Source organism: Pseudomonas sp. B3G-3 (genome assembly GCF_028640915.1).
Lineage (GTDB): Bacteria > Pseudomonadota > Gammaproteobacteria > Pseudomonadales > Pseudomonadaceae > Aquipseudomonas > Aquipseudomonas chlororaphis_I.
Window position 1 is genome coordinate 184,805 of sequence record NZ_JAQZAB010000121.1, and the last position, 41,127, is coordinate 225,931.

Annotated in this window: 35 protein-coding genes and 1 pseudogene; 20 read left to right on the forward strand and 16 right to left on the reverse strand. The window is 64.3% G+C overall.

What is annotated here, in order from left to right; all coding sequences use genetic code 11:
* Positions 1-108 precede the first annotated feature (108 nt).
* The 5 genes from rluB to PVZ80_RS25150 all read right to left on the reverse strand — a co-directional run bounded on the left by rluB (position 109) and on the right by PVZ80_RS25150 (position 5,034).
* A complete protein-coding gene (gene rluB, locus PVZ80_RS25130; RefSeq protein WP_016702275.1) occupies positions 109-1,323 on the reverse strand; it encodes a 23S rRNA pseudouridine(2605) synthase RluB in 1,215 nt (404 codons plus the stop codon).
* Positions 1,324-1,640: 317 nt separating this feature from the next.
* Positions 1,641-2,696, reverse strand: a complete 1,056-nt coding sequence (scpB, locus tag PVZ80_RS25135; RefSeq protein ID WP_273864720.1) for an SMC-Scp complex subunit ScpB — start codon at positions 2,694-2,696, stop codon at positions 1,641-1,643.
* Between the two features lie 12 nt (positions 2,697-2,708).
* Positions 2,709-3,407, reverse strand: a complete 699-nt coding sequence (locus PVZ80_RS25140; protein WP_172667002.1) for a segregation and condensation protein A — start codon at positions 3,405-3,407, stop codon at positions 2,709-2,711.
* Between the two features lie 120 nt (positions 3,408-3,527).
* Positions 3,528-4,157 (reverse strand): L-threonylcarbamoyladenylate synthase, encoded by a 630-nt coding sequence (locus PVZ80_RS25145; RefSeq protein ID WP_009042694.1) that lies wholly within the window; start codon positions 4,155-4,157, stop codon positions 3,528-3,530.
* A 13-nt stretch (positions 4,158-4,170) separates the two neighbouring features.
* On the reverse strand, positions 4,171-5,034 hold the full coding sequence (locus PVZ80_RS25150) for a PHP domain-containing protein (RefSeq protein WP_009047660.1): 864 nt from the start codon (positions 5,032-5,034) through the stop codon (positions 4,171-4,173).
* Positions 5,035-5,121: 87 nt separating this feature from the next.
* Here PVZ80_RS25150 and PVZ80_RS25155 point away from each other — a divergent pair, with 87 nt between their 5' ends.
* From PVZ80_RS25155 to PVZ80_RS25180, 6 genes are all read left to right on the forward strand, one after another.
* Positions 5,122-5,718, forward strand: a complete 597-nt coding sequence (locus PVZ80_RS25155; protein WP_009047659.1) for a septation protein A — start codon at positions 5,122-5,124, stop codon at positions 5,716-5,718.
* 1 nt (position 5,719) lies between these two features.
* Complete coding sequence (locus PVZ80_RS25160; protein ID WP_009047658.1) at positions 5,720-6,019, forward strand: YciI family protein; 300 nt, start codon at positions 5,720-5,722, stop codon at positions 6,017-6,019.
* A gap of 110 nt (positions 6,020-6,129) precedes the next feature.
* A complete protein-coding gene (locus PVZ80_RS25165) occupies positions 6,130-6,540 on the forward strand; it encodes a translation initiation factor 2 (RefSeq protein ID WP_009047657.1) in 411 nt (136 codons plus the stop codon).
* A gap of 7 nt (positions 6,541-6,547) precedes the next feature.
* Complete coding sequence (locus PVZ80_RS25170) at positions 6,548-7,225, forward strand: response regulator transcription factor (RefSeq protein WP_009047656.1); 678 nt, start codon at positions 6,548-6,550, stop codon at positions 7,223-7,225.
* Positions 7,226-7,476: 251 nt separating this feature from the next.
* Positions 7,477-7,914 carry a Spy/CpxP family protein refolding chaperone gene (locus PVZ80_RS25175; RefSeq protein ID WP_009047655.1) on the forward strand — a complete coding sequence of 146 codons (438 nt, stop codon included), beginning with the start codon at positions 7,477-7,479 and terminating at the stop codon, positions 7,912-7,914.
* Positions 7,915-7,979: 65 nt separating this feature from the next.
* A complete protein-coding gene (locus PVZ80_RS25180; protein ID WP_041987069.1) occupies positions 7,980-9,320 on the forward strand; it encodes a sensor histidine kinase in 1,341 nt (446 codons plus the stop codon).
* A gap of 137 nt (positions 9,321-9,457) precedes the next feature.
* Here PVZ80_RS25180 and PVZ80_RS25185 read toward each other — a convergent pair whose 3' ends face one another.
* Positions 9,458-10,024 (reverse strand): nitroreductase family protein, encoded by a 567-nt coding sequence (locus PVZ80_RS25185; protein ID WP_009047653.1) that lies wholly within the window; start codon positions 10,022-10,024, stop codon positions 9,458-9,460.
* A gap of 120 nt (positions 10,025-10,144) precedes the next feature.
* Here PVZ80_RS25185 and PVZ80_RS25190 point away from each other — a divergent pair, with 120 nt between their 5' ends.
* Complete coding sequence (locus tag PVZ80_RS25190; protein WP_009047652.1) at positions 10,145-11,599, forward strand: TrkH family potassium uptake protein; 1,455 nt, start codon at positions 10,145-10,147, stop codon at positions 11,597-11,599.
* Here the strand turns inward: PVZ80_RS25190 and PVZ80_RS25195 are convergent.
* On the reverse strand, positions 11,556-12,617 hold the full coding sequence (locus tag PVZ80_RS25195) for an AraC family transcriptional regulator (protein WP_273864721.1): 1,062 nt from the start codon (positions 12,615-12,617) through the stop codon (positions 11,556-11,558). The genes PVZ80_RS25190 and PVZ80_RS25195 overlap by 44 nt on opposite strands.
* A 162-nt stretch (positions 12,618-12,779) precedes the next feature.
* Between PVZ80_RS25195 and PVZ80_RS25200 the strand changes: the two genes are divergently transcribed.
* Positions 12,780-13,091: a DUF962 domain-containing protein gene (locus PVZ80_RS25200; protein ID WP_007929744.1), complete on the forward strand. Its 312-nt coding sequence runs from the start codon at positions 12,780-12,782 to the stop codon at positions 13,089-13,091.
* 98 nt (positions 13,092-13,189) lie between these two features.
* Positions 13,190-13,780, forward strand: a complete 591-nt coding sequence (locus PVZ80_RS25205; protein WP_028681954.1) for an HD domain-containing protein — start codon at positions 13,190-13,192, stop codon at positions 13,778-13,780.
* A 97-nt stretch (positions 13,781-13,877) separates the two neighbouring features.
* On the opposite strand, the gene PVZ80_RS25210 is transcribed toward PVZ80_RS25205, so the two are convergent.
* Positions 13,878-14,699, reverse strand: a complete 822-nt coding sequence (locus tag PVZ80_RS25210; protein WP_041987066.1) for a UDP-2,3-diacylglucosamine diphosphatase — start codon at positions 14,697-14,699, stop codon at positions 13,878-13,880.
* A gap of 132 nt (positions 14,700-14,831) precedes the next feature.
* On the opposite strand from PVZ80_RS25210, the gene PVZ80_RS25215 reads away from it, so the two are divergent.
* Together PVZ80_RS25215 and PVZ80_RS25220 are read left to right on the forward strand one after the other, a co-directional pair.
* Positions 14,832-15,590 carry a helix-turn-helix transcriptional regulator gene (locus PVZ80_RS25215; RefSeq protein ID WP_009047649.1) on the forward strand — a complete coding sequence of 253 codons (759 nt, stop codon included), beginning with the start codon at positions 14,832-14,834 and terminating at the stop codon, positions 15,588-15,590.
* 93 nt (positions 15,591-15,683) lie between these two features.
* Positions 15,684-16,574, forward strand: a complete 891-nt coding sequence (locus PVZ80_RS25220) for a DMT family transporter (RefSeq protein WP_009047648.1) — start codon at positions 15,684-15,686, stop codon at positions 16,572-16,574.
* Here the strand turns inward: PVZ80_RS25220 and PVZ80_RS25225 are convergent.
* Positions 16,568-16,855: a SelT/SelW/SelH family protein gene (locus tag PVZ80_RS25225; protein ID WP_009047647.1), complete on the reverse strand. Its 288-nt coding sequence runs from the start codon at positions 16,853-16,855 to the stop codon at positions 16,568-16,570. The genes PVZ80_RS25220 and PVZ80_RS25225 overlap by 7 nt on opposite strands.
* A 71-nt stretch (positions 16,856-16,926) precedes the next feature.
* Here PVZ80_RS25225 and PVZ80_RS25230 point away from each other — a divergent pair, with 71 nt between their 5' ends.
* Positions 16,927-19,116 (forward strand): patatin-like phospholipase family protein, encoded by a 2,190-nt coding sequence (locus PVZ80_RS25230; RefSeq protein WP_273864728.1) that lies wholly within the window; start codon positions 16,927-16,929, stop codon positions 19,114-19,116.
* On the opposite strand, the gene PVZ80_RS25235 is transcribed toward PVZ80_RS25230, so the two are convergent.
* The 3 genes from PVZ80_RS25235 to recQ all read right to left on the reverse strand — a co-directional run bounded on the left by PVZ80_RS25235 (position 19,089) and on the right by recQ (position 23,134).
* A complete protein-coding gene (locus PVZ80_RS25235) occupies positions 19,089-20,318 on the reverse strand; it encodes a type IV pilus assembly protein FimV (protein ID WP_028681955.1) in 1,230 nt (409 codons plus the stop codon). The genes PVZ80_RS25230 and PVZ80_RS25235 overlap by 28 nt on opposite strands.
* Before the next feature lie 130 nt (positions 20,319-20,448).
* Positions 20,449-20,883, reverse strand: coding sequence for a MarR family transcriptional regulator (locus tag PVZ80_RS25240; RefSeq protein ID WP_007929752.1), 435 nt, complete (start codon positions 20,881-20,883; stop codon positions 20,449-20,451).
* Positions 20,884-21,007: 124 nt separating this feature from the next.
* Positions 21,008-23,134 (reverse strand): DNA helicase RecQ, encoded by a 2,127-nt coding sequence (gene recQ, locus PVZ80_RS25245; RefSeq protein WP_009047644.1) that lies wholly within the window; start codon positions 23,132-23,134, stop codon positions 21,008-21,010.
* A gap of 473 nt (positions 23,135-23,607) precedes the next feature.
* On the opposite strand from recQ, the gene PVZ80_RS25250 reads away from it, so the two are divergent.
* The 4 genes from PVZ80_RS25250 (at position 23,608) to lapD (ending at position 27,377) form a co-directional block, all read left to right on the forward strand.
* Positions 23,608-24,195, forward strand: a complete 588-nt coding sequence (locus PVZ80_RS25250) for a UPF0149 family protein (protein ID WP_007929756.1) — start codon at positions 23,608-23,610, stop codon at positions 24,193-24,195.
* A gap of 10 nt (positions 24,196-24,205) precedes the next feature.
* On the forward strand, positions 24,206-24,601 hold the full coding sequence (locus PVZ80_RS25255) for a YbaN family protein (protein ID WP_016702286.1): 396 nt from the start codon (positions 24,206-24,208) through the stop codon (positions 24,599-24,601).
* A 109-nt stretch (positions 24,602-24,710) separates the two neighbouring features.
* Positions 24,711-25,418, forward strand: coding sequence for a transglutaminase-like cysteine peptidase (locus PVZ80_RS25260; RefSeq protein ID WP_009047642.1), 708 nt, complete (start codon positions 24,711-24,713; stop codon positions 25,416-25,418).
* Positions 25,419-25,436: 18 nt separating this feature from the next.
* Positions 25,437-27,377, forward strand: coding sequence for a cyclic di-GMP receptor LapD (lapD, locus tag PVZ80_RS25265; protein WP_028681956.1), 1,941 nt, complete (start codon positions 25,437-25,439; stop codon positions 27,375-27,377).
* Positions 27,378-27,439: 62 nt separating this feature from the next.
* On the opposite strand, the gene PVZ80_RS25270 is transcribed toward lapD, so the two are convergent.
* Positions 27,440-33,814 carry a retention module-containing protein gene (locus tag PVZ80_RS25270; RefSeq protein ID WP_273864722.1) on the reverse strand — a complete coding sequence of 2,125 codons (6,375 nt, stop codon included), beginning with the start codon at positions 33,812-33,814 and terminating at the stop codon, positions 27,440-27,442.
* Positions 33,815-34,086: 272 nt separating this feature from the next.
* Here PVZ80_RS25270 and PVZ80_RS25275 point away from each other — a divergent pair, with 272 nt between their 5' ends.
* The 4 genes from PVZ80_RS25275 to PVZ80_RS25290 are packed head-to-tail and all read left to right on the forward strand — an operon-like array spanning position 34,087 to position 39,307.
* A complete protein-coding gene (locus tag PVZ80_RS25275) occupies positions 34,087-34,344 on the forward strand; it encodes a hypothetical protein (protein ID WP_273864723.1) in 258 nt (85 codons plus the stop codon).
* A 59-nt stretch (positions 34,345-34,403) separates the two neighbouring features.
* A complete protein-coding gene (locus PVZ80_RS25280) occupies positions 34,404-35,762 on the forward strand; it encodes a TolC family outer membrane protein (RefSeq protein WP_009047639.1) in 1,359 nt (452 codons plus the stop codon).
* A gap of 19 nt (positions 35,763-35,781) precedes the next feature.
* Complete coding sequence (locus tag PVZ80_RS25285) at positions 35,782-37,941, forward strand: type I secretion system permease/ATPase (RefSeq protein WP_028681959.1); 2,160 nt, start codon at positions 35,782-35,784, stop codon at positions 37,939-37,941.
* A 10-nt stretch (positions 37,942-37,951) separates the two neighbouring features.
* On the forward strand, positions 37,952-39,307 hold the full coding sequence (locus PVZ80_RS25290; RefSeq protein WP_016702292.1) for an HlyD family type I secretion periplasmic adaptor subunit: 1,356 nt from the start codon (positions 37,952-37,954) through the stop codon (positions 39,305-39,307).
* Between the two features lie 130 nt (positions 39,308-39,437).
* Here PVZ80_RS25290 and PVZ80_RS25295 read toward each other — a convergent pair whose 3' ends face one another.
* The 3 genes and pseudogenes from PVZ80_RS25295 to PVZ80_RS25305 form a co-directional block, all read right to left on the reverse strand.
* A complete protein-coding gene (locus tag PVZ80_RS25295; protein ID WP_081362385.1) occupies positions 39,438-40,055 on the reverse strand; it encodes a tRNA-uridine aminocarboxypropyltransferase in 618 nt (205 codons plus the stop codon).
* A gap of 10 nt (positions 40,056-40,065) precedes the next feature.
* Complete coding sequence (locus tag PVZ80_RS25300) at positions 40,066-40,959, reverse strand: LysR family transcriptional regulator (RefSeq protein ID WP_009047635.1); 894 nt, start codon at positions 40,957-40,959, stop codon at positions 40,066-40,068.
* A pseudogene (locus PVZ80_RS25305) lies at positions 40,935-41,127 on the reverse strand (hypothetical protein); the annotation flags it as partial. The gene PVZ80_RS25300 and the pseudogene PVZ80_RS25305, both read right to left, overlap by 25 nt.

The window sequence follows — 41,127 nt, forward strand, 5'->3', positions numbered from 1 at the left end:
CTCTTCTGTAGGAGCGAGCTTGCTCGCGATGCGCCAAAGCGCAAAAAAACGCCAACCCTGAGGTTGGCGTTTTTTCTTGTTGCCTACAGCTTGCAGCTCAAGGCTGCCTCACTCAGGCTTGCGGCGACCGAAACCCGGGCGCTGGCCGGAACCGGCCGGGGCGCCACGGCGCTTGCCCGACGGTGCATCCTTGTCGACCAGGACGATGCCCGGACGCTTGGACTTCGGCGCTGGCTTGGCCGGGCGCTTGGTGTCGCTCGGACGATCCGCCACTGGCGTACCGCGACCCGACTCACCACGACCGGCAGCCGGACGCGGCGCCCGTGGAGCGCGCTCGCCATCCTGGCGTGGCGCGGGCTTGCGGCCCGGACGCTCGCCTTCGATCTGCGGCTCGCGCGACGGGCGCGGAGCACCGGCGGCAGGCGCGCCATGGGCCGGACGCAGGGTCCGCACGCGCTCGCTCTTGCCCACCGGGCGCGAGGATTTGCGCTGCATGCGTTCCAGCTTGTCCTTGCTCTTGGCGTTGAGCTGCGGCAGTGCCACCGGCGTCAGGCCAACCTCGGCGCTGAGGACGTCCACTTCGTACTGGCTCATTTCGCGCCAGCGGCCCATCGGCAAGTCGGAGTTGAGGAACACCGGACCGAAACGCACGCGCTTCAGGCGGCTGACCACCAGGCCCTGGGATTCCCACAGGCGACGTACTTCACGGTTGCGGCCTTCCATCACCACGCAGTGGTACCAGTGGTTGAAACCTTCGCCACCGGGCGCCTGCTGGATGTCGGTGAACTTGGCCGGGCCGTCTTCGAGCATCACGCCGGCTTTCAGGCGCTCGATCATCTCGTCGTCGACTTCGCCACGCACACGTACCGCGTACTCACGGTCCATTTCATAGGACGGGTGCATCAGGCGGTTGGCCAGCTCACCGTCGGTGGTGAACATCAGCAGGCCGGTGGTGTTGATGTCGAGGCGACCGATATTGATCCAGCGGCCTTCCCGTGGACGCGGCAGCTTGTCGAACACGGTCGGGCGGCCTTCCGGGTCGTCACGGGTGCAGATCTCGCCGTCGGGCTTGTTGTACATGATCACGCGGCGGACCGATTCGGACGCTTCTTCGCGCTTGATCACCTTGCCATCGATGGAGATGGCGTCATGCAGGTCGACGCGCAGGCCAAGGGTGGCCTCTTTGCCATTGACCTTGATCCGGCCCTGGCTGATCCAGGACTCCACGTCGCGGCGCGAGCCGACGCCGATACGGGCGAGGACTTTCTGCAGCTTTTCGCCTGCTGGGCCGATTTCCTGTTGGTCTTGCTGATCTTCACTCATCTGGGCACCTCCCGGTGTGTCGATTCAGGCTTGAGTGGCCTGAACGGTAGTAAAAACAGGTTTTGTGGCGAAGGGATCGCCAAAGGGTCGCGAATCATACGCTCATGGCGCCGGTTGCGCATCAGAGACTAGCCGATAAGTGGCGGCCTACCGGTTTTTCCGCTGGCCGGTGGTAGCCCGACATTTGGCCGCTTGACCTGTAGGAGCGAGCGGGCGGCGATCCGGCTTGCCCGCGATCGGCAACGCCAGGGTATGCCTGGCACACCGCATCAACGTTCATCGCGAGCAAGCTTCGCTCCTACAGAAGCGTGGCGTGATCAGTCTTCCCGTTCGCGTCTTTCGTTCTCGATGGCCTCGGCCAGCGCCAGGGCTTCGGCCTCTTCGTCGCTCAACTCTGGAGCCGGCGATTCCAATGCCGCCACGGCGGCCAGCAGCTTGGCGCGGGCTTCGGCGACGCCGAGCACATCGTCATCGACTTCTTGCTCCTGCTCGTCGCCTGCGTCCGCTTCGAGTTCGGCCTCGTGCTCGGCTTCAAGCTCCGCGTCGTGCTCAACTGGCAATTCGGCTTCGGCTTCGGCACGAGTTTGCGTTTCGGGGTCGATCTCGGCGCCAACCTCGGCGTCGGCAACAAAGTCGTCCCCGGACGAGTCCACCGCGCCATCGCGATGCAGATCGTCGAAGTCGGTCTTGATCCCCTCCTCCATCGAGTCCAGTTCCAGCAGCAAGGTGTGGAAACTGGTCTCTTCCTTCGGTTCTTCCGGCTCGGCACTGGCGTCGGCCAAGGCTTGCAGGCTGGCGGGCACCGGCGCGTCGTCGAAGTCGAGGACCGGCTCGGTTTCGATCTCGCGCAGCTCGGCCAGCGGCGGCAGGTCGTCGAGGTTTTTCAGGTTGAAGTGATCGAGAAACGCCTTGGTGGTGGCGAACATCGCCGGCTTGCCCGGCACGTCACGGTAGCCGACCACCCGAATCCACTCGCGCTCCAGCAGGGTCTTGACGATCTGGCTGTTGACCGCCACGCCCCGCACATCTTCGATCTCGCCACGGGTGATCGGCTGACGGTAGGCAATCAGCGCCAGGGTTTCCAGCATCGCCCGGGAGTAACGCTGGGGCCGCTCTTCCCATAGCCGGCCGACCCAGGGCGCGAATTTTTCCCGCACCTGCAGGCGATAACCGGAGGCCACTTCCTTGAGTTCGAAGGCCCGACCTTCGCAGGATTTACCCAGAATGGTCAGAGCCTTCTTGAAGACCGCAGGGTCCGGACGCTCACCTTCCTCGAAGAGCTCGAACAGGCGCTCCATGGATTGCGGTTTTCCCGAGGCCAACAGAAAGGCTTCAAGCAGCGGCGCCAGCTCGCGGGGTTCATTCAGATTCATTGTTTCAGCTCGTTATTCGGCTCGCGCCCGCACATGGATAGCCGTGAAAGGCTCATTCTGTACCAGCTCGACCAGGGATTCCTTGACCAGCTCGAGGATCGCCATGAAGGTCACCACCACCCCCAGGCGTCCTTCTTCCGCGGTGAACAGCTCGACAAAGGGCACAAAACCACCGCCCTTGAGCCGCTCCAGTACCTCGCTCATACGCTCGCGGGTGGACAGCGCCTCGCGGCTGATCTGATGGCTTTCGAACATGTCGCCCCGGCGCAGCACCTCGGCCATGGACATCAGCACCTCTTCCAGGGCGACATCCGGCAGCAGCTTGCGCGCCCGGGCTTCCGGGGCGTCGAGCTTGGGCACTATGACGTCGCGGCCGACCCGGCTCAGGCCGTCGATGCCTTCGGCGGCGGCCTTGAAGCGCTCGTACTCCTGCAGGCGGCGGATCAGTTCGGCGCGCGGGTCTTCCTCTTCCTCTTCCACCTCGGCCGAGCGCGGCAACAGCATGCGCGACTTGATCTCGGCCAGCATGGCCGCCATCACCAGGTACTCGGCGGCCAGCTCCAGGCGCACCGACTGCATCAACTCGACATAGCCCATGTACTGGCGGGTGATTTCCGCCACCGGGATGTCGAGGATGTCGATGTTCTGTTTGCGGATCAGGTACAGCAGCAGGTCGAGCGGGCCTTCGAAGGCTTCGAGAAAGACTTCCAGGGCGTCCGGCGGGATGTACAGGTCCAGCGGCATTTCCATGACCGCCTGGCCGTAGACCATCGCAAAGGGCAGCTCCTGCTGCGCTCCGGCCTGGTCGTCAACGTGTTCCACTGCGGACATTCAGGCCTCGACCATGAAGGGAGCCGGGTCGCCGCAGCCGATACGGATCACTTCCGGCTCGCCATCGGCCAGGTTGATCACGGTGGAGGCCATGATGCCGCCAAAACCGCCATCGATGATCAGGTCGACCTGATGCTCGAGCAGTTGGCGCATTTCATAAGGATCGTTCATCGGCTCGGTTTCACCGGGCATGATCAGGCTGACGCTCATCAGCGGCTCGCCGAGCTCGGCCAGCAGCGCCAGGGCGATCGGATGGCTCGGCACCCGCAGGCCAATGGTGCGTTTCTTCGGGTGCAGCAACAACCGTGGCACTTCGCGGGTGGCGTTGAGGATGAAGGTGTAAGGCCCCGGCAGGTGAGCCTTGAGCAGGCGAAAGGTGCCGGTATCGATCTTGGCGAACAGGCCCAACTGCGACAGGTCGCTGCAGATCAGCGCAAAGTTGTGTTTGTCATCCAGTTGCCGCAGGCGCCGCACGCGCTCGACCGCGCTCTTGTCGCCGATCTGGCAGCCAATGGCGTAGGACGAGTCGGTCGGGTAGATCACCACGCCACCTGAGCGGATGATTTCGACAGCCTGTTTGATCAGGCGCGGTTGCGGGTTTTCCGGATGAATCTGGAAAAATTGACTCACATTCTCTACCTGTTCAGACGGCGGCAATAATTGGGTCATGTTTGAACCGACACCAGAGCGGCGGCAGATCCTCCGGAACAGGGCGATACTCGCCTATCTCGGACCAGCCTCCAGGGCCATGAAAATCACTGCCGGCGCTCACCAGCAGACCGAACTCCCGAGCAAGGATGGCCAGGCTGCCCACCTGCTCGGCGGGTTGATGGCCGTTGACCACCTCGATCGCGTGGCCACCTGCTTGAATATAGTCGGCAATCAGGCGGCGACGTTTGCTGCGGGTGAAATCGTAATGCCAGGGATGGGCCAGGCTGACCCAGGCCCCCGCCGCGCGTAGCGTCTCGACGGTTTCCTCGAGGGTCGGCCAGTGCTGCTTGACGTCGCCCAGCTTGCCGGCCCCCAGCCACTTGCGAAAGGCTTCGGCGCGGTCCTTCACGAAACCGGCGCGCACCAGGTAATCGGCGAAGTGCGGCCGGGCCGGCGCATTGCCGCTGTCACCCAGTTCCTGCTGGATCGCCCGAGCCCCTTCGAGGGCACCCGGCATGCCTTTGAGCGCGAGCTTGCGACTTATTTCTTCGGAACGCAGCCAGCGACCGTCGTGCAATTTGCCGATGGCTTCGACCAATGACGGCGCATTGACGTCGAAACCGTAGCCCAGCACATGAATGGTCGCCCCACCCCAGGTGCAGGACAATTCGACGCCATTGACCAGTTGCATGCCCAGTTCCCGGGCCGCGAGGCGAGCCTCGTCGAGGCCTTCCAGGGTGTCATGATCGGTCAGGGCCAGGACTCGCACGCCTTTCTCGAACGCACGCGCAACCAGAGCCGCGGGCGCCAGGGCGCCATCGGAGGCCGTGCTGTGGCAGTGCAAATCAACATTCACGGGACTGTTCAACCTCAAGTCAGCTGGCGCTTTCGCTGCCATGGATGTTTGTTATTATGCCGCCACATCCTGCTTCTGGCTGCCACTGTGAAACAATTCATCGACTTCATCCCGCTGTTCCTGTTTTTCATCGTCTACAAAATTGATCCCCGAGTCGTCGACATTGCCGGTCAACAACTGACCGTAGGCGGTATCTACAGCGCCACGGCGGTGTTGATCATCAGTTCCCTGGTGGTATACGGCGCGCTGTTCATCTCCCAGCGCAAACTGGAGAAAAGCCAGTGGCTGACCCTGGTCGCCTGCCTGGTGTTCGGCAGCCTGACCCTGGCCTTCCACAGCGAAACCTTCCTCAAATGGAAGGCGCCGGTGGTCAACTGGCTGTTCGCCCTGGCCTTTATCGGCAGCCACTTCATCGGCGACCGCCTGCTGATCAAGCGCATCATGGGCCACGCGCTGACCCTGCCGGAGCCGGTCTGGACCCGCCTGAACATCGCCTGGATCGCCTTCTTCCTGTTCTGCGGCGCCGCCAACCTGTTCGTCGCCTTCACCTTCCAGAGCATCTGGGTCGACTTCAAGGTCTTCGGCAGCCTGGGCATGACCGTGCTGTTCCTGGTCGGCCAGGGCATCTACCTGTCGCGCCATCTTCACGACACCGAACCCACCACTTCGAAAACCGAGGACTGACATGCTTTACGCAATCATTGCTACAGACGTCGCCAACTCCCTGGAAAACCGCCTGGCCGCGCGCCCGGCGCATCTGGAGCGGTTGCAGCAGCTCAAGGCCGAAGGTCGCGTGGTACTGGCCGGGCCACACCCTGCCGTCGACAGCAATGATCCCGGTGCCGCGGGCTTCACCGGCAGCCTGATCATCGCCGAATTCGACTCGCTGAGCGCCGCCCAGGCCTGGGCCGACGCCGATCCTTACGTCGCCGCCGGTGTCTATGCCAGCGTCGTGGTCAAGCCGTTCAAGCAAGTCCTGCCGTAAATCCTCTCCCGCGCGGTGAACCTTATGGGTTCATCGCGCTCTCAATCGCTCATTATTCTCGTTTGACTGCCGACAACTTGCCCAACACTCGATTGGAATCAGGAGTTCCGATGCGCCAAGCTCCGTTGTGCCTGTTGTTGGTCATGTTAACGATCGGGGCGAGCGCCTCTGCCGAAGAAACCGCGGACCCGGGACATTCCACGCCTTTGTCCCTGAGTGCCGGCAACCAGATCAGCGAATTGCAGCAACGCCTGAAAGATAGCGAGCACCAGCGCGAAGAGCTGACCCGGCAATTGCAGAGCGCCGACAGCGAGCGCGAAAGCGCCCAGCTAAGCCGCCTGCGCCAGGAGAACCAGCGCCTCAAGCTGCAACTGCGCGAGGCCCAGGCCAGTTCCGCGCCGCGCCTGCTGACCGATCAGCAGCAATGGTTCGTCACCGGCGCCGGGGTAGCGCTATTGGCCCTGCTCTGCGGTATCTTCGCCAGTGGTGGACATAGGAAGCGTCGACAATGGCTAAATTGAGTGATTCATGAGCGAGCTGTTACTGATTGACGATGACCAGGAGCTCTGCGAACTCCTGACCAGTTGGCTGGGCCAGGAAGGTTTTCAGGTACGGGCCTGCCACGATGGCCTGAGCGCCCGGCGCGCCCTGGCCGACCACGCTCCGGCGGCGGTGGTGCTGGACGTGATGCTGCCCGACGGCAGCGGCCTGGAACTGCTCAAGCAGTTGCGCAACGACCACCCGGACTTGCCGGTGCTGATGCTTTCGGCCCGCGGCGAGCCCCTGGACCGCATCCTCGGCCTGGAACTGGGCGCCGACGACTACCTGGCCAAGCCCTGCGATCCGCGTGAACTGACCGCCCGCCTGCGCGCCGTGCTGCGCCGCAGCCACCCGACCGCGGTGTCCAGCCAGATGGAGCTGGGCGACCTGTGTTTCAGCCCGGTACGCGGCGTGGTCAGCATCGACGAACAGGACATCACCCTCACCGTTTCCGAAAGCCGCCTGCTGGAAGCCTTGCTCAAGCAACCGGGCGAACCGCTGGACAAGCAGGAGCTGGCGCAGATCGCCCTGGGCCGCAAGCTGACCCTGTACGACCGCAGCCTGGACATGCACGTCAGCAACCTGCGCAAGAAGATCGGCCCGCACCCCGATGGCCGCCCGCGCATCGTCGCCCTGCGCAGCCGTGGCTACTACTACAGCCTCTGAACAGATTCCTGATCCTTGTAGCCGCTGCCGCAGGCTGCGATAGGGCCGCAGGCCCTCCTGCATTCGCAAGATCCCTGCGACCGTATCGGTCGTTCGCAGCCTCGCAGGCTCGGCAGCGGCTACAGGGGTTATGTCAGTTTCGCCAAAAACGTCTTTACCCAAGCTTTACCCTTCGCTGACCGCCGCTGACCTTGATCTCCGTAATCTGCACACATCCGGAACTGACCGGGAATGAGACAAGGAGATACACCATGCGCAAGACCCTGATCGCTCTGATGTTCGCCGCCGCCCTGCCGACCGTGGCCATGGCCATGCCGGAAGGCGCAGGTCCCATGGGTCCGATGGATGGCCCGCGCCACAGCGAACACATGCGCGGCAAAGGCCCCTACAGTCAGCTGGACCTGAGCCACGAACAGCGCCAGCAGATTCGCAAGCTGATGGGTGAGCAGATGCACGAGCGCAAAGAGCTGGTGCAGAAGTACCTGGAAAAACTGTCGCCGGCCGACCAGAAGGCCATGAAGGACGAGATCGCCGCCAAGCGCCAGAAAACCGAAGCGGATATCCGCGCCCTGCTCAAGCCGGAACAACAGAAAGAGTTTGACGCCATCCAGAAGAAACACGCTGAGCGCCGCGCCGAATGGGCCGAATTCAAGGCCTGGAAAGCGCAACAGCCGCAAAAAGCGCAATAATGCTCTAGCGCTTATCCCATAGCCCAGTGGCACCCCACTGGGCTTTCCTTGTTTGAGGACTTCCCGTGCGTTCATTGTTCTGGCGCATCCTCGCCAGCTTCTGGCTGGCCATCACCCTGGTTGCAGGGCTGTCGATTCTGCTTGGCCATATGCTGAACCAGGATGCCTGGATCCTCAGTCGCCATCCGGGCCTCAATACCCTGGCCGAGGAGTGGACGCGCACCTACGAAGAACAGGGCGAAGACGCCGCCCAGGAGATCCTCGAGCAGCGCAAGCACCAGTACCACGTCAACGTACAGGTGCTGAACGAAGCTGGCGACCCGGTGGTCCGCGGCACCTTCCCGCGCCGCGCGGCGGCCCTCGAGGCCCGGCAGAACAACGATGACCGGCGCCTGCCCTGGCGGCGCCTGACCGCCGAATACACCAGCCCGAAAACCGGCGACACCTACCTGCTGATCTATCGCATTCCCCACCCGGAACTGGACGCCTGGCACCGCGACAGCCTGCTGTGGCCGCTGAGCGCCCTGACCATCGCGCTGGTGGTGTTGACCCTGTTCAGCCTGCTGGTGACCCTGTCCATCACCCGCCCCCTCAGCCGTTTGCGCGGTGCGGTGCATGACCTGGGGCAAACCACTTACCAGCAGAACAGCCTGGCTCGCCTGGCCGCCCGCCGCGACGAATTCGGCGTGCTGGCCAAGGACTTCAACCGCATGGGTTCGCGCCTGCAAAGCCTGATCGGCAGCCAGCGCCAGCTGCTGCGCGATGTCTCCCATGAGCTGCGCTCGCCGCTGGCGCGCCTGCGCATCGCCCTGGCGCTGGCCGAACGCGCCACGGCCGAGGAACGCGAGCGCCTGTGGCCGCGCCTGACCCGCGAGTGCGATCGCCTGGAAGCACTGATCAGCGAAATCCTGGTGCTGGCCCGGGTCGATGCCGACAACGCCAGCGCCGAAGAGGTGGACCTCAATGCCCTGCTCGACAACCTGCTGAAAGATGCCCAACTGGCCTGTCCGGAACAGCCGGTGAAGATCCAGGCCGAATCACCGCTCAGCCTCAAGGGCTGGCCGACCATGATCGAACGGGCGCTGGACAATCTGCTGCGCAATGCCCAGCGCTTCAACCCGGCCGGACAGCCGATCGAAGTGCGGGCATTGCGTCAGGGAGACCGAATTGTGCTCAGCGTGCGCGATCACGGCCCCGGGGTGGAAGCCGAACATTTGCGTCAGTTGGGCGAACCCTTCTACCGCGCCCCGGGCCAGACCGCGCCGGGTCACGGACTGGGCCTGGCCATCGCCCGGCGCGCCGCGGAACGCCACGGCGGCAGCCTGACCCTGGACAATCATCCCCAGGGCGGCTTTATCGCCAGCCTGGAGTTGCCGTTGGTGCCTGACGTTACTGCCCAGGCCTGAGAAGCTTCGCGGGCAAGTCGGATCGCCGCCCGCTCGCTCCTGCAGACTCGCGTCGTTCACCTATCTGGCGAACGGCACTAACTTGTAGGAGCGAGGCTTGCCCGCGATTAGCTATCCGCGACACTGCAACTCTACGATCAGGCCTTGCCTGACCAGGCACTGACGAACTCCGCCGTATCCACCTTGGGCGCGACCCGTGGCTCGTTCAGCGGCGTGCCCAGGTACAGGAAGGCGATGATTTCTTCACCGTCGCCCAGGCCGAGCCCCTTGGCCACATGGGGCGAATAGGACAGCTCGCCGGTACGCCACACCGCACCGATCCCCTGGGCGTAGGCCGCCAGCAGGATGCCGTGGGCAGCACAGCCGGCCGCCAGCCGCTGCTCCGATTTCGGCACCTTGACGTGCTCCTGCAAGCGGGCCACTACAACCACCACCAACGGCGCGCGCAGCGGCATGGCACGGGCCTTGTCCAGGGCCGCCTGGGTCACTTCGCCACCCTGCAATTGCACCGCTTCCACCAGCAGCTCGCCCAACTGTTCACGGGCCGCGCCTTCCACCGTCAGAAAGCGCCAAGGCCGCAACTGGCCGTGATCCGGGGCGCGCAATGCCGCCGCGAACAGCGCTTCGCGTTGCGCCGCCGTCGGCGCCGGGTCCACCAGACGCGGTACGGAAACACGGTTGAGCAATGCGTCGAGAGCCTCCATCGGCCACCTCCTGAAAAAAATGTCCGGCCATTCTACCGATAAGTGCCTTCCGGGTGCCGGTTTACATGCTCCGCACCGCAGGTAGAATGGCGCCCTCCTTATCAGCCCCGAGCGGACCTCATGGCGTTGCCGACCCTACGGATCATTGGTTTCATCATCGGCATTTTCCTGATCACCCTGGCCATCGCCATGGTCATTCCGATGGCGACGCTGGTGCTGTTCGAGCGCACCGGCGACCTGCCGTCGTTCCTCTGGGCCAGCATGATCACCTTCATCGCCGGCCTGGCCCTGGTGATACCCGGGCGCCCGGAGCATGTGCACCTGCGTCCGCGGGACATGTACCTGCTGACGGTGTCCAGCTGGCTGGTGGTGTGCATCTTCGCCGCCCTGCCGTTTTTGCTGACCCAGCACATCAGCTACACCGACTCGTTCTTTGAAAGCATGTCCGGCATCACCGCCACCGGCGCCACCGTGCTCAGCGGCCTGGACACCATGTCGCCGGGCATCCTGATGTGGCGTTCCCTGCTGCACTGGCTCGGCGGCATCGGCTTCATCGGCATGGCGGTGGCGATCCTGCCGCTGCTGCGCATCGGTGGCATGCGCCTGTTCCAGACCGAATCCTCGGACCGCTCGGAAAAGGTCATGCCGCGTTCGCACATGGTGGCGCGGCTGATCGTGGCGGCCTATGTCGGCATCACCATTCTCGGCAGCCTGGCCTTCTGGTGGGCCGGGATGAGCCTGTTCGACGCGATCAACCACGCGATGTCGGCGATTTCCACCGGTGGCTTCTCCACCTCCGACAGCTCGCTGGCGCACTGGCCGCAACCGGCGGTGCACTGGGTGGCGGTGGTGGTCATGATCCTCGGCAGCCTGCCGTTCACCCTGTACGTCGCCACCCTGCGCGGCAACCGCCGGGCGCTGATCAAGGACCAGCAGGTCCAGGGCTTGCTCGGCATGCTGCTGGTGACCTGGCTGGTGCTCGGCACCTGGTACTGGTGGACCACCCAGCTGCATTGGCTGGAAGCCCTGCGTCACGTCGCGCTGAACGTCACCTCGGTGGTCACCACCACCGGTTTCGCCCTGGGCGACTACAGCCTGTGGGGCAACTTCTCGCTGATGCTGTTCTTTTACCTGGGCTTCGTCGGCGGCTGTTCCGGCTCGACCGCCGGCGGGATCAAGATTTTCCGCTTCCAGGTCGCCTACATCCTGCTCAAGGCCAACTTGAACCAGCTGATCCACCCGCGCGCGGTAATCAAGCAGAAATACAACGGTCACCGCCTCGACGAGGAAATCGTCCGTTCGATCCTGACCTTCTCGTTCTTCTTCGCCATCACCATCTGCGTGATCGCCCTGGCGCTGTCGCTGCTGGGTGTGGACTGGATGACCGCCCTGACCGGTGCGGCCAGTACGGTGTCGGGGGTGGGCCCGGGCCTGGGCGAAACCATCGGCCCAGCCGGCAACTTCGCCACCCTGCCGGACGCCGCCAAGTGGATTCTGTCCCTGGGCATGCTGCTCGGCCGGCTGGAGATCATCACCGTATTCGTGTTGTGTATTCCGGCATTCTGGCGTCACTGATGGAGACCGAGGACTCCTGCAGCCGCGCCCGGTATTCGCCGGGCGTGGCATCGAACCAGCGGCGGAAAGCGCGGAAAAAGTTACTCGGGTCGGCAAACCCCAACAGATAGGCAATTTCCAGCAGGGTCATGCTCGGCTGCGCCAGGTACTGCTCGGCCAGCTCACGGCGGGTGTCGTCGAGCAGGGTCTGGAAACTGGTGCCCTCCTCCTGCAACCGCCGTTGCAGGGTGCGCTGGGACAGGTGCAGGGTCTGGGCCACGGCTTCGCGTTTCGGCTCGCCCTGGGGCAACAACCGGCACAGCGCCTGGCGCGCCTTGTGCGTCACCCGGCTTTCGGAGAACCGCGCCAGGTATTCACCGGCAAAACGGTCATGCAGCAACGCCATGGCCTCATTGGCGGTCGGCAATGGCGCTTCCAGATCGGCACGCTCGAAAATCAACGCATCGTAAGGCGCGTTGAACACCAGCGGCGCATGAAACGCCCGCTTGTAGGGCTCCAGATCGACCGGCACAGCCCCCTGCATCAGCACCTGGCGCGGCTGCAGCGTACGCCCGGTCAACCAGCCACACAGCGCCAGCGCACAGGCCAGCGAGGCTTCGGCACTTTGCCGGGTCGGCGGCAGATGATCGCCGTGCACCGTCAGAATCAGCGCATAACCTTCAGGTAAAAGCCGGAAACTCAGATCAGCGCTTTCCGCGATGATCCGCTGGTAGCGCACCAGGCGCTGGAACCCCTCGGCCAGGGTACGACTGGACATCAGGGCATATCCGGCCACGTTGAAGGAGGCCGGGCGCACCACCTTGCCCATGTTCAGGCCGATCGCCGGGTTGCCGGACTGTTCCACCGCACGCTGCCATAGACGCGTCATCGAGTCCTGCGGGAAACGCGCGTCCGGATCGTCCAGCGCGGCATAGTCGAGCCCGATCTGCTTGAACAATGCACGGCAATCCAGGCCGTCCATCTCCAGAGCTTTGACAATTCCCATCGCCCAGCTTGCAGAAGTCGTTCGTTCGCTCATGGTGGGTTCTTTTACATGATGAGCCGCATGCCACGGCCGATTTCTCAAGGATACTAAAGTGGCGCCTATTGTCACTGGCCCCAGCCATTGATGACTCTAGACTCAAATAAGCTCCCCGCAGAGCGTCCCGCTGACAGAACAACAACCACAGAGATCGCAGTCGTGGATAACATCAAGCAATTCAACAGCTTCGCCGAGTTCTATCCCTATTACCTGAGCGAACACAGCAACAGCACCTGCCGCCGCCTGCACTTCGTGGGCACGACCCTGGTGATCTTCATCCTCGCCTTCGCCATCGGCAAAGGCGCCTGGCTGTTGCTGCTGGCCCTGCCGGTGGCCGGCTACAGCTTCGCCTGGGTCGGTCATTTCTTCTTCGAGAAGAACCGCCCGGCCACCTTCCAGCATCCGCTCTACAGCCTTCTGGGCGATTTCGTCATGTACCGCGACATGCTGACCGGCAAGGTGCCGTTCTAGGCCTGGCCGGACAGCAAGCCGTCCCGCGCAGCCAGTGCAGGATTGGATCCAAGGCATAGACTCCAATCATTGCGCAAAAAACAACAAGAGGATTGCCGATGAACGCTCACGCCCGTTTCACCCACATGAAGGATGGCACCCAGGAAGACTGGGCGATCATCGCCGCGGATTTCAGCGCCTATGCCAAGCAGTTGCCGGCGCGCATCGTGGCGCATCTGAAGCTGCTCGAGGGCGATTTTGGCGGCTTCCCGGTGGACCGCCTGACCCACTCGCTGCAAACCGCCAGCCGGGCCTGGCATGACGGCCGCGATGAGGAATACGTGGTCTGCGCCCTGCTTCACGACATCGGCGACACCCTGGGCTCCTACAATCACCCGGACATCGCCGCGGCGATCCTCAAGCCCTTCGTCAGCCCCGAGAACCTGTGGATGGTGGAGAAGCACGGGATTTTCCAGGGCTACTACTTCTTCCATCACCTGGGCATGGACCGGCACCTGCGCGAGCAATTCAAGGACCACCCGCTGTATCTGCGGACCGCCGAATTCTGTGCCAAGTACGACGCCGCGGCATTCGATCCAGAGTACGACAGTCTGCCCCTGAGCTTTTTCGAACCCATGCTCGAACGCCTGTTCGCCCAGCCGAAAAACTCGATCTACAAGGCAGCCATGCAGGAACACGCGCCGGCCTGAGGCCTGCTGCGCAGGCCATCGCGGGCAAGCCTCGCTCCTACGGTTAGAGTAGGAGCGAGGCTTGCCCGCGATAACCTCAGATCAGGCGACCGAACCCTCAAGCCAGCTCCGCCACCTTGGCCAGTTCGGCCTTGCGCTGCGCCTCCCGCGCCTGGGCATCGGCCAGGCGATACAGCTCGATGCTGCCGTCCCAGTGCTCGATCAGGGCGGTGCACGACTCGACCCAATCCCCGCAGTTGAGGTAGTCCACCTCGCCGACCTTGCGGATCTCGGCATGGTGAATGTGCCCGCACACCACGCCGTGCAGCTCGCGCTTCACGCATTCGTGAGCGATGGCTTCCTCGAAGTCGCTGATGAAGCTGACCGCGGTCTTGACCTTGTGCTTTAAGTAGGCCGACAACGACCAGTAACCGTAGCCGTAGCGCGCCCGCCAGTGATTCAGCCAGCGATTGAGGGTCAGGGTGAACTCGTAGGCCGAGTCGCCGAGAAAGGCCAGCCAGCGGTGGTAGCGGGTGATGACATCGAACTGGTCGCCATGGATCACCAGCAGGTGCCGGCCGTCGGCGGTGACGTGCACCGCCTCGTCCACCAACTGGATATTGCCCAGGATCAGCTTCGAATAGCGGCGCAGGAATTCGTCGTGGTTGCCGGTGACATAGATCACCTCGGTGCCGCGCTTGCTCATGGTCAGCAGGCGGCGGATCACATTGGTGTGTGCCTGGGGCCAGTACATGCCGCCGCGCAGTTTCCAGCCGTCGATGATGTCGCCGACCAGATAGATCCGGTCGGCGTGATAGCCCTTGAGGAACTGCGACAGATGCTCCGCCTGACAGTCCCGGGTGCCCAGATGCACATCGGAAATCCACAAGGTGCGCACGCGTTGTTTACGGCTGGGTCTGGCGAGTTCGGCACTGGTCATGGGCACACTCCTGCATTTTCTGCGAGCTTGCACCCGGGCGATTAATCGCCTGTGACAGAAATACGGCAGTCCGATGACAGCGCTTGCCCCCAGGCCGCCGGTGTAGACTGCCGTTCTGCCAAGGAGACTGCGATGAGACCGATCCTCACGCTACGCCAATACAGCCACGACCTGATCGTCCACAGCCACGAACACGCGCAACTGGTGTTCGGCCTGTCGGGCCAGCTCGACTTCGAGGTCGACGGCCAGGGCAGCCAGGTGGTCCAGCAGAGCTTCGTGGTGGTGCCCTCCGGCGCCCACCATGCCTGCGGCAGCCCCAACGGCAGTCGCTGCCTGGTGCTCGACGTACCTGACGAACATTGGCTGGTGCAGTCGCTGGGCGATCATGCCGATGCCAGTCGCCGCCTGCTCGACAACGCCGGGCGCCTGCCCCTGGATACGGCGCAGAGCCAACTGGTCAACTGGCTGGCCGGCAGCCCGGTCAACGACCCGCTGATTGCCCAGCAAGGCGCCGTGCTGTTGCTGGCCAGCCTCAACCAGGCCAGCCCCGCCAGCGTCGGCGGCCGACGCCTGCCCTATGCCGCCCTGAATGCCCATATCGACCAACACGCCGCCCATCCGCTACAGGTGGCCGACCTGGCGCGGATCGCCGGGCTGTCCAGCGCTCGCCTGCATGCACGGTTTGTCGCCGAATGCGGGCAGACGCCGATGGACTACATCCGTAGCCGGCGCCTGCACATGGCCGCCGGCCTGTTGCGCGACTCGGCACTGCCCATCGGTGAAATCGCCAGTCGCGTCGGCTACAGCTCCCAGAGTGCTTTCGCCGCGGCGGTGCTGCGCGAGTTTGGCGTCTCCCCCGGCAAGCTGCGACGCACCACAGGCCACCGCTAGGCTGTCGACAAAAAACGCGAGGATCGCGACAGACCGGATCCCGCCAGGCTTTTAGACTGGCACCGCTCCGCTCAACCGTCTTGAAGGATTGAAATGACTCCGCGTACTGCCCTTGGCGCCCTGCATATCGGCGCATTGATGTTCGGCCTCACCGGTGTATTCGGCAAACTCGCCGCCGCTTCGCCGGCCATCATCGTCTTCGGGCGCGCGGCGTTCGCGGTGCTCGCCCTGGCGTTCTTCGCCCGCTGCGCCAGCAGCATCCGCTGGCAACGGCTACAGGCTACGGACTGGTGGCGCCTGCTGCTCAGCGGCCTGCTGCTGGCCGGGCACTGGGTGAGTTTCTTCATCGCGGTGAAAGTCGCAGGCGTGGCCATCGCCACCCTGGGTTTCGCCAGCTTCCCGGCCTTCACTGTGATCCTCGAGGGGCTGATTTTCCGCGAGCGCATCCGCCTCAACGAAATCGTTTTGGTGGCACTGGTCAGCGTCGGCCTGGTGCTGGTCACGCCGGACTTCGACCTCGCCAGCCAAGCCACCAGCGGGCTGCTCTGGGCCGTGGGGTCGGGCCTGCTGTTCGCCCTGCTGTCGCTGAACAACCGCGCCAGTTCGGCGCGCATCCCGGCGGTGCAGGCAGCGCTGTGCCAGAACGTGGTGGTTGCCTTGTGCCTGCTGCCGGTGGCGGCGCCGGGCCTGAGCGAGGTGCGCGCCATCGACTGGTTATGGATCAGCCTGCTCGGCATCTTCTGCACCGGCCTGGCCCACAGCCTGTTCGTCGCCAGCCTCGCGGTGATCAAGGCGCGCACCGCGGCGGTGGTGTTTGCCCTGGAGCCGGTCTACGGGATTACCGTGGCCTGGCTGCTGTTCAACGAAACGCCGACGCTGCGCATGCTGATCGGCGGCGTCTTGATCATCTTCGCCATCGTGGTCTCCAGCAGCCTGTCCGGCTCAAGCAAAAAAACCGTAGCAGCAGAAGCAGCGTCTCACTGAGTGCGGTCGTTGTGACCGAGGTCGCGCTGCGGGTCGATCTGGTCGCGCACCCGCTGCTTGAGCACCTTGGCTTCGGGGAAACCGCCATCGGCCTTGCGCTCCCAGATCTGTACGCCGTCGCAGGTAATGCGGAACGTGCCGCCGGTGGCCGGTTCCAGGGACACCTTGCCCAGGTCGTCGCTGAAGGTGCTCAGCAGTTCCTGGGCCAGCCAGGCGGCGCGCAGCAGCCACTGGCACTGGGTGCAATAGGTGATGACCACTTCCGGTTTACGTTCTGTCATGGTGCTGCCGACTCCTGGGCTCAAGGGCGTCGTTATAATAGCCGCCTTTATCGCTCGCCCCGAGATCCATGATGCGTCGTTTGCTGTCCTGCCTGCTCCTGTGTTTGCTCCCCGTGTTCCTGCACGCCGCCGAGGCGCCACGGCCGAAGATCGGCCTGGTGTTGTCCGGTGGCGCGGCCCGTGGCCTGGCACATATCGGCGTGCTCAAGGCCCTGGAAGAGCAAGGCGTGAAGATCGATGCGATTGCCGGTACCAGCATGGGCGCGGTGATCGGCGGGCTGTATGCCTCGGGCTACAAGATCGACGAGCTGGAAAAACTGGCCCTGGGCATCGACTGGCAACAGGCGCTGTCCGACGCGCCGCCTCGGGAAGACATACCCTTTCGGCGCAAGCAGGACGACCGCGACTTCCTGGTGAAACAGAAACTCAGCTTCCGTGACGACGGCAGCCTCGGCCTGCCGCTGGGGGTGATCCAGGGCCAGAACCTGGCGCTGCTGCTGGAAAGCATGCTGGCCCACGCCAGCGACACCCGGGACTTCGACAAATTGCCGATCCCCTTCCGCGCGGTCGCCACGGACATCGCCAGTGGCGAGAAAGTGGTATTTCGCAAGGGCCACCTGCCCCGGGTGATTCGCGCCAGCATGTCGATCCCGGCGGTGTTCGCCCCGGTGGAGATGGATGGCCGGCTGCTGGTGGACGGTGGCATGACCGACAACATTCCGCTGGATGTGGCCCGTGATATGGGCGTGGACATCGCTATTGTGGTCGACATCGGCACCCCGCTGCGCTCGCGCCAGCAACTGGCGACCGTGGTCGATGTGCTGAACCAGTCGATCACCTTGATGACCCGGCGCAACTCCGAGGAACAACTGGCGTCCCTGCACAAGAGCGACGTGCTGATCCAGCCTCCCCTGGCCAGTTTCGGGGTCACCGACTTCGGCCGCGCCCAGGAAATGATCGACGCCGGCTACCGCGCCACCCGCATCCTCGACGCACGCCTGGCGCCGCTGCGCCGGGCCGAACCTATGGATGCCGAACTCAGCGCCGCGCGCACGCCCAGCCAGCGCACCCCGATCATCACCGCAATCCGGGTGGAAAACGACTCGAAGGTCAGCGACGACGTGATCCGCTACTACATCCGCCAGCATATCGGCGAGCCTCTGGACCTGGGCCGGCTGCAGACCGACATGGGCACGCTGTACGGCCTGGACTACTTCGAGCAGGTGCAATACCGCGTGGTCCACAAAGGCAATGACCACACCCTGGTGATCAACGCCCGGGGCAAACGCAGCGGCACCGACTACCTGCGCCTGGGGCTGAACCTGTCCGACGACATGCGCGGCGACAGCGCCTTCAACCTGGGCGCCAGCTACCGGGTCAACGGCATCAACAGCCTCGGCGCCGAATGGCTGACCCGGGTGCAGATCGGCGATCAGCAGGAGCTCTACAGCGAGTTCTATCAGCCATTGGATGTCGGCTCGCGCTACTTCATCGCGCCTTACATCGGCATCGAATCGCAGAATATCGAAGCCGTGCTGGATAACGACCCGATCGCCGAATACCGCCTGGAGCGCTACGGTTTCGGCCTCAATATCGGGCGCCAGATCGGCAACAGCGGCGAGATCCGCTTCGGCGTCGGCGAGGCCTGGGGCAAGGCCGATGTGCGCGTCGGCGACCAGGACCTGCCCAGCGAAAGCTTCAACGAGGGCTACTACGAACTGCGCTACTCGTTCGACTCCCTGGACAATGTCTACTTCCCGCACGCGGGCGAGGACATCGGCCTGTCGCTGCGCCAGTTCGAACCCAGCCTGGGCTCGGACAAACGCTACCGGCAGTGGGAGTTCAAGCTGGACAAGGCCCTGAGCAGCGGTCCGAACACCTTTATCCTCGGCAGTCGGTATGGCCGGACCCTGGATGAGGCCGAAGTGGTGACCTCAAGCTTCGTGCTCGGCGGCGCCCGCCAGCTGTCGGGCTTCCGCCAGGACGCCCTGTCGGGCCAGAACATCAGCCTGATGCGGGGCGTCTACTACCGGCGGCTGACACCCCGCTCCTACCTGCCCCTGGACTTCCCGCTGTATATCGGCGGCTCCCTGGAGCGAGGGCGGGCCTGGAACAACGACAACGAGTTCGACAGCGGCTATATCAACGCCGCCAGCGTCTTCCTCGGCTTCGACACGCCGCTGGGGCCACTGAATTTCAGTTATGGCATCAACGACGACAACCAGAAAGCGGTCTACCTCAACTTGGGCCAGACGTTCTGAGTCTCAGTGTCCGACTCAGCCTTGGTGGCGGAGCCCGGCTCGTCTGGCTCTTCCAGGCGCCAGACGATCGAGTCGGCATTGAAGGGCGCCGGTGTGGCAGCGGGAGACGCCGGAACGCTGGCGGGCTCGGACGGTGCGATCAGGTCCCAGTCGACATCGATCGAAGGCTCGCGATCGGCAAGCCGATCTCCTGCCACGGGCTGTACCGGAGCAACCGGGGGCGTTGATCTCAACGACTCCTGGGCTGCCACTGTCGTCACAGCAGTGGCCAGCGTTCGTGTGGGCCGGTTCTCGGGGGTCAACCGCGCTTCCGCTACGGCTGCGGACTGACGACGGCGACGCATGACCAACAGCACCAGCAAGGCCATCAACAACAAGGCGGCAAACATCAGCCAGGGATTCGAGCCTTCGGCCTCTGGCGCCTGTTCGGTTGGCGGAGGTGGACTGACGGCGGTGGGCGTCGCGGGTACAGGTGCGGAAGCCGGAACGGGATTATCAGCAGGCTTGCTCCGGACTTCGGCCAACTGACGTTGCAGCTCCACCAGCTGTTGCTGCTGGCGCGCCAGTTGTTCGTCCCGCTGCTGCAATGTGTTCTGCAGCGCTCGGGCCTGGTCCTGCAATTGCTGGTTGGCCTGCAGGGCTTGCGCCAACTGTCCGGCCACCGGATCAACCGCCTTGGCCGCCGCTGGGGGAGCCTGGGTGGCAATCGTCGGTTCAGGTTTCGCGACCTCCCTGGCCGGGGCCGGCACTATCTCGGGGCTGCCCGGGGGATCGATCAGCAGCGTGTATTCGCGCAACTGCCGGCCATTGGCCTGGTTCACCTGCAACAGGAAATCCAGGAACGGCTCGTTCACCGGCTTGCTCGACACCACCCGGATCACCCTGCGTTCACCCCGCAGGATCGGGGTAAAGCGCAAGTCCTCGAGAAACGGCAAGCGCTCGACACCGGCCTGCTTGAACTCGCCGGCCGTCGCCAGGCTGACCGCCAACTCGCCCTCCTCCAGGCCTTGCGCCTGCACCAGGGCGATCTCCGCCTCCAGCGGCTGGTTCAGCGCCGAATGCACGGTGATTTCGCCCAGGCCTACCGCCGAGGCCAGGGACGAATACAGGGTCGCCAGCAACAGCAGAAGGAGCCAGGGACGATTTCCCAGGCAAGATGACCCGACGGAGCCGCGCAGAGCGGCCAGCAGACTCTGGAACATGAGCAACCTTTTTTGAGGACCGAAAGCGACCACAGCGGCGATACGCTGGCTGCGCATGCCGCTGTGGACCTAGTATTTCTTATAGTCCGCCGGTGTCGGTAGCTCAAAAATCCGCGGCGCTAGTTATGCCTCAAGACTTTTCCAGATTGGCCAGAATATGCGCGTGAACCCGCATGCATACCCGCATATCCTCTTCATCGACACCGACGAACAATTCACTGCGCAAGGCGGTGGCGATGGTTTCGATCTGCTCGATCAAGGGCAGCGCCGGGGCGCACAGAACGATCTTCTTCGCCCGGCGATCCTCGACCACCGACTGCCGTTGCACCAGGCCCTGGGTTTCCAGGCTGTCGAGCAGCCGCGCCAGGGTCGGTCCTTCGACGCCGACACTCTGGGCAAGTTCACGCTGGGTCGGAGCTTCATCGAAACGGGCGAGGTGCAGCAGCACCAGCCAGCGGGCCTGGGACAGGCCAAGTCCGGCCAGACGGCGATCCAGTTCGGCGCGCCAGCCTCGGGACATCTGCGCCAACTGCATGCCAAAACGGTGTTGATCGGTTAACGGCATAGACAACTCATGAGTTAGTAGACTGAAAATTAAGAAAAACTAATTATTAGTCAGCTAAGCATGACAGTTGCCGAGTGGCAAGGTTTGCCATGAACTGAATCGTTACATCTTGCCGCCAGACGACTCACATCTCGAATTCCGATTCCAGCGCCGCACGCACGCAATACAGCACACCTTCCGGCACGCGACCGGCAAACAGCTCGGCCACTTCGCTCACCGAAGGCAGCTCGCCTTCGCCGTCGAGAAAGGCGTCCTGGATCTCGCCGAGCAGGTCTTCCGGCAAGTCCAGCGCCTGCTCCAGGGACAGCTGCTGCTTGCCCACGGCTTCGGCGAGCATTGTGTAAACGTTCTTTTCCGAGCACTGCAATTGCCCGGCGATCTGCAGCGGCGTCATACCGGCGCGGGCCAGGGTAATCAGCTCGTGGCGGATGTCGGCCACCACTTTCGGCACTTGGGCCTGGCCGCCCAACACTTCGAGGAACGCCTCGCCGTAGCGCTCCAGTTTGCGCGCGCCGACGCCGCTGACCCGGGCCATTTCCGCCAGGGAGCCGGGCTGGCTGCGGAGCATTTCCAGCAGGGTGGAGTCGGGGAAAATGACATAGGGCGGCACGCCATGTTCTTCCGCCAGTTTGCGCCGCAGGGCGCGCAAGGCTTCCCACTGTTCGCGCTCTTCGCCACGTACCAGTTGGCTGGCCTGGCTGGTGCTGCTCTTGGCGGCGGTCTGCGGCTTTATGTCGCGGCGCAGCTCCAGGCTCACCTCGCCCTTGAGCAGCGGCCGGCAGCTGTCGCTCAGACGCAGGCCGCCGTAGCCTTCCAGATCGATGTCGGCCAGGCCGCGGGCCACCAGTTGGCGGAACAGCGAGCGCCATTCGCCTTCGCTACGCGCCTTGCCCACGCCGAACACGGAAAGATGCTGATGGCCGAAGCTGCGGACCTTTTCCGTGTCCTTGCCCAGCAGCACGTCCACCAGGTGGCCGACGCCATAACGCTGGCCGGTACGATAGATCGCCGACAGCGCCTGGCGCGCCGGCTCGGTGGCATCCCAGGTCTGCACGCCATCGACACAGTTGTCGCAATGGCCGCATGGCTGCGGCATGTCCTCGTCGAAGTAGGCCAGCAGGGTCTGGCGCCGGCAGCGGGTTTCCTCGCACAACGCCAGCATGGCATCGAGCTTGTGCTGCTCCAGGCGCTTGTGGCGCTCGTCGCCCTCGGAGTTCTGCAGCATCTGCTTGAGCATCAGCACGTCCTGCAGGCCGTAGGCCATCCAGGCATCGGCAGGCAGGCCGTCACGCCCGGCACGCCCGGTTTCCTGGTAATAGGCCTCGAGGGACTTGGGCAGGTCCAGGTGCGCCACGAACCGCACGTTGGGCTTGTCGATACCCATGCCGAAGGCGATGGTCGCGACCATGATCAGCCCTTCCTCGTTGAGGAAACGCTTCTGGTGATAGGCGCGCAGTTCGCTGGGCAATCCAGCGTGATAGGGCAACGCCGGGAAGCCCTGCTCGCAGAGGAATGCGGCCACCTCGTCGACCTTCTTGCGCGACAGGCAGTAGACGATGCCGGCGTCGCTGCGCCGTTCGCTGAGGAACGCCAGCAGCTGCTTGCGTGGCTGCTCCTTGGGAACGATGCGATAGAAGATGTTCGGACGGTCGAAACTCGAGAGGAAACGCTCGGCATTCTGCAAGTGCAGGCGATTGACGATTTCCTCGCGGGTCCGCTTGTCCGCGGTGGCGGTCAGGGCGATGCGCGGCACCTGGGGAAACATTTCCGCCAGTTGGCCCAATTGCAGGTATTCCGGGCGGAAATCATGCCCCCACTGGGACACGCAATGCGCCTCGTCGATGGCGAACAGGGCGATGTCGAGGTTCTGCAGGAACGCCAGCATCCGCGGTTGCACCAGGCGCTCCGGCGCCAGGTACAGCATCTTCACTTCGCCCCGCCGGATGCGCGCGGCCAGGTCGCGCTGCTGCTCGGCGCTCAGGGTGGAGTTCAGCGCCGCCGCGGCGACCCCGAGTTCCTCCAGGGTCGCGACCTGATCGTCCATCAGCGCGATCAACGGCGAGACCACCACCGCCAGGCCCTCGCGCAGCAAGGCCGGAACCTGGAAGCACAACGACTTGCCGCCGCCGGTAGGCATCAGTACCAGAGCGTCGCCGCCACTGGCCACGCGCTCAATGATCGCACCTTGGCGGCCACGGAAACTGTCGTAGCCGAAGATGTCCTTGAGGACGCGCTGAGCCTGTTCGAGCATGAAAAACTCCAAAAATCGCTGAAATCCCTGTGCGCAGGCTGGCCGAAAAGACCACGGTTTTCACTGACAAATCCGTTAGCGGACTTTTCCTGGACCGTTACGACGCCTGCCGGGCATCACAAAACGCGCAAGTATACCCGAGCGCTTGCCGGCGAAGGGCGACGACAATGGACCGCTGGTAACCTTCAGGCTCTGCATGAAAAGTGGCTGCACGCTGGGCGCCTTCGGCGCTACGCAGGCCATGCTGCGCGCTAGACGCCTACGGCGTTACGCAGAAACAGGCTCGAAATGCTCATGTAGGTCCCTACAGTCGGGCGCGCCCCCCGCCGTTCCTCGCCTGTTTTTGCCTTGCCTGGCCTTCGCTCGCCGACTTTCCTGCAAAGCCTGGAAGCGCGCAAATATGCGCTGCGGCTGGCCTGAGCGCTCAAGAAGGCCTAGAATTCAGCATCGTTTATTCCCAAGGTAGTCCTTCAATGTCCTTCGCTGAGCAATTAACCCGCCTGCAAGCCTTCCTCGACGCCGATGAGCTGCATGACGAGGCGCTGGACTATGTGGCCGCCCACGGCTACCTGACTGCGCTGTCCATCTGTTCCGAAAGCGTTCCCGACCGTGAGTGGATCGACGCCCTGTTCGCCGAGGAGCCGCACTACAGCGACGCCGCCCAGCGCGAAGAGATCGAATCCACCCTGATTGCCCTCAAGGCCCACATCGCCCGCCAACTGGCCTCCGACGAAGAGTTCGAGCTGCCGTGCGACCTCGACCTCGGCGACGAGCCGGACGACTCCGACCTGCGCGGCTGGTGCATCGGCTTCATGGAAGGCGTGTTCCTGCGCGAAGCGGCCTGGTTCGAGACCGCCGAGGAAGAAGTCAGCGAGATGCTCCTGCCGATCATGGTCGGTTCCGGCCTGTTCGACGAGCAACCCGAGTTCTCCGACATCGCCAGCGATGCCAATCTGATGGACGACATGATCGTGCAGATCCCGGAAGCCCTGACCGCGCTGTACCTGCTGTGCAACGCGCCGGACGAAAAACCGGCCATTCTCAAGCCCCGCCACCACTGAGTCACTGCCTATGGCCAAGCCCATAGGCAACCGCCCCCTGATCCTGCGTTACGTTCTGCTGGCCATCGGCTGGCTGAGCGTAGTGCTGGGGGTGACCGGCATCTTCCTCCCGGTATTGCCCACTACCCCTTTCCTGCTGCTGGCCGCCGCCTGCTTTGCCCGCAGTTCGCCGCGCTTCTATCAATGGCTGGTGGACCATCCGCGGCTCGGCCCATGGATCCGCGATTACCTGGACGGCCACGGCATTCCGCTCAAAGGCAAGGTCTACGCCATCGGCCTGATGTGGCTGAGCATCGGCCTGTCCTGCTACCTGGTGCCCCTGCCCTGGGCCCGCGGCTTCATGCTGACCAGCGCGGTGCTGGTGACAATCTACATCCTGCGCCAGAAGACCCTGCACAGGCCTTGAGCCCGGCCCTTGCGCGCCTCCTTCCTCTGCTCGTGGCAACCCGACCAGCTGCCCATGCTCGCGAAAAATACCGCCTAGACTTCAGAAACCTGCATTCGAGCAGCCCGCCATGCCCGCACGTTCGCGTCGCCCCGAGTGGACACTGCTCCGGCCTCGGCTGGCCGGCTGGTCGCTGTTGCTGGTCTGTTTATGGACCGACCCGGGCAATGTGCGGGCGAACTGGGAATTCGTTTCTGTCCTGAGCACCTTCGAGCACCGCCATCAGGTCCTGGGCCCGGCCCGGGAGCGTCTCGACGCCTGGAACCAGTTATTGCAGGACGTGACCGGGCAACCGGAAGACGAACAACTGAATGCCATCAACCGCTTCTTCAACCAACAACTGAGCTTCAAGGAGGACCAGCGCACCTGGCAGCAGAGCGACTATTGGGCCACGCCGATCGAGGCCCTGCTCAAGGGCGCCGGGGATTGCGAGGACTATGCGCTGGCCAAGTATTTCAGCCTGCGCAGCCTGGGGGTTTCCAGCGACAAACTGCGCCTCACCTACGTCAAGGCCAGGCGCGGCAACCGGCCGCACATGGTCCTGGCCTATTACCCCAGCCCCGGCGCCGGACCGCTGATACTGGACAACCTCAGCAATGACATTCGTTCCGCCGCCCAGCGCCAGGACCCGAACCCGGTATACGCCTTCAATGCCGAGGGGCTGTACCTGCCCGGAGCCGCGGGCGACACGCGCAGCATCGATCCGAAAAAACTCTCGCGCTGGCAGGACGTGCTGAAAAAGATGCAGGACGAGGGCTTCACCGTGGGTAATGGCTGATCCGACAAGGAGTGCCGAATGTCGCTACTCAAGCAACTGTTTCTCGCCATCTGCCTGTTCCTGCTGGTGGCCTTCAGCGGCAGTTTTTTTGTCAGCCTGGAAAGCTCCCGCGAGCAGATGCTCAGCCAGTTGCGCTCCCACGCCCAGGATGCGGCCACCGCCCTGGGCCTGTCCCTGACCAGCCAGGTCGACGACCCGGCGATGATGGAACTGATGGTCAGCTCGATCTTCGACAGCGGCTACTACAACAGCATCCGGGTGGTGAACATCGAAGACGAAAGCCTTCTGCTGGAGCGTTCGGTGCCCGCCAACATCGAAGGCGTCCCCCAGTGGTTCGTCAGGCTGGTGAACCTGCACCCGCAAGGCGGCGACGCCCTGGTCATGCGCGGCTGGGAACAGGTGGCGCGGGTGGAGGTGCTGAGCAACCCGCAGTTCGCCCTGGCCAGGCTCTGGGACAGCAGCCTCGGCGGCCTGCTCTGGCTGCTGGTCTGCGGGCTGCTCAGCGCGGTGTTCGGCGGCTGGCTGCTGCGGCGCCAATTGCGACCGCTGGATGCCATGGTCAGGCAGGCCGAAGCCATCAGCCACCGTGAGTTCATCAGCCTGCCGACGGCGCCACGCACCCCCGAACTCAAGCGGGTGGTCCTGGCCATGAACCAGATGGTGGAAAAACTCAAGGCCCTGTTCACCGAGGAGGCTGCGCGCAGCGAGAAGCTGCGGGCCGAGTCCTATCAGGACAGCCTGACCGGCCTGGCCAACCGGCGCCTGCTGGACGAACAGCTCGGCGATCAGTTGCTGCTCAACGAGCAGAGTGGCGATGGTTACCTGCTGATGCTGCGGGTCAACGACCTCAGTGGCCTGAACCAGCGCCTGGGCGGCCAGCGCACCGACGCCCTGATCAAAAGCATCGGCGACCTGCTCAAGCGCATCGGCACCCAGGCCGACCGGCGCCACTGGCTGGCGGCGCGCAATCGCGGCGGCGAATTCAGCCTGCTCACGCCGGGCCTGGACAGCCGCGGCGCCGAGCGCCTGGCCATGGAAATCAGCGCCACCCTGGAGAACCTGCGCCTGACCGGGGCCAGCGACTGCACGCCGGTGGCGCACCTGGGCATCGTCGCCTACCGGCCGGGCGACCCGCTGAGCGGCGTATGGCTGCGTCTGGACCAGGCGCTGGCGCAGGCCCAGCAGCACCCCGAACGTCCCTGGGCGCTGCTGCAGGACTTCGCCGCCGGCCCCAGCCAGCCGCAGCATGACTGGCGCGCCTGGATCGACGACGCCCTGAGCAACGGCAAGTTGAAGTTGTATTTCCAGCCGGTGGTGCAGTGCGCCGACACCAGCGAGGTGCTGCATCACAAGGTGCTGGCGCGCTTGCTCGACCCGCAGGGCGAAGCCATCGCCGCCGGGCATTTCCTGCCCTGGATCGAGCGTCTCGGCTGGTCGGCGCGCTTCGACCTGGCCATGCTCGAACACACCCTGGATTATCTGGTCGAGCATGCCTGGCCGCTGGCCCTGAGCCTGTCCGGCAGCACCCTGCGCGACCCCGACGCCTTGCAGCGGATCCTCGACCAGCTCAAGGCCCTGCCCGACCTGGCCAGGTTACTGACACTGGAGATCGACGAACGCCAACTGCCCTCGGCCAGCGAGTTGCAGCAATTGAGCCAGCGCCTGCGGGACAGCGGCTACCGGATCGGCCTGCAACATTTCGGCGGCAACTTCAGCCAGATCGGCAACCTCGCCCACCTCGGCCTGGCCTACCTGAAAGTCGATGGCAGCTACATCCGCGACATCGACCGGCAAAGCGACAAACAGCTGTTCATCGAGGCGGTATTTCGCGCCACCCACAGCATCGACCTGCCGCTGATCGCCGAACAGGTCGAAACCCAGGGTGAACTGGACACCCTCAAGGCCTTGGGCCTGTTCGGGGTCATGGGGCGTCTGATCGGCCCACCGCAACCGATGTAGCCCCTCCCCCGCCCGACCCCGACGCCAGCCTCGGGCGAGGCTGGCGCCGGGGTCGGCAGGTCTCAGACGGTATCGACCTTCAACGAATGGTCGTTGAGCATGCCGTTGATGATGGTCGCGGTATCCGCGCCACCGGCGATCACCCCACCCGCGCCCGGCGTCACCCCGTAATGCGCCGCCAGGTTGACCCCGGCCAGGTCGATGGTCTGGCTCGGCGTGGCCCCCGCCGCCGCGCTGACATCGATGCTGGTGACCAGCGACGGGCCGCTGCCGGTGACGGTGAAGTGCAGGTAGTCATCCAGCGATGCGCTGCTGGCGTTCTCGCCTTGCAGCAGTTGCGACAGGTCGAGCTTGTCGGTGCCCGGCGTGAAGTCGGTGACCAGGTCATGCCCGCTGTTGCCCTGCTGCCACTGGAAGGTGTCGCTGCCGCTGCCACCGGTCAGGGTGTTGTTGCCCAGCCCGCCGATCAACAGGTCGTCGCCGCCACCGCCGTTGAGCACATCATTGCCCAGGCCGCCGGTGATGATGTTGGCGTTGCTGTCGCCGGTCAGGCTGTCGTTGTAGTTGGAGCCCACCAGGTTTTCGATGGCGGCCAGGATATCGGTGCCGGCACCGCCGGTGTTCTGCGCACCGAGCAGCGCGAGGTCGACCGTGACCCCGGCACTGGCATGGGCGTAGCTGGCGGTGTCGTTGCCCGTGCCACCGTCGAGCAGGTCGTTGCCCGGCCCGCTGAACAGCAGGTCGTTACCAGCGTCGCCGTGCAGGGTGTTATTGCCGCTGCCGGCGACGAGCACGTCGTTGCCGTCACCGGCATTGATCAGGTTGTCGCCGCTACCGGCCAGCAGCACATCGTCGCCAGCGGTGCCGGTCAGGGTATGGCCGCCTTGATAGCTGATGCTCACCGCCGCGCTGTCGCTGCCGCCATGGCTGTCGCTGGCGGTGTAGGTACCGTGGTAATCCGGCGTGGACTCCTGGCCGCCAGCGTAGTTGACGGTCATGGTCAGTTGGTAGTTTTCCGAACCGTTGGCGTTGCCGCCGCTGGGGTTGGTCAGGTTGGTGATGTGGATCTGGTAGGTGCCGTCCGCCCCCGCGGTGAACGAGCCACCGTCGGTAATCGCGGTGTAGGCCCCGCCATTGAAGGCGTACTCCATGCCCACCCGGCCCGCCGTCAGGTTGTGATCCAGGTTCAGGGTCTCGCCCTGCTTCAGGTTGACGCTGATCACATCCTCGTCGTTGTCATTGCCGTTGTTGATGCTGCCCAGGAAGCCGCTGATCACCACCGCGGCCGTCATCGCCGCCGTATTGGCATTGAACGAGGCCCGGGCGACGGTCAGGGTCTGGTTGGACCCTCCGGTGAAGCTGATGGTCTGCAGGCTGCCGGCGGTAAAGTCCGCCCCCGGGGACAACCAGCCGGTGTTGAAGCTGGTCGGCGCGGCCGTCAGCGGATCGCCGTTGGCGTCGCTGTCGTTGGCCAGCAGGGCATCGGCCGGCACCACGATAGTGCCCGACAGAATGTTGGTGATGATGTGGTCGTCGCCCGCCACCGGCGCCGCGTTCGGGTTGACCTTGACCACCAGGGTCGAGCTGGCCAGGTCGCCGTCGTTGTCGCTGACGGTGAAGCCGACCGTCTCGGTCAGCACCACGCTGGTGATTTTCTGCGAGGTGTAGGTGTAGTCGCCCGTGTCGAGTTTCACCACCAGCGTGCCGCCATTGTTGGTGGCGATGCTGAGGCTGTTGTCCAGGGTGTTGAAGGTGCCGTGGTTGACCCCGCCGCTGAAGCTCAGCGAGCCCTGGTTGCCATTGCCGCTGGGGTCATAGGTGTAGGTGGTGCCATCGACCACCAGGGTCTTGATGAAACCGCCGTCGGCGCCGAACGAGCCGCTTTCGCCGAGCAGCGAGCCGGTGACCGGGGTGCCCTGTACCGTACCGGCCAGCACCGAGTCGAGCTGGTTCAGGTCGGTGACCACCACGGCATTGGTGTCGATATGAGTACTGCCGTCATAGGCCAGCGGGTCGAGGTTGCTGTTGCTGACACCGCTGCCCAGGCCGATTGCGTAGTTCTTGATGCCGTTGGCGTCGAGGAAGGCTTTCCAGGCGGTTTCGTCAGCGGTGCCGATCTCCTGGCCATCGGTGGGCTTGCCGTCGGAAAAGAAATAACCGACGTTCTGCGCGCCACTGATCTGGCCACTGGTGACAAACGCCAGCTTCGCCGCGGCCACGGCCGCATCGTAGTTGGTGCCGCCGCCCGCGGTCAGCGAGGCAATGATCGACTTGGCCGTCGCCACATCGACCCAGATCGGCGTCTTGTCCGTGGCGCTGCTGCTGAAGGTGACGATCTGCACCTTCACATCGCCCATGTCGTCGTACTTGTCGAGCAAGGTGCTGATCGCCTGCTTGGCCAGCTCCAGGCGCGACAGGCCCGGTACCCCGGACGGATCGGCCATGCTGCCGGAGACGTCGATCACCAGCAGCAGGTTGGAATCGACTTCCAGCGCGGTGACCGCACGCTCGCTGGCGACCGCCTGGGGCACGTCGTCGACGATGCTGATCTGGATGGTGCTGGTGGTGGTATTGCCCACCGCGTCGGTGGCCTTGTAGGTGAAGCTTTCGCCCAGCACGTTGGGGCCGTCGTTGGCAGTCGGCGAGGTTTTCGGCGCCGAGGTCAGGGTGTAGCGGTAGGTGCCGTCGGGGTTGAGCAGGATCTGCCCGTAAGTGCCAGTGGCGCTGCCGACCAGGGTGTAGGTGATAGTGCCGCTGCCACCAGTGACCGAGCCGACCAGGGTGCCGGTGGCGGTTTCGCCGGTATTGCCCGGGTCACTGCCGATCACCGTGCCGGCCGCCAGGTCCTGGCCATCCTTGTTCAGGTCCAGGGCTTTTTCGAAGACAGTGACATCCTGGTCAGTGACCGCCCTGAGCTCGTTGCCGCAGATCTGGATGGTGATGGTGGTGGTGCTTTCATCGCCGTCCGCGTCACGCACGGTGTAGACGAACACATCCTCCGAATCGGGAGCGGTGACCGAGTTCGGATAGCTGTGATAGGTCGCGTTGCCGAAGGCGTCCAGGGTCAGCGTGCCATACAGGCCGTTGATGGTGGTGTTCAAACCGCCAATGGCCGAGGTCGAGGTATCGCTGCCGGCGCGCACGCCGACCACCGCGCCCGTGGCTGCCGGCCCATCGGCTCCCCCAACGTCGTTACCCAGCACGTTACCGCTGATGGTGGTGCCTTCGTCGGCCATCACCACGTCAGGATTCGCGGTGGGCAGGTCATCGACGATATTCACATCGATCACCCCGGAGGCACTGCTGCCGTCGCCATCGCTGGCGAACACAGTGAAATGCTCGGCGATGCTGTTGGCCCCCAGCCCCGTCGGGTGATTTTCATTGTCGAGCAAGGTGTAGCTGTAACTGACGACACCGGTGCTGGCGTCGTAACCGTTAATGGTCAGGACGTTGCCCAGGGCGGTCATTATCGATTGCGGGAAGCCCGCGGCCACTCCGCCGGTCACCACATTGATCCCGCCCACGGTCAGGGTTTGCAGGCCGTCCGGCGCGCTAACGGCGAAGAAGCCGCTCTGGGTCAAGGCCGGGGCATTGGGGCTGGTACCGTCGCTGAGGTGCTTCTCGTAGACCGTCAGCTCGCCACCCGGGACATCCAGGCAGTAGAGGGTCACGCAGTCATCGTTGTTATGGATGTCCAGCACCAGGTTGGCGGTGCTGGAGTCGCCGTCGGCGTCGGTGATGGTGTAGGCGAAGGTCTCCGTGCCGTTGCCATTGCCGTACAAGGCCTTGAAGTCGGCATCCTCGGCATTGAGGGTATAGGTGTAGGTGCCATCGGCTGCGAGAACCAGGGTGCCGTAGGTGCCAGTGAAAGTACCAGCAGTCACCGGACCAGTGGGTACCCGGTCGGCACCTTGCACGTCGTTGGTCAGTACGTTGCCACTGAGCACCAGCTGGCTTTCCGAGGCGACGCCGTTGCTGTCATTGACCGCTGTTGGCAGGTCATCCACCACGTTCACATCCAGCGAACCGCTGGCGGTGCTGCCATCGACATCGGTGGCGACCACATTGAAATGCTCGCTGAGGCTGTTGGCGCCGTTGGCGGTTGGGTGATCCTCGTTGTCCGCCAGGGTGTAGCTGTAGCTGATCACCCCGGTAGCCGCGTTGTAGCCGGTGATGGTCAGGGTATTGCCCAGGGCGGTGGTCACCGATTGCGGGAAGCCCGCGGGCACCCCGCCGGTCACCACATTAACTCCGCCCACGCTCAGGCTCTGCAGGCCGTCCGGCGCGGTCACGGTGAAGGTGCCGCTCTGGGTCAGCGCCCCCGCATCCGGACTGCTGCCGTCCGCCAGGTGCTTCTCGTAGACCGTGACTTCGCCGCCTTCGGCATTGAGGCCCTGAATCACCACCGAGTCGTCGTTGTTGTGCACCTGCAACACCAGGTTGGCGCTGCTGGTATCACCGTCGGCATCGGTCAGGGTGTAGGTAAAGGTCTCGGTGCCGCTACCGCCGCCCTGAAGGGCGAGGAACGCCGAATCACCAGGGTGCAGGGTGTAGGTATAGGTACCGTCGGCCGCCAGTACCAGGGTGCCGTAGGTACCGTTGAAGGTGCCGGCGGTGATCGGCCCGCTGGGCACCCGGTCGGCGCCCTGTACATCGTTGGTCAGCACATTGCCGCTCAGGGTCAGCTGGCTTTCCGAGGCGACACCATTGCTGTCGTCGACCGCCGTCGGCACGTCATCGACCACATTGATATCCAGCAGGCCACTGATAGTACTGCCGTCGACGTCCGTGACGGACACCGTGAAACTCTCACCCAGCGCGTTGCTACCGTTGCCGGCCGGGTGCGCGTCATTGGCGGCCAGGGTGTAGCTATAGCTGACCACGCCAGTGCCGGGGTCGTAGCCGGTGATGGTCAGGGTATTGCCCAGGCCGGTGGTGATCGATTGAGGGAAGCCCGCAGCCACTCCGCCGCTGACCAGGGAGAGACCGCCGACCGTCAGGTTTTGCAGGCCGTCGAGCGCCGAGATGCTGAAGGTGCCGCTCTGGGTCAGCGCGCCCGCATCCGGGCTGCTGCCGTCCGCCAGGTGCTTCTCGTAGACCGTGACCTCGGCGCCTTCGAGGTTGAAGCCGCGAATCACCACCGGATCGTCGTTGTTGTGCACCTGCAGCACCAGGTTGGCGGTGCTGCTGTCACCATCGGCATCGGTCAGGGTGTAGGTAAAGGTTTCAGTGCCACTGCCGCCGCCCTTGAGCGCGAGGAATGCCGGATCGCCAGTGTGCAGGGTGTAGGTATAGGTACCGTCGGCCGCCAGCACCAGGGTGCCGTAGGTGCCATTGAAGGTACCGGCGATGATCGGTCCGCTGGGCACCCGGTCGGCGCCCTGCACATCATTGGTCAGGACATTGCCAGTGAGTACCAGCTGGCTTTCCGAGGCGACACCATTGCCGTCGTTGAACGCCTGGGGCACATCGTCGGTAATGTTGATGTCCAGCGAGTTGCTCGCCGAATCGCCATTGCTGTCGCTGGCCAGCACGGTGAAATGCTCGCTCAGGTTGTTGGCGCCATCGGCGGCGGAATGGATTTCGTTGCCGACCAGGGTGTAGCTATAGCTGACCGTACCCGTGGCAGGATCGAAACCGGTGATGGTCAGGGTGTTCCCCAGGGCAGTGGTGATCGACTGGGGAAAGCCCGCGGCCACCCCGCCACTGACCACGACGATCCCGCCCACACTGAGGTTGAGCAGGCCGTCGGGCGCGGAAACACTGAAGGTGCCGTTCTGCACCAGCGCCGCCGGATTGCTCGCCGAGCCTTGGGGCAGATTGGCTTCGCTGAGGGTCAACTCGCCATTGGCGACCGACAGGCCGCCCAGGGTGACCGGGTTGTTCGGTGGGGGTGGCGGTGCGATACCGCTGTCGTCGCTTGGCGGTACCGCGGCAATCCGCTCAGGCACGAATTCGGGAATTCCGTTGAAGCCCGCGGTGGGGAAACCAATGACCGGCTCGACCCGACCCGCGACTTCTTCAAGCAGTACAAAGGTGTGCCCGCCGCCCAGGGCGCCGGCGGTGCCACCCGTGGCACCGGGGCCGGCCGCCGTGGCTTCGCCGGTTTGCGTCGGGTCGGCGCCGGCAGCAATGGCTTTCTGCAGTTGCTCGACATCGGTCAGCTGCGCCGCGCTGGGGGTCACGGCTTCCGGAGTCTGTACATGGGGCGCCTGGTGCGCCAACAGTTGCGGAGTCAATTGCAGGCTGCTGTCGCGCCCGAGGGTCAGTTCCTGGCCGTTCTGCAAATGCACGGCCACCGCGCCTTGCGCACCGGTCACCAGTTGATCCCCTGCGAACAGACGATCGCCCTCTACCAAGACGCGCCGGCTGCCATCCGCCGCGACCGCTACTACCTGCCCGATTACCTTACTGACGACGCCGATCAACTTAGCCATGAGCACTTCCTCCGCTGCCGACCGCTATCGGCATCTGGTTGCACGGAAAAGTGCTATGGCGTTATCGGGTCAGCGACGGGAAACGCCAGCCTGAAGGCTCGCTGATGTCTGCTCAGTCGAACCTGCGCACCGGCCTGTCCCTCTCGCTCGTCCCTCGCTGGCCTGCTGTTTCTGCCGAAGGCAAAACCGAATGCAGTCAAGCGCATTCCGGCTTCGGACAGCCCTCCCGCGAAAGTCGCGACACGGATTAAAACACTGCAAGTGACAAAAAAATGTCGCTCAAAAATCCGTATCGCACCCTCCTCACCGCTCCTTTCCCGCCCTATGTCGCAAATTTTGTTGAACCTTTTCAAGTCCCCAAAAAGCTCCCTAGAGCCTATAAACACGGGGCTTTCGAACTGAACAATGTGCTGGATTTCACAGAGTGCATAAGTTTTTTTCAGCATAAGGCTTATGAGAAATTCTTCTTAGCTTCCGCTCAGGATGTTCTTAGCTCTGTTGTTACAAACCTGAAACGGTTTGGCCTATAAATTTCGTCATTTTTTTGGCGACTGCAAAGCACCATACATGGACCAGGGAGATGTACCTCATGCGCGTTTTTACCCCCCTCAGTAGCGCGATTTTATTAGCCATGGCCTGTATTCATCAGGCCCAAGCCATGTCTCTGACGGAGGCGATTCAAAGCACGCTGGACAACCACCCGGAACTGCGCGCGAGCCAGAACAACCGTCTGTCGGCTGATGAGGACGTCAAGGTCGCCAAAGGGGGCTTCTATCCATCGCTGGACCTGAATGCTGCCTATGGCCGTGGCTACAGCGACAACACCACCACGCGCGCGTTGGGCAACCATCACACCGAGACGCTGACCTATACCCAGTCGGAGTTGCGCCTGCGGCAAATGCTCTTCGACGGCTTCAATACCGCCAACGAGGTCGGGCGCACCCAGTCGGTCTCCAACTCGCGGGCCTACTACACCCGCGGTACCGCCGAGAGCCTGGCCCTGCGCACCATCGAGGTGTACCTGGAAGTGCTCAAGCGCCGCGAACTGGTGACCCTGGCCAAGAACAACCTGCAGGCGCACCTGCGGGTCAACGACCAGATCAGCCTGCGCAGCGAACGCGGTGTCGGCAGCACCGCCGACCTCGACCAGTCCAAGGCCCGTCGCGCCCTGGCGGAAAACAACTACGACACCGCGCAGGTCGACCTGGCCGATGCCGAGGCCAACTTCTTCAGCGCCGTGGGCCGTATGCCCGACGAACTGGAAAGCCTGCCTTCGGTGCGCGGCGAAATCCCCGCCAGCCTGCCGGATGCCCGGCAGAGCATGCTGGAGAACAACCCCTACCTGAAATCGGCCCAGGCCGACGTGCACGCGGCCGAAAGCCAGTACGAGGTCGCCAAGTCGCCGTTCTACCCACGCTTCGATGCCGAGGCCGCGGTGGGCGCCAACGACAACGTGCAGGGCGACAAGGGCCACGACAATGAATGGCGGGTGGGCGTGGTGATGAACTACAACCTGTTCCGCGGCGGCAGCGACAAGGCCCGCCTGCAATCGGACGCGCACAAGATCAACCAGGCCATGGACATCCGCAACAACGCGCTGCGCATGCTCAACGAGAACATCACCCTGGCCTGGAACGCCATGCTCAACGCCAAGAAGCAGACCCCCACCGCTCGCGAATACGCTGAAACCACCACCCGCGTACGGGCCGCCTACCAGGACCAGTTCGGTCTCGGCCAGCGCACCCTGCTCGACCTGCTGGACAGCGAAAACGAGCTGTACAACGCCAACCGCCGCTACACCGAAGTGCGCTACACCGAGGAGTTCTCGATGTATCGCGTGCTGGCGAACATGGGCGAGCTGTTGAACAAGGAAAAAGTCGTGGTGCCAGCCGAAGCGATCGCCCAGACCGAAGTGAAGAGCGACGCCCGTCTGCCGGAGATGCGTTAAGTCCTCGGAGGACTTCAATGTGACCAGCATGGAACCCGGGAGCTCAGGCGTCGATCCGCGCCTGAGCTTTGATGACCCGTTGTTGGACGGATTGCTGATCCTCTGCAAACTGCATGACTGCACCGTCAGCCGTGCCAGCCTCAGCGCGGGGCTGCCCCTGGCCCAGCAACGCCTGAGCCTGGACCTGCTGCCCCGCGCCGCGGCCCGCGCCAGCCTGCAGGCGCGCCTGCTGCGCCGCGAGCTGTCGGCGATTTCCAAGCTCAACCTGCCGGTGCTGCTGATCCTCAAGCATGGCCGCTGCGCGGTCCTGCGCCGCTGGGGCGATGACGGCCAGGCGCTGATCCTGCCCAGCGAAGCCGAGGGCGGCGAACAGTGGGTCAGCCAGACGGAGCTGAACGACGACTACAGTGGCCAGGCGCTGTTCGCCCGGCCACGCCATGAACTGGAAGAACTGCGCAATTCCCTGGTACCGCGGGTCGAAGCCTGGTTCCGCGACACCCTGAAACTCTCGCGCTGGCTGTACAGCGACGCGATCCTCGCCAGCCTGTTGATCAACCTGCTGGGGCTGATGGTGCCGCTGTTCGTCATGCAGACCTACGACCGCGTGGTGCCCAACCAGGCCACCTCGACCCTCTGGGTGCTGGCTATTGGTCTGTTGATCGGCACCGGCTTCGAGCTGGTGCTGCGGGTGGTGCGCGCCCATCTGCTGGACAGCGCCGGCAAGCGCACCGACGTGATCCTCTCCGCCACCCTGTTCGAGCGCATCACCGGCATGGCGATGAAAGCCAAGCCGGCGACCATCGGCGGCTTCGCCCAGAGCATCCATGACTTCCAGGGCCTGCGCGAGTTTCTCACCGCCGTGACCCTGACCAGCCTGATCGACCTGCCCTTCGCCGTCCTGATGCTGCTGGTGATCGGCCTGCTCGGCGGCTGGCTGGTGGTGATTCCGCTGCTGGCGTTTCCCCTGACCATCGTCTTCGCCATGCTGATCCAGGCCCGCCTGCGCGACACCGTGCAAAAGAGCCTGAGCCTGGGCGCCGAACGCCAGGCGCTGCTGATCGAGACCCTCGGCGGCCTGGAAACCCTCAAGGCCTGCAGCGCCGAAAGCGAACGCCAGCACCGCTGGGAAAGCACCCACGGCGCCCTCACCCGCCTCGACAGCCACGCGCGCAATCTCTCGGCCCTGGCCACCAACGGCACCCTGTTCATCCAGCAGTTCTGCGGCATGGCGACCATAGTCGCCGGGGTCTACAGCATCATCGCCGGCAACCTCAGCGTCGGCGCGCTGGTGGCCACCTACATGCTCGGCAGCCGGGTCCTGGCGCCGCTGGGGCAGATCGCCGGGCTGATCACCCGCTACCAGCAGGCGCAACTGACCATGCGCAGCACCGACGCCCTGATGGCCCTGCCCCAGGAGCGCGATGCCCGCCAGCGCCCGCTGGAACGCACGCAACTGCAAGGCGCGCTGGCGCTCAATCAGGTGACCTTCCGTTATCAGGGGCAGAATGCCGCGGCCCTGAGCAACATCAGCTTCAGCATGCAGCCCGGCGAGCGCATCGGCATCATCGGCCGCAGCGGCTCCGGCAAGAGCACCCTGGGGCGCCTGGTCATGGGCTTCTATGCCCCCGAGGAAGGCCAGTTGCTGCTGGACGGCCTCGACCTGCGCCAACTGGACGTGGCCGACCTGCGCCAGCAGATCGGCTATGTCGCCCACGACCTGCCGCTGCTGGCCGGCAGCCTGCGCGACAACCTGACCCTCGGCGCCCGCTATATCAGCGATGCGCGCATGCTCGAGGTCGCCGAGCTGACCGGAGTCACCGAGCTGGCCCGCCAGCATCCCCAGGGCTTCGACCGGCCGGTGGGCGAGCGTGGCCAACTGCTGTCCGGCGGCCAGCGCCAGGCGGTGCTGCTGGCCCGAGCGCTGCTGCTGGACCCGCCGATCATGCTCCTGGACGAACCCACCAGCGCCATGGACAACAGCAGCGAAGACGCCCTGCGCCAGCGCCTGCACGCCTGGGTACAGGGCAAGACCCTGCTGCTGGTGACCCACCGCACCTCGATGCTCAGCCTGGTGGACCGGCTGGTGGTCCTGGACAACGGGCGGATCGTCGCCGACGGGCCGAAAGAAGCGGTCATCGATGCACTGCGCAAGGGCCGTGTCGGCTCTGCGGCGGTCTAGGAGTCGCCCCATGCCTGCCTCATCGCAATCACGCGGCTACTTCGCCAGCCTGCGCAAAAGCGCGGAAAGCGAGTTCATGCCCGAAACCGCCGGCGCCTCGCTGCAGGACTCGCCCCGCGGCTCGCGCATTGTCGTCTGGCTGACCACCGGGCTGCTCATCAGTGCCCTGCTCTGGGCCAAGTTCGCGGTGCTGCAGGAGGTGACCACCGGCGAAGGCAAGGCCATTCCGTCGAGCAAGGTGCAGGTGGTGCAGAACCTGGAGGGCGGCATCGTCACCGAGATCTTCGTGCGCGAAGGGCAGATGGTGAACAAGGGCGACACCCTGCTGCGCCTGGACGACACGCGCTTTTTGTCGAACAAGGGCGAAAGCGAGGCCGACCGCTATGCCTTGATGGCCCAGGTCGAACGCCTCTCCGCCGAAGCCGAGGGCCGGCCGTTCAAGCCATCCGACGAGGTGGTGGCCAAGGCGCCGCAGGTGGCGGAGGACGAACGCTCGCTGTACGAACAGCGCCAGCGTCGCCTGGCCAGCGAACAGCGGACCTTGAGCGAACAGCTGCGGCAAAAGACCCAGGAGCTGGCGGAGTTCCGCTCGAAACAGGGGCAATTCAGTTCCAGCCTGGCCCTGCTCAACCAGGAGATGAACATGTCGGCGCCGCTGGTAAGTACCGGCGCGGTGTCACCGGTGGAGATCCTGCGTCTCAAGCGCAGCGCGGTGGAGATCCGCGGCTCGCTGAATGCCACGACACTGGCCATTCCCCGGGCGGAATCGGCGATCAACGAAATCCGGAGCAAGATCGACGAGTCCGAACAAGGCTTCCGCTCCGACGCCGCCAAGGAGCTCAACGAGAAACGCACCGACCTGTCGAAAATCACCGCCTCGAGCATCGCCATCGACGACCGGGTGACCCGCACCACCGTGACCTCGCCGGTGCACGGGGTGATCAAGCAGCTCAAGGTCAACACCATCGGCGGCGTGGTCCAGCCGGGCAGCGACATGCTGGAAATCGTGCCGCTGGAGGACAACCTGCTGATCGAGGCCAAGGTACGGCCGCAGGACGTGGCCTTCCTCCATCCCGGGCAGAAAGCCATGGTCAAGTTCAGCGCCTACGACTACACCATCTACGGCGGCCTGAGCGCCAAGCTGGAACTGATCGGCGCCGACACCATCACCGACGACAAGGGCAACAGCTTCTACCTGATCCAGGTGCGGACCGACAAGAACCACCTGGGCGGCGACCTCAAGCCGCTGCTGATCATCCCCGGGATGGTCGCCACGGTGGACATCATCACCGGCGAGAAAAGCGTGCTCGACTACCTGCTCAAGCCGGTGCTCAAGGCGCGGACCGAGGCGATGCGCGAGCGTTAATTTGTAGCCGCTGCCGCAGGCTGCGACCGACCGCGAAGCGGGCGTCAATCAGGCACCTCGGTCTTTCAGATGATATGAGGCATGGGCGTTTTGGGGCCGCTGCGCGGCCCATCGCAGCCTGCGGCAGCGGCTACAGGGAGTCGTCCTGCGCCCGCAGGTGGTTACGCTGATAGGTGTCCTCCCCCATCGCCGCGATCTGCCCGTCGATCAAGGCTTCGAAAGGTTTCAGCAAGGGCTCGAACGAGGTTGGCGCCTCCAGGGTCTGCAGGGCCTGGACGATGGCTTCGATGGTCGACAAGGCCCCAGGTCCCGGCGCCTTGCGCAGCCGGTAACGGGACACCGCGCCTTCGGCCAGGGTCACTCGCGGCAACGCCGCCAGCAGCGGATTGAGGTGCAGCAACTTGCGCGCCTTACGCCAGGTGCCGTCGGGCACCACCAGCAACAAGGGCTGCTCGTCCGGCGCGCTGGAATAGGCCTGCAACGGCTGCGCGTCTTCCGCCGGGAACAGCAGGCGCGCCTGATACCCGGGGCAGTTCAACAGCTTCGGCAGATCGTCAAACACCTCCCCGACGATCAACTCGGCATTGTTCAACCCCAGCGCCGCCAGCCGCGCGGTGTTCAGCGCGTGGTTCACTTCGCTGGGATGCTGCAACAGCAGGATCCGGGTGCGACTGTCCAGCCGTGGAATCAGCGGGCACAGGCAATGGGTTTTCGGACGCAGGCAACGCGGGCATTGGGTTCTGGACACATCGGCCTCCTCAGACCTGGTTGAGCTGCGCCTTGAGCAGGTCGCGGAACGTCTGGATCAGCGGCTCACGGCTACGCCCGCGGCGCACGATCATCGAAAACGGCGCCTGATAGCCGAAGGTGGCCGGCAGCAGCACGCGCAAGTCGCCCTTGTCGGCCCAGGCCTGGGCGTAATGCTCCGGCAGGTAGCCGATATAGGCGCCGGACAGCACCAGGATCAGCTGCGCCTCCATGCTCTCCACCGTCGCCGCGCTGTGCTTGAAGCCATGGCGCGCCAGTTCGGCCTGGCTCCAGTAGCCACGGCCGACCATGCGCTGCTGGGTGATCACCTGCTCGGGAATGCGCCGTTCGTTGAACAGCGGGTGCCGGCTGCTGCAATACAGCCAGTGCTGCTCGCGGTACAGCGGCATGTACACCAGCCCGCTCATGCGCGTGGAGAACGCGCCGATGGCCAGGTCCAGGCGGTTGTCCTGCACGCCGAGCTGCAATTCGTAGGGGCTGAGCACCGACAGATGCAAGTGCACCGCCGGGTGTTCCTGGCTGTAGGCGCCGATGGCTTCGGCGAACGGCAGGGCCTTGTCGCTCACCGTCGAGTCGATCACCCCCAGGTTGAGAGTGCCGCGCAGTTCGCCCTTGAGCGCCGCGGCGTACTGCTCGAAGCCCTCCAGCTCGCCCAGCAGGCGCAGGGTTTCCTGGTGGAACAGCTCGCCCTTGCTGGTCAGGCTGAAACCGCCGCGGCCACGGTGGCACAGGACCAGCCCCAGGGCCGATTCGAGCTGGCTCATGTAGGTGCTGATGGCCGATGTGGAGAGGTTCAGTTCGTGCTGGGCATTGGCGAATCCCTGATGCCGCACCACGCTGACGAAGATGCGCAATAGTTTCAGATCAGGTAAAGCGTTGGCCATGGGAGCTCCACAAGGAAAATCGACAACGGGGATCGAGTGTCAGGGTCATCCTGCCCCATCGGCGTTCCTCCATAGAGAATCTGGCGATCTTGATTATGGCTGCCATGCCGGTGGCCGGGGTTGAACTGGAATTCGTCGAGGTTGCATGGCGGGATGTCGAAGGCGCCC

Excerpts from the sequence above, each read along its gene's own strand:
- rluB (WP_016702275.1), bottom strand. The coding sequence starts at position 1,323 with ATGAGTGAAGATCAGCAAGACCAACAGGAAATCGGCCCAGCAGGCGAA.
- scpB (WP_273864720.1), bottom strand. The coding sequence starts at position 2,696 with ATGAATCTGAATGAACCCCGCGAGCTGGCGCCGCTGCTTGAAGCCTTT.
- PVZ80_RS25160 (WP_009047658.1), top strand. The coding sequence starts at position 5,720 with ATGCTTTACGCAATCATTGCTACAGACGTCGCCAACTCCCTGGAAAAC.
- PVZ80_RS25165 (WP_009047657.1), top strand. The coding sequence starts at position 6,130 with ATGCGCCAAGCTCCGTTGTGCCTGTTGTTGGTCATGTTAACGATCGGG.
- PVZ80_RS25170 (WP_009047656.1), top strand. The coding sequence starts at position 6,548 with ATGAGCGAGCTGTTACTGATTGACGATGACCAGGAGCTCTGCGAACTC.
- PVZ80_RS25175 (WP_009047655.1), top strand. The coding sequence starts at position 7,477 with ATGCGCAAGACCCTGATCGCTCTGATGTTCGCCGCCGCCCTGCCGACC.
- PVZ80_RS25185 (WP_009047653.1), bottom strand. The coding sequence starts at position 10,024 with ATGGAGGCTCTCGACGCATTGCTCAACCGTGTTTCCGTACCGCGTCTG.
- PVZ80_RS25190 (WP_009047652.1), top strand. The coding sequence starts at position 10,145 with ATGGCGTTGCCGACCCTACGGATCATTGGTTTCATCATCGGCATTTTC.
- PVZ80_RS25195 (WP_273864721.1), bottom strand. The coding sequence starts at position 12,617 with ATGAGCGAACGAACGACTTCTGCAAGCTGGGCGATGGGAATTGTCAAA.
- PVZ80_RS25205 (WP_028681954.1), top strand. The coding sequence starts at position 13,190 with ATGAACGCTCACGCCCGTTTCACCCACATGAAGGATGGCACCCAGGAA.
- PVZ80_RS25210 (WP_041987066.1), bottom strand. The coding sequence starts at position 14,699 with ATGACCAGTGCCGAACTCGCCAGACCCAGCCGTAAACAACGCGTGCGC.
- PVZ80_RS25215 (WP_009047649.1), top strand. The coding sequence starts at position 14,832 with ATGAGACCGATCCTCACGCTACGCCAATACAGCCACGACCTGATCGTC.
- PVZ80_RS25220 (WP_009047648.1), top strand. The coding sequence starts at position 15,684 with ATGACTCCGCGTACTGCCCTTGGCGCCCTGCATATCGGCGCATTGATG.
- PVZ80_RS25225 (WP_009047647.1), bottom strand. The coding sequence starts at position 16,855 with ATGACAGAACGTAAACCGGAAGTGGTCATCACCTATTGCACCCAGTGC.
- PVZ80_RS25230 (WP_273864728.1), top strand. The coding sequence starts at position 16,927 with ATGCGTCGTTTGCTGTCCTGCCTGCTCCTGTGTTTGCTCCCCGTGTTC.
- PVZ80_RS25235 (WP_028681955.1), bottom strand. The coding sequence starts at position 20,318 with ATGTTCCAGAGTCTGCTGGCCGCTCTGCGCGGCTCCGTCGGGTCATCT.
- PVZ80_RS25240 (WP_007929752.1), bottom strand. The coding sequence starts at position 20,883 with ATGCCGTTAACCGATCAACACCGTTTTGGCATGCAGTTGGCGCAGATG.
- recQ (WP_009047644.1), bottom strand. The coding sequence starts at position 23,134 with ATGCTCGAACAGGCTCAGCGCGTCCTCAAGGACATCTTCGGCTACGAC.
- PVZ80_RS25250 (WP_007929756.1), top strand. The coding sequence starts at position 23,608 with ATGTCCTTCGCTGAGCAATTAACCCGCCTGCAAGCCTTCCTCGACGCC.
- PVZ80_RS25255 (WP_016702286.1), top strand. The coding sequence starts at position 24,206 with ATGGCCAAGCCCATAGGCAACCGCCCCCTGATCCTGCGTTACGTTCTG.
- PVZ80_RS25260 (WP_009047642.1), top strand. The coding sequence starts at position 24,711 with ATGCCCGCACGTTCGCGTCGCCCCGAGTGGACACTGCTCCGGCCTCGG.
- lapD (WP_028681956.1), top strand. The coding sequence starts at position 25,437 with ATGTCGCTACTCAAGCAACTGTTTCTCGCCATCTGCCTGTTCCTGCTG.
- PVZ80_RS25270 (WP_273864722.1), bottom strand. The coding sequence starts at position 33,814 with ATGGCTAAGTTGATCGGCGTCGTCAGTAAGGTAATCGGGCAGGTAGTA.
- PVZ80_RS25275 (WP_273864723.1), top strand. The coding sequence starts at position 34,087 with ATGTCGCTCAAAAATCCGTATCGCACCCTCCTCACCGCTCCTTTCCCG.
- PVZ80_RS25280 (WP_009047639.1), top strand. The coding sequence starts at position 34,404 with ATGCGCGTTTTTACCCCCCTCAGTAGCGCGATTTTATTAGCCATGGCC.
- PVZ80_RS25290 (WP_016702292.1), top strand. The coding sequence starts at position 37,952 with ATGCCTGCCTCATCGCAATCACGCGGCTACTTCGCCAGCCTGCGCAAA.
- PVZ80_RS25300 (WP_009047635.1), bottom strand. The coding sequence starts at position 40,959 with ATGGCCAACGCTTTACCTGATCTGAAACTATTGCGCATCTTCGTCAGC.